Below are 57,671 nucleotides of genomic sequence, written 5' to 3'. Positions count from 1 at the left end.
ACTGGTCCGAGATGCCGATCGGCTACAACGGCCGGGCGTCGTCGGTCGTCGTGAGCGGTACGCCGGTGCGCCGGCCGAATGGGCAGCTGAAGCTGCCGGACGGCGATCGCCCGGTGTTCGGCGCGTGCCGCAAGCTCGACATCGAGCTGGAGACGGGCTTCGTCGTCGGCCGCGGCAATGCGCTCGGCGAGCCGATCGCGTGCGAGGACGCGGAGTCGCACATCTTCGGAATGGTGCTCCTGAACGACTGGAGCGCGCGCGACATCCAGCAATGGGAATACGTGCCGCTCGGGCCGTTCAACGCGAAGACGTTCGCGACGTCGATCTCGCCGTGGATCGTCACGCTCGACGCGCTCGAGCCGTTCCGCACCGAGCAGCCGAAGCAGGAGCCGGAGCCGCTCGCGTATCTGCGCCACGGCGGCAAGCACGCGTTCGACGTCGAGCTCGAAGTGCGCCTGAAGCCGGACGGCGCGGCGGACGCGACGGCGATCTCGCGCACGAACTTCAAACACATGTACTGGACGATGGCGCAGCAGCTCGCGCATCACACAGTGTCGGGGTGCAACACGCGGGTCGGCGATCTGATGGGCTCGGGCACGATCAGCGGGCCGACGCGGGATTCGTTCGGCAGCCTGCTCGAGCTGACGTGGAACGGCAAGGAGCCGATCGCGCTCGCGAGCGGCGGCACGCGCGCGTTCATCGAAGACGGCGACGAGCTGACGCTTGCCGGCTGGTGCGAGGGCGATGGGTATCGCGTCGGCTTCGGCACGTGCGTCGGGAAGATTCTGCCGGCGTTGAGCTGATGACGCGGTAGGGCGCGCAGCGGGCCGCGACGCCTTGTGCGATCGACGTCGCAAAAGGGCGGTGCGAAAGGACGGCGCGCGGTCATCGAATCGGGCGCTTGCGGCTTCGAGGCTGCAAGCGCCCGCGTTGTTTTGGCATCGTGTCTTGGTTTCGCGATACCGCCGCGCGATTGGACCCGGTGTCGCCCGGCGCGACGCCAGTGGACGGGGGCGAGCATCGACACGGGCGCGCCGTTTCGCTCGATGCTCTCGCGTGACGGATTCGCGTCGCGCATCGATGGTGGGAGCCTCGGGCGGTGTGCGTGTCAGAACGCATTCGCGTGCTCGACGCGACGACCACGGCCATCTTGATCGACGCGATCACCGCATCGCGTCACCGCTCTTGCCGAGCGGCTTGCACCGGCAACGCGCGCCGCTCCCACAGCGCCGCGCCGACGAACGCGAGCGCCGACACGATCAGCACGCCGATCAGCGCATCGCCGCCCAACTGCTTCATCAGCGCGCCCGCGACGAGCGGCCCGCCGAAGCTCGCCGCGCTCCAAGACGCCGACACGAGCGAGCTCGCCGTCACGAGCGCCGAGCCGCGAAAGCGCTGCCCGCATGCAACGAGCGACAGCGTGTAGACGCTGCCCGCCGCCGCGCCGAGCACGAAGAGAAGCGGCCAGCAGAGCCACGGCGTCGCGACGACGGCGGGCAGGAGCGGCAGCAGCGCGAGCACGACGCAGCCCGCGCCGATGTGCACGCGTTCGCGGCCGAGCTTGTCGGCGAGCCAGCCGATCGGGAACTGCATCGCGGTGTCGCCGAACAGCAGGATCGCCGCGAGCAGCACGGCCGTATCGCTCGCGACGCCGCGCTCCATCGCGAAGAGCGGCAACAGCGACAGCGCGAGCGTGTCGAACAGCGCGAAGAACGCGGTGCCGACGATGAGCGCGGGCATCTTCGGCATCACGCGCGTCCAGCGATCGTGCGCTTCGTGATGCGGCTCGTCGCCGACAGGCGTCTTGCGGATCGACGCGAGCGACGGCAGCGCGAGCAGGAAGAGCGCGCCGCTCAGCGCGAAGCGCGCGTTCGTCATCCCGGCGATCTGGCTGACGAGCACGGGGCCCGCCATCTGGAACAGCGTGAAGTTCGTCGCGTAGATCGCGACGACGCGTCCGCGCGTCGCATCGTCGGCGAGCTGGTTGACCCACGCCTCGCCGATCGTGAAGAGCAGCATCAGCGCCGCGCCGCAGACGACGCGCAGCACGCCCCAGACGACGAGGCTCGACGTGAACTGCATCAGCGCGGTCGCCGCGGCGAGCACGAGCACCGATGCGACGATGACCTGCCGCGCGCCGAGACGCTTCGTGATCGCCGACACGAACGGCACGACGACGAGGCCGCCGCCTGCCTGCGCGGCGGTCAGCATGCCGACGATGTCGGTGCCGTGGCCCGCTTCGGTGAGCGCGAGTGCGGTGAGGGGGAGCGTGGCGCCCGTGCCCAGGCCGACCACGGCGACGCTGAGAATGAGCGCGAGGAAATCGCGGGTGAGGATCGTCTTCATAACGGCCGTGATGCTACACCGGCGGGCGGAATCGCTCCATCGCGATGCGTGTTGCGCGGTCCGGCGGAGCCGACGCGTCGGTCGGGCATGCGCGAGGACGAGCGTGTGCTGCGGGAACGGCGGCGTTCGGTGCGCGCGGCGAACGAAACGTCGCCGTCGGCGTCACGCGCATTCGGCGGGCCCCGCGATCGCGCGCCGTTCGAGCGACGCCGACCACAACGTCAGCGCGAGCGCCGCCGCCGCGAGCGCGGCGCCCGCCCACGGCAGCTTCGCGAGCGGCACGCCCGCGTGGATCGCGGCGCCGCCCAACCAGGCGCCGAGCGCGTTGCCGAGATTGAACGCGCCCTGGTTGAGCGTCGACGCGAGATTCGGCGCGTGGCTCGCGCGATCGACGATCAGGATCTGCAGAGGCGGCACGATCGCGAACGCGAGCACGCCCCATACGAAGATCGTCGCGAGCGCAGGCAACGGCGCGTGCATCGTGCCCGCGAACGCGGCGAGCACGACGCCGATCGCGGCGAGCGTCGCGACGAGCGACGGCATCCGCCGCCAGTCGGCGAGCTTGCCGCCCACCGTGCCGCCGACCGTCAGGCCGAGGCCGAAGAGCAGCAGCACGAGCGTGACGTCGTGAGGCGTGAAGCGCGTCACGTCTTCGAGGATCGGCGTGATGTACGTGAACACGGTGAAGAGGCTCGCCGACGCGAGCACGCTGATGCCGAGCACCATCAGCACCTGTGGATTGCGCAGCACGCCGAACTCGCGCGCGATGCCCGCCGCGGGCATCTCGAGGCGCTTCGGCACGCAGACGGCGAGCGCCGCCGCCGCGAGCGCGCCGATGCCGGTGACGGCCCAGAACGTCGCGCGCCAGCCGAACGCCTGCCCGAGCGCGGTGCCGAGCGGCACGCCGAGCACGTTCGCGAGCGTCAAGCCCGTGAACATCAGCGCGATCGCCTGCGCGCGCTTGTTCGGCGCGACGAGGCTGCTCGCGACGACCGAGCCGATCCCGAAGAACGCGCCGTGGCAGAACGCGGTGACGACGCGCGCGATCATCAGCGACGCGTAGCCGGGTGCGACCGCGCAAAAGAGATTGCCGACGATGAACACGCCGATGAGCGCGAGGAGCGCCGCCTTGCGCGGCATCTTCGCGGTGACGACGGCGAGGATCGGCGCGCCGATCGTGACGCCGAGCGCATAACCGGACACGAGCATGCCCGCCGCCGGAATCGACACGCCGAGATCGCGCGCGACGTTCGGCAGGAGGCCCATGATGACGAACTCGGTGGTACCGATACCAAATGCGGCAACGGCAAGGGCGAACAGGGGCAGTGGCATCGGAGACTCGCGGGAGGGCCGCCGCCTCCGGCGCCGCGGGATGCGGCGCGCCGATGGAAGCGCTCGGGACAGCCGCGATTTTATCTCAGGGAAAACCCCCGTGTTCGGGGCCTGATCAGGTGTTGCGCGCAGGCATCGGCGCGGCGTTCCACGCGTTTTCGTACAGGCATTCGTCGAGCGGCAGCCGCGCGGCCCAGCGCGCCTCTTCGAGCATCGGCTTCGCATAGAACGCATCGACGTGACCGAGGCACAGCACGGCGATCGGTTTCGCGCCGTCGGGCATCGCGAGCAGCCGGCGGAGCGCGTCGACGTCGAAGAGCGACACCCAGCCCATCCCGAGCCCTTCGGCGCGAGCGGCGAGCCACATGTTCTGGATCGCGCACGCAGCCGACGCGAGGTCCATCTCCGGCAGCGTGCGGCGGCCGAAGACGTGCCGCTCGCGTCCGTCGGCGAGCGCGACGACGAGGAGCTCGCCGCATTCGCGCACGCCTTCGACCTTCAGCCGCATGAATTCATCGTGGCGCTCGCCGAGCGCATCGGCGGTCGCGCGGCGCTCCGCGTCGACGAGCCCGTGGATGCGTTCGCGCAGCGCGGGATCGGTCACGCGGATGAAGCGCCACGGTTGCATGAAGCCGACGCTCGGCGCGTGATGCGCGGCGCGCAGCAGGCGGGCGAGCACGGCGGGATCGACCGGGGCGGACGTGAAATGGCGCATGTCGCGCCGCTCGAAGATCGCCCGATAGACGGCGGCGATCGCGGGTTCGTCGAAACGCATGATGGACTGGCAAGGCGGGTGGAGGCGAATCGCCGCAACGATAGCAGACTCGCGCGACGCGCCAATAAGGGGTTCAGCCGACTTGATGAGGCTCGGCTGCGCTCGCCGTCACCCCTGCCGTGCAGCGTCGACGACGTTCTGCGGCGTGCCGTCCTGCCACGCGCGGATGTTCGACAGCGTCGTATGCGCGATCTCCGCGAGGGCCTCGCGCGTGAAGAATGCCTGGTGCGACGTGACAATCACGTTCGGGAACGTCAGCAGCCGCGCGAGCACGTCGTCCTGCAGCGGGCGGTCGGAATGGTCTTCGAAGAAGAGTCCGCTTTCCTCCTCATAGACGTCGAGCCCGAGGTGCCCGAGCTGGCCCGTCTTCAGCGCGTCGATCAGCGCCTGCGTGTCGACGAGCCCGCCGCGGCTCGTGTTGATCAGCATCGCGCCCGGCTTCATTCGCGCAAGCGCGTCGGCGTCGATCAGATGATGGGTGGTGGGCATCAGCGGGCAGTGCAGGCTCACGATGTCCGATTCCGCGAGCAGCGCGTCGAGTGTCACGTAGCGCACGCCGAGCGCGATCAGCGCATCGTCGTGCGGCGGCAGCGAATGCGCGAGCACGCGCATCCCGAAGCCCGCCATGATCCGCGCGAACACGCTGCCGATGAGGCCCGTACCGACCACGCCGACCGTCTTGCCGAAGAGATCGAAGCCGAGCAGCCCGTTCAGCGAGAAATCGCCTTCGCGGGTGCGCGCGACGGCGCGCGGCAGGCGTCGGTTGAGCGCGAGGATCAACGCGACCGCGTGCTCGGCGACCGCGTGCGGCGAGTACGCGGGCACGCGTACGACGGTGAGCCCGAGCCGGGCGGCCGCCGCGAGGTCGACGTGGTTGAAGCCCGCCGAGCGCAGCGCGACGACGCGCGTGCCGCCCGCGGCGAGCGCCCCGAGCACGGCCGCGTCGAGCGTGTCGTTGACGAACGGACACACGACCTCGTAGCCGCGCGCGAGGACCGCCGTCTCCGCATCGAGATGGGAAGGCTGGAAATGCAGCCGGTAGCCGAACGATTGATTGGCGGCGTCGAACGAGTCGTGGTCGTACTGCCGGCTGCTGAAAAGAATGATGCGCACGCTTTGCCTCCGGTAAAGGTGCGCATCAGTTTACTTCAGTCGGGCGTCACTGGAGCCCGGCGACGACGTCGGGACGCTTGGCCGTGCCGGCCTCGCGCATGAAGTAGTGGCCGTTCGTTTCGGTCTTCTGGCCGCCGAGGTGGTACAGCGCGTGCTCGACGAAGCTGCGGGTGCGCGCCGGCAGGAACTGGCGGTTCGGATAGACGATCGACAACTGCGTGTCGGGATCGTCGATCCGGTAGTCGCCGAGGATCCGCACGAGCTCGCCGCTTTCGAGCGCGTCAGCGATGTAGCTTTCCGGCAGCACCGAGATGCCGGTGCCGGCGAGCGTCGCCGCGCGCACCATCGACGCACTGTTGACCGTGTAGACGGGCTGCAGCGACACGACGTGCGTGAAGTGGTCCGGATCGACGAAGCGCCAGGTCGACGAGTGCTGGTCGGCCGGCAGCGCGATGCACGAATGGCGGACGAGATCGTCCGGACGGTGCGGCGCGCCGTGCCGTTCGATATACGAAGGCGCGGCGCACAGCGCGAGCGTGTTCGGCATCAGCGGATGGCCGATCAGCGCTGGATTGCCGTCGAGACGGCCGCCCGTGACGAGGCCCGCGTCATAGCCGGCTTCGATCACGTCGAGCGGACCTTCGGTCAGCGTCAGCTGTACGCGCACCTTCGGGTACTGACGACGGTAGCTGTCGACGAGGGGAGTGACCCGGCCGGGCGACAGCAACCCGGACACGGCGACGCGCAGTGTGCCGACGGGCTCGTGAACCGCCCGCTCGACGGAAGCCTCGAGCTGATCGAACTCCTCGAGTAGCGCCCGGCAGCCGTCGAGGTAGCGGATGCCCGCTTCCGTCAGCGACAGATTGCGCGTCGTGCGATGGATGAGACGCGTGTTCAGATGGGTTTCGAGCATCGCGATCGAACGCGTGACGAGCGCATTCGATACGCCGAGCTTCCGCGCCGCCCGCCGGAAGCTCTGCAGTTCTGCAACACATACGAAAACACGCATGGTCTGGATTTGGTTCATAGCTTTCGTTGGCCCATTAAATGATTATGTTGTGTTTTACGCCTTCGATCATGGCGAGCCGCAGGCTGTCGGATCAGCACAGGGCTTGTCTTAAATGTCAAATCATCGAAGGCTGGACAAATTGTTCAATAAGCTGACTGCATCAGTCAACTAAATAATTATTTCATCCCGAATGTAATAAATCGGCTGGCGGTCTCGTCGAACCTGATTTATGGGGTGTGAACCGATTCCGAGATTTGCGCGGGCGATATTCGATGGTTGCAGTGGTTTTAATCCCGGTGAGGCGGCCGCGCGGAGCGGCTGACGCGGTACCGTTTCCAAACCGGGACTCCGCTGGTTCGGAGTGCGGAGCGCCGTGCGCAGGATGCCGGCGGTGTATTTTTTTGGTGATTTTTGTGTGTGAATTGCAATGCCGTCACCAGTTCTTTTCCGGTGCGGAACAAATAAATTTGCTGCATTGCATCGAATGGTTAATGCAAGATTTTTCGGGAAGTTTGACGATTCGGCTTGCAAAGAATGATTTTTCGATTTAGTAGGGGGATGCCGATTTGGCCTATTCGAGCGGAAGCGGCGGGATTTTTCCGAGGCCGTCGCGCGAAAAAAGCACGGACGGTCGGATGAATGCCGGGCGGTCGGCGGGCGTCAAGCCCGGATTCGTCGCAGGTGGCCTGTCGAAGTCGACAGGCCGGGCGTCCGCCTCGCCGCGCGGCGGGCCGGCGGTCCGCCGCGACGTTCGGCCGCCCGCCGGCGGCTGGGCCGAACAGCGGGGCCGCGTCGTTGCGCTGCTTGGCGCCGCGCACGCATCCGAAGCTCGCGTCGATCAAAACACTTGCGCATTGCAACGGTTCGCGGAATGATCGACCGATTACCGCATTCTCAACCTGTTGTTCCGCCTAGGGCGTGTTCACACTATCGAAGGGCTTCGACAATCAGGGCGAAGTTGATAAAGGCAATGAACATCAGATCGAGTTTGTCGAAGCGCGAGAAGATGCGACGAAAGCCCTTCAATCGACGGAACAGCCGCTCGACTTCGTTGCGACGTTTGTACATTTCCCGGTCGTACTCCCAAGGCTCGACGCGCGTGCTCAACGGAGGAACGACCGGGATGAAACCGAGATCGAGCGCGAGCTGTCGGGTTTCGTTACCTTCGTACGCCTTGTCCATCAGCAGGTGCAGCGGCCGATTCGGCGGTCCCAGGCGCTCGAGCAGTGCACGTCCGTGCGGCGCATCGCCGGCTTGACCGGGCGACAGTGCGAACGTTATGGCTGTTCGAGCATCCGCGGCAACCATATGAATCTTGGTTGTCCATCCTCCACGGGACTTGCCGATAGCTTGGGGTCCATTTTTTTTAACGCACCGGTGCCGTCAGGATGAACCTTCACGATCGTGCTATCCAGCGATACCGCTTCAATTCGGACGCGAATAATCTGTGCGCGCTGCAACTCCGTGAACACTCGGTCCAGTACGCCGTTGCGAGACCAACGATTCATGCGCGTGTAGATCGTATGCCAGCGACCGAAACGTGGCGGCAGGCCGCGCCATTTACATCCGTGCTCAGCAACATAGAGGATCGCGTTGAGCACTTGCAGGTTCGGCAGGCTCACATTGCCTCGCTGTCGCGGCAGGCAATGTTCGATCTGTTTGTATTGGGCTTCGGAGATTTCCATCCCCGAAGCATAACCTTAAATCAATGTAGTGTGAACACGCCATAGCCCATGTCCACGACCGATTACTCGCCGATTCCCTGTCCCGTCGTCGTTCCGCTCGACGCGATCCTGCCCGAAGAACCGCTCCTCATGATGGGCGCCGGTCCCGTGCCGATCCCGGCCGCGGTCGCGAAGGCGAACACGATCGTGATCAACCATCTGGGCGCGACGATGGCGAAGATCATCGAGCAGGTGAAGGAAATGGCGCGCTACGTGTTCCAGACGCGCACGAAGTGGGTGTTGGGCGTCGCGGGCCCCGGCTCCGCCGCGATGGAGATGGCGATCTCGAATCTCGCGTGGCGCGGCGCCAAGGTGCTGTCGATCAAGAACGGCTTTTTCAGCGCGCGGATGGCCGAGATGGCGACGCGCGTCGGCGCGGACGTCGCGACGATCGACGTGCCCGACCGTTCCGTCGCGAGCCTCGACGAAATCGCCGGCGCGATCGCGCGCGAGCGCCCGGAGATCGTCACGATCGTCCATGGCGAGACGTCGAACACCGTCTGGAACCGCCATCTGAAGGAAATCGCGGCGATCGCCAAGACGGCAGGCGCGCTCGTCGTCGTCGACGCGGTCTGCACGCTGTCGACGATGCCGCTCGACATGGATGCGTGGGGCATCGACGCCGTGATCACGGGGGGGCAAAAGGGGCTGTCGTCGATTCCGGGCGTGTCGCTGATCGCGTTCTCCGACGCTGCGTGGGAGCGGATGAAGAGCCGCCCGGAGCCGAACACGCACTGGTGCCTCGACATGGCGCTCGCCGAGCACTTCTGGCACAACGCCGGCTACCACTACACGGCGCCCGTGTCCGGCGTGCTCGCGCTGCACGAGGCGCTGCGGCTCGTTTGCGCGGAGACGCTCGAGAACCGCTACGCGCGCCATCTGCGCTGCTCCCTCGCGCTGCAGGCGGGGGTTATGGGGATGGGGCTCGAGCTCTACGCGCCCCAGTCGTGCCGGCTGAATTCGGTCGTCGGCATCGCGGTGCCGGAAGGTCTCACGCCGGGGCTCATCTGCGGGCACATCTCGAAGCAGTATCAGGTCGAGATTTCGGGCTCGTTCGGCCTGCCGATCGTGCGGATCGGCCAGATGGGCGAGCAGTGCCGCGAGCACAACCTGTTCCGCACGCTGCATGCGTTCGGCCGCACGATGGTCGATCTGAAGGTGTCCGTCGATCTGCCGGCGGGCGTCGCGGCGCTCGAGCAGGCGCTGTCGGGGCGCGGCGAGTGACGTGAGCGCAAATGCGCGGGCCGCCTAGGCGGCCTGCATCGCCCGCCGGTATGCGCCCGGCGTTGCACTGTGCGTGTCGCGGAAGCGGTGGCTGAAGTGCGCGGCGTTCGCGTAGCCGCACTGCGCGGCGACCTGCGCGAGCGGAAGCGAAGTCGTGCGCAGCAGCGTGCGCGCTCGCGCGAGGCGCTGCTGCGCGATCCACGTGTGCGGCGCGCGGCCGAACGATACGCGGAACATTCGCGAGAAGTGGTATTCGGACCGCTAGGCGGCCGCGCCGCTGCCGGACAGGCGCGCCTGCCACTGATACAGCGCCGTCGACAGCGCGACGCCCGCCGCCGCCGCGACGGCCGCGCACAGGAACACCTGCGGATAGCCGAACGCGCCGGCGACGTAGCCGGCAAGCGGCCCCGTGATCCCGAGCGACAGATCGAGGAACACCGAATACGCGGACAGCGCCGCGCCGCGACTCGCGGGCGGCACGAGCGCGACCGCCTCGACGCCGAGCGCGGGGAAGATCAGCGCGAAACCGAAGCCCGTCAGCGCCGCGCCGACGAGCGCGACGTGCGGCACGGGCGCGAGCCACAGCATCAGGAGGCCCGCGCATTCGAACGCGAACGACACGATCGCGACGCGGAATCCGCCGTGTGTTTTGATCGTATTCGCGAACAACAGGCGCGCGCCGATGAAGAGCGTGCCGAACACGGTCAGCGACAGCGCCGCGTTCGGCCAGTGGCGTTCGGCGTAGTAGAGCGTGATGAAGGTCGCGATCGAGCCGAAGCCGGCCGAGCCGAGCGCGAGACCGAGGCCATGCGGCAGCACGCGGGTGAGCACGCTCGCATACGACATCCGTTCGCCGTGCACGAGCGGCACGGGCGCGATCAGCCGCGCGAGATAGTAGCCGCCGCCGGCGAGCGCGATCACGAGCACGCCGAGCACGGCGGGAATCAGCGCATGCGAGATCGCGACGCCGACGGGCGCGCCGATCGCGAGTGCGCCGTACGTTGCGATGCCGTTCCACGAGATCACGCGTGCGTTGTGCGCAGTGCCGACGCGGCCGATCCCCCACAGGATCGCGCCCGTGCCGACGAGACTCTCGCCGACGCCGAGCACGAGCCGGCTCGCGACGAGCAGCACGATGCTCGCGGCCGGCCAGCGCGCGAACGCGAACGCCGAAAGCAGCAGCGCGCCGCTCGCGCCGCACGCGGCGAGCCCGCGCAGCACGGTGCGCTTCGGGCCTAGCGTGTCCGCGCAGCGACCGGCGAGCGGCCGCGACGCGAGCGTTGCGAAATACTGCACGCTGATCGCCGCGCCCGCGACGATCGCGGAAAAGCCGAGCTCGTCATGCACGAAGCCCGGCAACACCGCGAGCGGCAGTCCGATGGTCAGGTAGCAGACGAACGTGAACGATACGACGGAGACGATCTGCAGCGTCGTGGCGAACGCGCTGCGCGGGGAAGGGGCGGAATCGGCGGACATTGGGGGACGGAACGAAGACGCGCATCCATTTGATGCGGAAGCCGAATTTTTACATGAAACCGGTTTTCTTGCAGGTACTGCTTAGTTAAACAGTGTGTAAAGCGGGATATCGCCGCAGTGATATAAACCGCATGCGCGGTCGGCTATGGGTTCCGGAATTTGACGGTGATAGCGTGCGAATTGTGATGACGACGGCTGCTGCGGCCGTCTGCGCGCCGGCTCGGCGCTGCACGCGCCGCCATCGTCCGAGCATGTCCCCATTTTCGAGACCGACGCGACATGAGTGAGCCGATCCGTTTCTATCATCGCCAGGCGATCCGCGAAGTCCGCGGCGCGAACATCACCCGCACGGTGCTCCAGTATCTGCGCGAGGACGCGCATTGCACCGGCACGAAGGAGGGCTGCGCGGAAGGCGACTGCGGCGCGTGCACGGTCGTCGTCGGCGAGCTGAACGACGCGGGCGGCGTCGATTTCAAGGCAGTCAACGCGTGCATCCAGTTCCTGCCGACGCTCGACGGCCGCGCGCTTTTCACGGTCGAGGACTTGCGCCAGCCGGACGGCACGCTGCATCCGGCGCAGGACGCGCTCGTCGAATGCCACGGCTCGCAGTGCGGCTTCTGCACGCCGGGCTTCGCGATGTCGATGTGGGCGCTGTACGAAAAGCACGGGCACGACGCGCAGCGCGCCGGCCGGACGCCGCCGCCGCGCGCCGAGATCGCCGACGCGCTGACGGGCAACCTGTGCCGCTGCACCGGCTACCGGCCGATCGTCGACGCGGCGGTGCGGATGTTCGACGCGCCGCCGCCGAAGGCTCCCGTCGACGTCGCCGCGCTCGCGCGCATGCTCGCGTCGCTGCGCCGCGACGACACGTTTCACTACGAGCACGCGGGCCGCTCGTTCGACGCGCCGCGCACGCTCGACGCGCTTGCGCGGCTGAAGGCCGACAAGCCGTTGGCGCGCGTGCTCGCGGGCAGCACGGACGTCGGCCTGTGGGTGACGAAGCAGCTCCGGGATCTGGGTGACGTGATCTACGTCGGCCAGGTGGCCGAGCTGCGTCGGATCGCCGAGGACGACGACTGGATCGAGATCGGCGCGGGCGCGACGGTCGAGGCCGCGTATGCGGCGCTCGCGGCGCACTATCCGGAGCTGACCGAGATGTGGAAGCGCTTCGCGTCGCTGCCGATCCGCAACGCGGGGACGATGGGCGGCAACGTCGCGAACGGCTCGCCGATCGGCGATTCGATGCCCGGCCTCATCGCGCTCGGCGCGCGCATCGTACTGCGCGGCGGCGACGCGACGCGCGAGCTGCCGCTCGAGGATCTGTATCTCGGCTATCAGAGGAAAAACATGGCCGAGCACGAGCTCGTCGTTGCATTGAAGGTGCCAAAGCGCGCCGGCGCGCGCGCGAACCTGCGATTCCGCACATACAAGCTGTCGAAACGCTTCGACTCCGACATCTCGGCCGTCTGCGCGGCATTCGCGTGCGTCGTGGACGGCGAGTCGATCCGCGCGCCGCGCATCGCGTTCGGCGGGATGGCTGCGACACCGAAGCGCGCGCCGCACGCGGAGGCCGTGCTTGCCGACGCCGTCTGGGACGAAGCCGCCGCGCTCGCGGCAATGCGCGCGCTCGAGAACGACTACGCGCCGCTCACCGACATGCGCGCGTCGAGCGCGTACCGGATCGAGACCGCGAAGAACCTGTTGTACCGCTTCTGGCTGGAGACCCGCCCGCACGATCCGCTGCCCGCCGCGGCAGTGAACGTGCGCGAAGTCGCCGCCGAGCCGGCCGCCTCCTGACCGATCGACGCGAAGCGGAGCATCGCATCATGAATCAGCAAGCCGAACCTTTCCTGAGCATCGCCGCCGACGCCGAGCGCGACGCGTTCAAGCAAGTCCGCGTGTCGCGTCCGCACGAATCCGCGCATCTGCACGTGAGCGGGCGCGCGACCTACACCGACGACATTCCGCTCGTCGCGGGCACGCTGCACGCGGCGCTCGGCCTCTCCGCGAAGCCGCACGCGAAGATCGTGTCGATGCGGCTCGACGCGGTGCGCGCGGCGGCGGGCGTCGTCGCCGTGCTGACCGCCGCCGACATTCCGGGCGTCAACGATTGCGGGCCGATCGTTCACGACGATCCGGTGCTTGCCGACGGCGTCGTCCAGTACGTCGGGCAGCCGATGTTCGTCGTCGTCGCGACGTCGCACGACGCGGCGCGCGCGGCCGCACGCCGCGCGCAGATCGAATACGACGCGCTGCCGGCGGTCCTGAGCGCGCAGGCCGCGCGCGCGGCCGGCTCGTACGTGATCCCGCCGATGAAGCTCGCGCGCGGCGACGCGGCCGCGCAGATCGCGCGCGCCGCGCATCGCTGCGCGGGCGAGCTGACGTTGGGCGGCCAGGAGCAGTTCTATCTCGAAGGGCAGATCGCTTACGCGGTGCCGAAGGAAGACGGCGCGATGCACGTCTACAGCTCGACGCAGCACCCGAGCGAGATGCAGCATCTCGTCGCGCGCGTGCTCGGGCTCGCGTCGCATGACGTGCTCGTCGAATGCCGGCGGATGGGCGGCGGCTTCGGCGGCAAGGAATCGCAATCGGGCCTGTTCGCGTGCTGCGCGGCGCTCGCCGCGTGGAAGCTGCAATGCCCGGTGAAGCTGCGTCCCGATCGCGACGACGACATGATGATCACCGGCAAGCGGCACGACTTCCATTACCGCTACGACGTCGGCTTCGACGACGCGGGCGTGATCGAAGGCGTCTCGGTCGACATGACGTCGCGCTGCGGCTTCTCCGCCGATCTGTCGGGGCCCGTGATGACGCGCGCGGTGTGCCACTTCGACAACGCGTACTGGCTGCCCGACGTGTCGATCGTCGGTCGCTGCGGAAAGACGAACACGCAGTCGAACACCGCGTTCCGCGGCTTCGGCGGCCCGCAGGGCGCGTTCGCGATCGAATACATCATCGACAGCGTCGCGCGCTCGCTCGGCCGCGATCCGCTCGACGTGCGCCGCGCGAATCTGTACGGCAAGACGGAGCGCAACGTGACGCCGTACGGGCAGACGGTCGAGGACAACGTGCTGCACGAGCTGATCGCCGAGCTCGAGGCGACGAGCGAATACCGCGCGCGCCGCGCGGCGACGCGCGCGTTCAACGCGTCGAGCCCGGTGCTGAAGAAGGGCATCGCGCTCACGCCGGTGAAGTTCGGCATCGCGTTCAACGTCACGCATTTCAATCAGGCGGGCGCGCTCGTCCACATCTATACCGACGGCTCGATCCTCGTGAACCACGGCGGCACCGAGATGGGCCAGGGGCTCAACACGAAGGTCGCGCAGGTCGTCGCGCACGAGCTCGGCGTCGGCTTCGGGCGAATCCGCGCGACGGCGACCGACACGAGCAAGGTCGCGAACACGTCGGCGACCGCGGCGTCGACGGGCTCCGATCTGAACGGCAAGGCCGCGCAGGACGCCGCGCGGCAGTTGCGCGAACGGCTCGCCGCGTTCGCGGCCGAGCGCTTCGGCAACGGTGCGGCGAGCGCGGCCGACGTGCGCTTCGCGCACGACGAAGTGCGCGTCGGCGACGCCGTCGTGCCGTTTGCGGAAGTCGTCGCGCACGCGTATCGCGCGCGCGTGCAGCTGTGGTCGGACGGCTTCTACGCGACGCCGAAGCTGCACTGGGATCAGGCGACGCTGCGCGGGCGGCCGTTCTTCTACTACGCGTATGGCGCGGCGGTGTCGGAAGTCGTCGTCGACACGCTGACGGGCGAGATGCGCGTGCTGCGCGCCGATGCGCTGCACGACGTCGGCGCGTCGCTGAATCCGGCGATCGACATCGGGCAGATCGAGGGCGCGTTCATCCAGGGGATGGGCTGGCTGACGACCGAAGAGCTGTGGTGGAACGACGGCGGCGAGCTGATGACGCGCGCGCCGTCGACGTACAAGATCCCGACCGTCAACGACTGCCCGCCGGATTTCCGCGTGAAGCTGTTCGACAACCGCAATGCGGAGGACAGCATCCACCGGTCGAAGGCGGTCGGCGAGCCGCCATTGTTGCTGCCGTTCTCGGTGTTCTTCGCGATCCGCGACGCGATCGCGGCGGTCGGCGATCATGCGATCGATCCGCCGCTCGCCGCGCCCGCGACGGGCGAGTCGATTCTGCGTGCGGTGCAGGCCGTGCGTGCGGCGCTGACGGGGGCGTGATGCGGGGCGGCTGCGCCGATGCGTGAATGCGCGACTGCCGGTTGCGCGACGAAGCAGCGTAATGGCGCGCGACGATGGGCGCTGACGCACGGCCTCGCGTCGCGCGGTGAAGAATCTCGGCAACGACGCTCGCGCCGGGGCGATCGCTTCGGACGAGCGCGGCAATCCGGATCGCCGACGCGCGGCCGTTGCGAGCGGCCGCAATCGTCGCCCGGAAGCCGGCGGCGGGCGTGTCCGGCGAGTCGGTGCATCCGAGACGGTCGATGCGGCGAGACTGCCGTACCGAAGCCGTCCCGTCAGCGCGCGGCGCGCACGCGAACGGCGAGCCGCTCGCCGCCTCGAAGCTAACCAATCCGTACAAACCTGCGCTTCTCAACGGCGCCGGTTTCCGCGAAGATGATCGGCGCTTCCTTCCCGACGACCGATCGAAAACGACGACAACGATGAGACATGCCCTGACGAAGCATCTCGGCGCCGCGCTGCTGACCGCAGTCGCCGCGCTCGCGCAAGCGCACGCAGCCGAGCTGCACGTGATGAATTCCGGCGGCTTCACGGCCGCGTACCAATTGCTCGCGCCGAAGTTCGAGGCGTCGACGGGCAACACGCTCGACATCGCGTATGGGCCGTCAATGGGCACGACGCCTGAAGCGATCCCGAACCGGCTCGCGCGCGGCGAGCCGGCCGACGTCGTGATCTTGGTCGGCTACGCGCTCGACAAACTGATCCGCGAAGGCAAGGTTGATCCGGGCTCGCGCGTCGAGCTCGCCGATTCGCGGATCGGCGCGGCCGTGCGCGCGGGCGAGCCGGTGCCCGACATCGGCACGCCCGACACGCTGAAGGCCGCGCTGCTGCACGCGAAATCGGTCGCGTACTCGGACAGCGCGAGCGGCGTCTATATCCAGAACACGCTGTTCAAGCGGCTCGGCGTCGAAGCCGAGGTCAGGCCGAAGGCGACGATGGTGCCGCGCATTCCGGTCGCGTCGAAGGTCGCCGACGGCACGTATGCGCTCGGCTTCCAGCAGGTGAGCGAGTTGCTGCCGGTACAGGGCGTGATGTTCGTCGGCAAGATTCCGGAGTCGCTGCAATCGGTCACGCGGTTCGCGGGCGGGGTGCCGGCCGGTGCGAAGCATCCGCGCGAGGCGCGCGCGCTGCTCGACTATCTGGCGTCGCCCGCGTCGGCCGACGACATCCGCAAGACGGGCCTCGATCCGATTCCGGCGCACTGATGCGTTGCGTTTGCGTCGTCGGTCGCGACGCTGCGCATCGTGCGGCGGCGGGGGCATGGGTTGGCCGCAACGTGGCTGAGCCGAGCGTCGCAGGTCAAGTGCTGGCTGCTTCGGCCGACGACGCTCGTAAGATTCTTCGAGCCGGCTAGGGCCTGTTCACGCCAATGACGGGCTTGCGCTGCGAGTCGCGGAACCGAGCCTCGTGCGGCAACGAGATCGTGCGCCGGCCGCGACATCGCGATAGGTACGAGCCGAGCGTCGCACGCTGCGAACGATCCTCGCAAACCCCGAAGACAGCGGCCGCGCACCGCCCGAATTGACACGCGGCGCGCATCACGTACACTCGCGAGTCCGCGCGTCACGTGCCGGGCGCCTTGGCGAGGAAGACTCATGCAAGCGCATCAACCGTATTTCGACGAGATCGTCGCCGGCTGCGACGCGATCGGCGACTGGCTCTCGGGCGACGTGTCCGGGCCCGCCGCGCTCGACGCGCTGATGGCGCGCTTCGCGCCGTGTTTCACGATGATCGGTACCGACGGCAACGTCTACGATCACGCGGCCACGCATGCGCTGTTCGCGCGGCTTCACGGCCGAAAGCCCGGCTTGAAGATCACGTTCGCGGAGATGCGCGCGCTCGCTGCGGACTCGGCGCTCGGCGTCGTCAGCTACTGCGAGTTTCAGACGGACGCGACGGGCACGCTGCCGACGCGCCGCTCGACAGCCGTGTTCGAACGGGATCCGCAGACGGGCGCGGTGCGCTGGACGCATCTGCAGGAGACCTTCCGTGCGGCGTGAGCGCACGCTTGCCGTCGCGCAAACGTCCGTCGCGCTCCGCATTCCATCGGCCGCTCATGCCCGATCGGCATTGCGCCGATCCCAAGCGCTCGCATCGATCGGCCGTGCAAAGATAGGATGATATGTTATATCATCGTCCCCTTCGTGTAGGCGAGCCGTAAGCCGTCGCGTTCATGCGGCGGCGGCTTTGCCTGCGCACAGCCGCGCGCGCGACGCCGACGCCGGCGGGATAGCGGTCCCTGCCGATTGCACGACGTCCAGCCGCCCGCGCGATGCCGATCAAGGTTGCGGGAGTCGACGAGCAGTGAACACAGCGAAGCAGGCGGAACGCATTCGGGGCCGCGGGGCGCCGACGATGGCGGGGCGCGCGATGAATGCATCGACATTTGCGACGGACGAGGCGATCCGCCGATGAGCCGGACCCGACACGCGCCACTGCGCCGACGCGCGTTCGGCCGGATGCCCGCAACGACCGCCGCGCACGCTTCGCACGCCGCACACATCGCAGACGCCGCACGCGCGGCTTCCCTGCGTTCCGCCGAGCGCCGTACGACCGTCGAGCGCTGCGTGACGGCGCTCGCCTGCGCGATGACGGCGTCCGGCGCGCTCGCCGCCGATGCGGATTCCGTCGACCCCGCGCGCGACAGCCATCGCGAATTGCCGACCGTGCACGTGACGAGCGACGCGCCGCACGCGCCGCCGCCGCTGTCCACGCCGCTCGCGGCCGGCTCGCGCCTCGGGCTCGCGAGCCTGGACACGCCCGCGAGCGTCGAGGCGATCACGGCCGAGCAGATCGCCGCGCGCGGCGACCGCACGATCGTCGACGCCGTCACGCGCGCGACGGGCTTCAGCACGGCAGCGGCGCCCGGCAATGGCGGCACCGCGCTCAGCGTGCGCGGCTTTGCCGGCCAGGAATCGGTGACGACGCTCGTCGACGGCGTGCGCCTCTATCCGGGCGCGGGCACGGTGACATTTCCGTTCTCGACGTGGTCGGCGGAGCGCATCGAGGTGCTGCGCGGCCCCGCGTCGGTGCTGTATGGCGAAGGGGCGATCGGCGGCGTCGTCGACGTCGTGCCGAAGCGTCCGCGCCGCGAGCGGTCGACGACGCTGCAGGCGGGCATCGGCACGCAAGGCGAAAAGCGCGTCGCGTTCGACACGACGGGCGCGCTCGGGCCGCATCTTTCCTATCGCTTCTATCTGAGCGACGAGCGCATGCGCGGCTTCGTCGACCGCGGCGACGCGCACACGACGGCCGTCGGCGGCGCGCTGAAGCTCGACGTCGATCCGCGTCTTTCGATCACGCTCGATTACGACTACGGCCGCCAGAAACCGGCGACCTATTTCGGCGTGCCGGTGACGAACGGCGTGCTCGATCCCGCGCTGCGCGAGCGCAACTACAACGTCGGCGACGCGACGATCGCCTATCACGATACGTGGACGCGGCTCGCCGCGACGTATCGCGTCGGCAACGGCGTGACGCTCGACGGCGAGCTCTACTATCTCGCGACGCGCCGCCACTGGCGCGACGCGGAATCGTACGCGCTCGACGCGGCGGCGCACACCGTGACGCGCAGCGACTATCTCGAGATCTTCCATCGCGAGCGGCAGTTCGGCGAGCGGCTCGCGGCGCGCATCGACTCGCGCGTGTTCGGCCGCGCGAACCGGCTCGTGATCGGCGCCGAGTTCAATCAAATCGCGTTCGACGGCGCGAACAACGCGCCGTATCGCGGCGAGTCGACCGTCGATGCGTTCGGCTTCGATCCGGGCGCGTTCGCGAGCCCCGATCCGACGTCGCCGCGCTTTCGCACGCGCACGCGCCAGGCGGCGGTGTTCGTCGAGAACCGGCTCGAAGTGCTGCCGCGGCTCGCGTGGGTGAGCGGGCTGCGCTACGACCACCTTTCGTTTCATCGCGACGATCTGATCGCGGGCGGCGCGTTCGACAAGACCTTCGCGCACACGGGCTGGCGCAGCGGGCTCGTCTACGAGATCACGTCGGCCTTCACCGCCTATGCGCAGTACACGACGGGCGCAGAGGGCGTCGGCTCGCTCGTCACGCTGTCGTCGGCGCAGGCGGACTACACGCTCGCGACAGGCCGTCAATGGGAAGCGGGCGTCAAGCATGAGATGTGGGAAGGCCGCGCGTACTGGACGCTCGCCGTCTATGACATCGTCAAGCGCGGCCTCGTCAGCACCGATCCGCTGAATCCGGCGCGCGCGCAGCAGGTCGGCCGTCAGTCGTCGCGCGGGATCGAACTCGCGGGCGGCGTGCGGCTGCCCGGCGGCGTGACGATCGATGCGAACGCGGCGCTGCTGCGCGCGCGCTACGACGACTTCAGCCAGCGCGTCGGCAGCGCGGTCGAGCAACGCGCAGGCAACGTGCCGCACGACATCCCGCAGCAGACCGCGAACCTGTGGATCGGCTGGGCATTCGCGCCCGGCTGGCAGGCGCATGCGGGCATGCGCTACGTCGGACGCCGCTACGGCGACGACGCGAACCTCGTGCCGGTGCCGTCGTACACGGTGTTCGACGCGTCGCTCGCGTGGCAGGCGACGCGCGACGTCGAGATCGCGCTTTACGCGCGCAATCTCGCGAACCGCACGTATGCGGCGTCGACGTCGAACGACGGCGCGCAATGGCTGCTCGGGCCGTCGCGTTCGGCCGAGCTCGTCGCGACGCTGCGCTTCTAGCGCGTCGCCGCATTCGCACGATCATCGAAAAGGCCCGCCCATGTCCGCGACACTCGACATCGAACACCTGTGCTGGTCGCCGGCGGGCGCGCCCGCCGTGCTGTGCGGTCTGTCGCTGACGGTGCGCGCGGGCGAGCTCGCGGGCCTCATCGGTCCGAACGGCAGCGGCAAGACGAGCGTGATGCGATGTGCGTTTCGCTTCGCGCGGCCGCAAGCGGGCGCGGTGACGCTCGACGCGCGGGAAGTGTGGCGCGCGTCGCCGCGCTGGAGCGCGCAGCGGATCGCGGTGCTGCAGCAGGAGGCGCCCGACGATTTCGGCCTGACGGTCGAAGAAGTCGCGCGAATGGGCCGCACGCCGCACAAGCGCCTGTTCGATGCGGACACCGCGGACGACGCGCGCATCGTCGAGGCCGCGCTGCGCGACGTCGATCTGTGGACGCGGCGCGAGCGGCGCTTCGCGTCGCTGTCGGGCGGCGAGAAGCAGCGCGCGCTGCTCGCGCGTGCGCTCGTCCAGCGGCCGGCGCTGCTGCTGCTCGACGAGCCGACGAATCACCTCGACGTGCGCCATCAGCTCGAATTGCTCGCGCGCGTGCGCGCGCTGCGCGTGACGACGCTTGCGACGATCCATGATCTGAACCTCGCCGCCGCGTACTGCGACCGGCTGCACGTGCTGGCCGATGGCCGCATCGTCGCGAGCGGCGCACCCGCCGACGTGCTGACGCGCGCGCGCCTCGCCGACGTGTTCGGCGTCGAGGCGATCGTCGACGCGCACCCGGTATCGGGACGGCCGCGCGTCACGCTGATCTATCCGGAGGATGCCGAACGATGTTGAAACGACGAACCGCCTTGTGCGCCGCGACGCTCGCGCGCGTCGTCTGCACGCTGTCGCTCGCGACGGCGGCGATGAACGATGCCGTCGCATATCCGGTGACGGTGCGCAGTTGCGATCGCGACGTCACGTTCGAGCGCGCGCCCGCGCGCGCGGTGAGCAACGACGTGAACCTGACCGAGATGATGGTCGCGCTCGGCCTCACGGGCCGGATGGCGGGCTACACCGGCATCGCCGGCTGGAAGACCGGCAACGCGCGGCTGCGCGCGGCGCTCGCGGGCGTGCCCGAACTCGCGACGCACTATCCGTCGCTCGAAGCGCTCGTCGATGCGCGAGCTGATTTCTACTTCGCCGGCTGGGGCTACGGAATGAACCCGGGCGGCCCCGTCACGCCCGCGTCGCTCGAACGCTTCGGCATCCGAACGTACGAGCTGACAGAATCGTGTGCGCTCGCGATGCGGCGCCCGCCCGCGTCGTTCGACGACGTCTATCTCGACCTGACGAACCTCGGCCGGATCTTCGGCGTCGACGCGCGCGCGGCGCAGGTCGTCGACGCGATGCGCGCGCGCATCGACGCGGTGCGTCGCACGCTCGCGCGCGCGACGGCCGGAAAGACGCCGCCGCGCGTGTTCGTCTACGACAGCGGCACCGACAAGCCGCTGACGGCCGGCGCGCTCGCAATGCCGAACGCGCTGATCGCGGCGGCGGGCGGCCGCAACGTGATGGACGACGTGCCGCGCAGCTGGACGCAGGTCGGCTGGGAGAGCGTCGTCGCGCGCAATCCGCAGGCGATCGTGATCGTCGATTATTCGGCGGTGACGGCCGAGCAGAAGAAGCAGTTCCTGCTGAGCCAGCCCGCGCTCGCGCAGGTCGATGCGATCCGTGCGCGCCGCTTCATCGTGATTCCGTACGATGCGGCGACGCCCGGCGTCGAGAATGCGGCGGCCGTCGAGACGATCGCGCGCAGCCTGCATCCGGACGCCTTCGCGAAGGCCGCGCGATGAGCGGCGCGACGATCGGCGACGCCTCGATCGTTGCGAACGGCCGCCGCCTGCGCGCGCGGCTCGTGCTGCCCGCGCTCGCGGCGCTCGTCGCGATCTCGGTCGTCGCCGCGACCGCGCTCGGCGCGACGACGATCGCGCCCGCGCGCGTCGTCGCGATCGTCGCGGCGCACGTCGCCGACGCGCTGGGCATCGACGCGCTCGCGTTGCACCGCGCATCGATCGCCGAGGACAGCATCGTCTGGCAGATCCGGCTGCCGCGCGCACTGCTCGCGGCGCTCGTCGGCGCGACGCTCGCGATGGTCGGCGTCGCGCTGCAGGCCGCGACCACGAACCGGCTCGCCGATCCGCATCTGCTCGGCGTGAGCTCGGGCGCGATGCTCGGCGCGGTCGCGGCGACGCTCGGCTTCGGCGCCGCGTTCGGGCCGCTCACGCTGTCGTTCGCGGCGTTCGTGGGCGCGCTCGTCGCAACCGCGCTCGTGATCGCGCTTGCGTACCGGCGCGGGCGGCTCGAATCGGATCGATTGCTGCTCGCGGGCGTCGCGGTGTCGTTCGCGATGACGGCGGTCGCGAACCTGCTGCTGTATCTCGGCGATCCGCGCGCCGCGTCGTCGGTGCTGTTCTGGATGCTGGGCGGCGTCGGGCTCGCGCGCTGGGATCTGCTCGGCGCGCCCGCGTGCTGCGCGGCGCTCGCGGCGCTGCTGCTGGTTGCGCGTCGCCGCGAATTGAACGCGCTGATGTCGGGCGACGTCGCCGCGGTCTCGCTCGGCGTACCCGTCGCGCGGATGCGCCGCGAAGTGTTCGTGATCGCATCGTTCGCGACGGGCGCGATGGTCGCGGTGAGCGGCGCGATCGGCTTCGTCGGGCTCGTGACGCCGCATCTGTGCCGGCGTCTCGTCGGCGCGGAGCACGGGCGGCTGTTGCCCGTCGCGGGGCTGAGCGGCGCGGGGCTGCTCGTCTGGGCCGACGTCGCCGCGCGCACGCTCGTCGCGCCCGAGGATCTGCCGATCGGGATCGTCACCGCAGCGCTCGGCGGCGCGTTCTTCATCGCGCTGATGCGGCGGTATTGAGCGGCGCTGCGCGCCGGCGACTCGGGCGGGGCGATCGACAGTGAGCGATGCGGCCGTCGACGTGTACGCCACGTGCGCGCGATCCGCGCATCGCAACGGTGTGATGCCGCCGGTCGTTTGAATTTCAGTAGCTCGATGCGTGCGTCGATGAACGAATGCAACGCGGCGTGCAGCCGGCAACGGCAACCGCAACGGCAACCGCAACCGCAACCGCAACCGCAACCGCAACCGCAACCGCAACCGCAACCGCAACGGCAACGGCAACGGCAACGGCAACCGCAACGGCAACGGCAACCGCGACCGCGACCGCTACTGCCTACCGCCTACCGCCTACCGCCGCCTTCCGCGCATCGTCAGCTCCGCCGACACGTCAGTCATCAACGCGCTCAGCCAATCGACGTCGGTTGGCCGATCGGGCGCCGGATGCCGGAGCTGATAGCAGCGGATGCGCGGAAATGGCACGGGCGCCTCGACGACGACGAGCGGCAGCAACTGCGCGTAATGGATCGCGAAGCGGCGCGTCGTCGTGAAGATCAGGTCCGATTGCAGTAGCACCTGCGGCACGAGCCCGAAGTATGGCAGCGTCGCGACGACGTGCCGCGCGATCCCCGCGCGCGCGAGGCCGAGCTCGATCGCGTTGTGCCGCGCGCCGATGTACGGCGCGGGTGCGAGATGCGCGGCGTTCGCGTACGCGTCGCGCGTGAGCGGCGCGCGCGCGAGCGGATGGTCGCGCCGCATCAGGCAGACCACGGTGTCCGAGAACAGGTCCGCGCGCACGAAGCGCGCGTCGGGCTTCGGCCAGTTGCCGATCACGAGATCGAGCGCGCCCGAATCGAGCGCGGCCGCGTGATCGAGCGACGGATTGAGCGAATCGATCTCGAGCCGCGCGTGCGGCGCCGCCGCGCGAAAGCGCGCGATCAGCGTCGGCATGAAGAAGTCGTTCAGATAATCGGGCGCGGCGATCCGGAACGTGCGGCGCGCGGTGTCGGGATCGAACGGCCCGTGCGGCGTCGCGACGAAGTCGACGTCGCGCAGCGCGCGCTCGGCGGCATCGAGGAGCGATGCGCCGTACTCGGTCGGCACCATGCCCGTCTTGCCGCGCACGAGGAGCGGGTCGCCGAGCGCGTCGCGCAGCTTGCGCAGCGCGGCGCTGATCGCGGGCTGGGTCTGGTTCAGGCGCAGCGCCGCTTGCGTCACGCTGCGCTCGACGAGCAGCGTGCGAAGCACGCGCACGAGCCGGATGTCGAGCGACGCGGTGCTGTCTTGATTCGATTGCATCTGCAGCGGGGAAGGCGGCGTCAGGCGCGGGCGCGGCGCATCGCGCGCCCGCGGCGCGCAAAGGCGGGCGATGTCATGCGAGTCCGGACGGCAGCGCGCTGATTCGCCTCACTTCGCTCGATTCGAGCCAGCTCGGCGTGCGCGCGCAATAAAGCACCATCGGCAGTGCGTCCTCGCCCCAGAAGAGCTGGTGGTTCAGCCAGAAGGTCGGCACGCCGAATACGCCGAAGGTGATCGCATCGTCGGTGTTGCGGCGTAGCTGCGAGACGGTTTCGTCCGACGTGAGCCGCTCGTCGTCGTGTGCGATGCCGACGCGGCCGCACAGTTCGGCGAAGTTGTCGGGCGCCGACGGATCGCGGCCTTCGCGCCAGACGAAGCGAAAGATCTCGTGAATCGCCTGGACGTCCGAGTCGAGCGCGATCGCGAGCAGCAGCAGGCGCGTCGAATCGAACGGATGCGCGGGCGGCATCTTGAACGGGATGCCGAGCTGCTCCGCGCGAAAGAGCGCGTGCCGATAAGTGAAGACGCGCTTCGCGGGCACGTCGGAGGCGGGACGGTGGCCCCAGTGGCGATGCAGATCGGCGAGCGCCACTGGCGCGAGCGCGAACGCGATGCTGGGCCATTTGTCGTGCTGCTCCAGCAGCAGATACGAGAACGGCGACAGGAAGTCGTAGAACCATATCGGCTGGGAGGCGTCGAGGCCGACGGTCATGGAGTGTCTCCTGAGGAAAAGGACGCGACGCGCGGCCTCGTGATTGAATGTTACGCGGCGGCGCAGGCAATTGCAGCCGCCGCGACGGATTTTCGGCTCAAGCGCCGCCCGAGGCGGGCGGCGCGTCGGCGGGTTTCGGCGTCGCCTGCGCATTCGCCGCGGCGGGCGACGACATCTCGTGTTCGCGCGCGAGCAGCCGCTCGCGGACGAAGCCGATGTGCTCTCGCAGCACGTAGAACTGGCCTGCGTAGGCGAGCGGCATCTTCATCCGGTTGACCGATTCCTCGACGTCGTCGAGCTTGTCGAGCAGCACGACGCGCTCTTGCGCGGTGTGCTCGCCGAGCGCGCTGCGCTCGAGCGCGATGAGCGCGCCGTACCAGCGGTAGATCCGCGAGCGCACGCGCCAGCCGTACAGCGACGGCACGAGCCGCAGCCCCGGAATCAGCACGACGATGAGCGGCACGGCGATGAAGAGCAGCCGGTCGACGAGGCTCGCGACCCAGAACGGCAGCTTCCGGTACAGGAACGTCTTGCCGGACTTGTAGTAGCGCGCGGCGTCGTCGGACAGCGGGAAGCTGCTGTGCGTGACGGGCGACGGAAATTCGCCCGCGCGCTGCAGGATCGTCGCGCGGCCGTGCACTTCGCGTGCGGCCTCGACGAGGAGGTCGGACAGCGCGGGGTGCAGCGTGTCGCGCGCGATCAGCTCGACGGTCGGCGACAGCGTGTGGATGTCCGACGGCGGCAGGTTCGCGCCCGGATCGTAGACGCCCATCGGCAGCGTGATGTCGGTCAGGTACGCGAAGCGCCGCGTGTACGCCTCGGCCTGCGTAAACGAATAGAAATGCACGCCGGGCGAACGAAACAGCTTCGCCATCACGGGAATCTGCGTCGAGTCGCCGGACAGGAACGCGGCATCGATCTTGCCGTCGATGAGCGCGCGCGCCGCGTCTTCGCCGGAGAGCGGCAGCAGCTCGGTCGCGCCGCCCGGCGCGATGCCGTTCATCTTGAGGAGCGCGAGGCCGAGTTCGTGCGCGCCCGCGCCCTCGGCGCCGAGCGCGAGCCGCTTGCCCTTGAACTGCGACAGCCGCTCGATCTTGGGCCCGCGATAGAGGATTGCGAGCGGCACGTAGCCGACGCTGCCGAGCGAGACGAGATTCTCCTGCTTCTCCTTTTGCTCGATGCCGCTCTGGACGAAGCCGACGTCGACTTTTTGCGCCGGATCCGACAGCCGCGCGAGGTTTTCGGCCGAGCCCTCGGATTCGAGCACGTCGAGCGTCACGCCGTTCTTCGCGAGAATCTGCTTGTACCGCTGCGCGGCGCGCCAGTTCGTGCTGCCGGGCGGACCTGCCGAGATCGTCAGCGACGTCGGCGGCGCGGGCTGGATCAGCGCGATCGCGAGCCAGATCGCGGCGATCGACAGCACGACAGTCGGCCCGATCGACATCGCGAGATCGCGCCACGACACCGCGACGAAGCGGGCGACGATGCGATGGGGCCGGTGACGGCGAGGTTGGGCTGGCTTCATGAGACTGACGGCAGGGGGCTGTTCGCGGCGATGGTACCCGAGTTCGACGCCGCTGCGGCAGTGCGGTGCGCCGCGCCGCAGCACGAGAACTTGGCGCGTGCGCGGACTGTGGATTACATTGTGCAGGGCCGTCGCGCGTTTGCGTTCAGCTGGCGAACGCAAGCGCGCGGGTGCCGGCCGGCGCGGCTGCATCCGCCGCAACGGCCGCGCGCCGGCTGCCGCACGTCTTTCCGGCGCGGCGACGCGGCCCGGCGCGCGGTGGGTTCGGTTCCGGCCCGCCGCGCCGGTTCGCATCCGGCTCGATTCCCGGCCGGCGCTTTTCCCGCATCATCTCGCGCAGCCGCCATGCGGCGCCGCGCGACGACGCATCGCGGTCCGCATTCGGACCGAGCATCGCCCGCAGTCGCGGTTCCCGTCGAAACCACCGGAATCAGGAGAACGCATGAAATCGATCGTATCGAAGGCAGTCGGAGGCATGATCGTCGCGGCGCTTGTCTTCGGCAACGCATTCGCGCAGGCGAGCGGCGCGGCGACCGAGTCGACCGGCGCGAACGCGCCCGCCGCCACGCCGAGCGCGTCGAAGGCCGCCGCGAAGGCCGCGCGCCAGTCGAACCGCAAGCTCGGCTATGCGGTGCGCAAGGCGATTTCGAAGGTGAACGGCGTGAACGTGTCGAACGTCACTGTGCGTGCGAAGGGCGGCGTCGTGACGCTCGAGGGATCAGTGCCGGACGCGTCGCAGATCGACAAGGCCGTCGACGCCGCGAAGGGCGTGTCGGGCGTCGCGTCGGTCAACAACAAGCTGTCCGTGCAGCCGCAGTGAGGCGATGGGGGGCGGCGCAGCGACGCCGCCCGCCGCGCGCGCCGGCCGGGCTTCGGCTCGGCGCGCGCAGCTCGACGATCGAGCGATTCGAACCAACCAAGCAGACTGGGGGCGATGATGACGACGATCAGGGGCGGATCGAAGCGTGCGTCGATGCTGGCGCTCGCGCTCTTCGGCAGTGTGCTGCTCGGCGCCTGCCACAGCGACGACAACGCACAGGTGAACGTGCTGCCCGACTTCGTTTCGGGCAGCGTGCGCACGACGGCTTATGACGGCGTCAGCGACGATCTGCTGACGGCGGGACTCGGCAGGACGGGCTTGGGCAGCGACACGCGGCCCGGCTTCGTGAATCCGGCGCAGCCGACCGCGGCGGAGCTGCGGCGTCTTGCGATCTACTCGAACTATCGCGCGCTCGTCGACATCACGGCGAACGGCGGCTACGGGCGCTTCTGGGGGCCGAACGTCGATCTCGACGGCAACGACACGCTCGGCGAAGGCAAGATTCCCGGCACCGAATATCTCGCGTACTCCGACGACGGCAGCGGCCGCAAGAACGTCACGCTGCTCGTGCAGGTGCCGGCGAGCTTCGATCCGGCGAATCCGTGCATCGTGACGGCGACGGCGTCGGGCTCGCGCGGCGTGTACGGCGCGATCGCGGCAGCGGGCGAGTGGGGCCTGAAGCGCGGCTGCGCGGTCGCGTACAACGACAAGGGCGGCGGCAACGGCGCGCACGAGATCGGCACGGGCCTCGTCACGCTGATCGACGGCACGCTCGCGAGCGCATCGAGCGCCGGCAGCGCGAGCCTCTTCACCGCGAGCGAATCGAGCAGCGCGCTCGCCGCGTTCAACAGCGCATTTCCGAACCGCTACGCGTACAAGCACGCGCATTCGCAACAGAATCCCGAGCAGGACTGGGGACGTGTGACGTTGCAGGCGGTCGAGTTCGCGTATTGGGCGCTGAACGAGCAGCTCGGCCCCGTCGTCGACGGCACGCGCCACGGCATTCGCTATCGGCCGGGCGACATCACGACGATCGCCGCCTCGGTCAGCAACGGCGGCGGTTCGGCGCTCGCGGCGGCCGAGCAGGATACGCGCGGCTGGATCACCGCGGTCGTCGTCGGCGAGCCGCAGATCAATGTGCGATTGACGCCCGGCGTGACGGTCGAGCAGGGCGGCGCGCCCGTGCCGTCGTTCGGCCGGCCGCTCGCCGATTACGCGACGCTCGCGAACCTGCTGCAGCCGTGCGCGGCGGCGGCGCCGGCCGCGACGGGCGCGCCGTACCTCAGCGCGCTGCCGACGAGCGTCACGCAGTCGATTCGCGTCCAGCGCTGCGCGACGCTCGCGGCGGCCGGGCTCGTCTCGGGCGCGGACACGCAGAGCCAGGCGAGCGACGCGCTCGCGCGGCTGCACGCGGCCGGGTATCTCGCTGATTCCGACCTGCTGCAGGCGCCGATGTGGGATTCGCAGGCAATCCCGGCGATTGCGGTCACGTATGCGAACGCCTACACGCGATCGCGCGTCAGCGACAACCTGTGCAACTTCAGCTTCGCGACGACGAACCCGGCGACGGGCGCCGTCGCCGCGCCCGCCACGTCGCCGATGACGAACCTGTTCGGCGCGGGCAACGGGGTGCCGCCGACAAACGGGATCAATCTCGTGTTCAACGGCGTCGCGTCCGGCGTCGACCACCGGCTCGCGACGCCGGACGCGAGCTTTGCGGGCGCGCTGTGCCTGCGCCAGCTATGGACCGCGAGCCAGCTCGGCATCGCGGCGAACGTCGATGCGGTGCGCGTGAACGCGAACCTGCAGCACAAGCCAGCGATCATCGTGCATGGCCGCAGCGACGCGCTCGTGCCGGTCAATCACGCGTCGCGCGCGTACGTCGCGCAGAACAGCGCGATCGAGGGCGGCGCGAGCCAGCTATCGTTCTACGAAGTGACGAACGGCCAGCACTTCGATGCGTTCCTGCCGGCGCCCGGCTTCGACACGCGCTTCGTGCCCGTTCACTACTACGACGAGCAGGCGCTCAACCTGATGTGGAACCACCTGAAGAACGGCGCGCCGCTGCCGCCGTCGCAGGTGATCCGCACGGTGCCGCGCGGCGGCGTGCCGGGCGCCGCGCCCGCACTGACGACGGCGAATCTGCCGCCGATCGTCCAGTCGCCGGGCGCGAATGCGATCACGGTGAACGCGGGGGTGATCGACGTGCCGCTCTGACGCACGCGACGCACGTTTTTCTGTCGCGACGGCCGGCCCGCACGCACGTGCGGCCGGCCGTTTTCATTGGCCGATGCGTATTCGCCGCATCGGCGCCATTCCCGGATTTCTCTGTAACAAATTCTTACTTTACGTTGTGGTCGGGCGCTTCTAATATGCGCCGGTATTTGCTCATATTTTTAAAAAATACATGCGACTAATATATTTCTGATTCGTTAAATAATCCTTTCAAAATCATTTTTGGTTTTCGAAAAAATCGAATGGAATTGCCGGTCGATGATTATTCGAAAATCGAGTGAGGATTGTTTTCTTCGAAAAAATAATGCGTGCGGCAACCTGGCTGCGCGCAGGGGCGGTCTTGTCTACTCGGAGCGCAGGGGGCGTCCCGCGCGATCGGCATTTCGATCGCCGATTTTATTCTGGAATTGATTCCAGTGCGTCAAGCCGGAAATTCGAGCGGGTAAATAATGCCATGCAGCTAATGCTGCGCATGGCGAAAATGCTCGGAGTGCGCGTCGCATAACGGTCGCATTCCTAGTGCGGGGCGTCGATGAAATCATCCGTTTCAATCGGCGGAATTTATCGTTCTATTCGAGAGGGCAATAATGAAGATACAGAAGTCCTTGAAAGACGGTTTCGCGCTCAGGTTGGGCAGGGCGGCACGGCCGGTCGTCGCCGCCGCCCTTGCCGCACTGCTCGTCGCCGCTTGCGGCGGCGATGACGGCGGTGGCGGCAGCCCGTCGCTCGCGGCCGCGAACGTCGCGAACACGGCGACATCCGCGAACGCCACGACCGCCACCGACGCGACGAGCAACGCCGCGCTACCGCCAGATCAGCCGTACCTCGACAACGACGTCTACGGCACCGGCCCGAACGACGCGGTGACGGATGCGACGGAAGGCGCATCGGTCGTGCACCGGCAGGTGAAGATCGGCGACCAGATTCTCACCTACACGGCGACGGCCGGCCACCTCGTGACGATCGACCCGATCACGTCGAAGCCGAATGCGAAGATGTTCTACGTCGCGTACACGCTCGACAATCCCGATCCGAAGAAGCCGCGCCCCGTCACGTTCTTCTACAACGGCGGCCCGGGCTCGTCGTCGGTCTACCTGCTGCTCGGATCGTTCGGGCCGAAGCGCCTGCAGTCGTCGTTCCCGAACTTCACGCCGCCCGCGCCGTATCGGCTGCGCGACAACCCGGAGAGCCTCCTCGACCGCTCGGACCTCGTGTTCATCAACCCGGTCGGCACCGGCTATTCGGCCGCGATCGCACCGGCGAAGAACAAGGACTTCTGGGGCGTCGACCAGGACGCGCACTCGATCGACCGCTTCATCCAGCGCTACCTGACGAAGTACGCGCGCTGGAACTCGCCGAAGTTCCTGTTCGGCGAGTCGTACGGCACTGTCCGCAGCGCAGTGACGTCGTGGGTGCTGCATGAGGACGGCATCGAGCTCAACGGGGTCACGCTGCAGTCGTCGATCCTCGACTATGCGAACGCGGTGAGCGCGATCGGCATCTTCCCGACGCTCGCGGCCGATGCGTTCTACTGGAACAAGACGACCGTCAGCCCGAAACCGACCGATCTCGACGCGTACATGGTGCAGGCGCGCAGCTACGCGGACAACGTGCTCACGCCGCTCGCGCAGGCGCCGAATCCGCAGGACGGCGGCTTCGTCAACGTGCGGCTGAACCTGAACCTCGCGGCCGCGCAGCAGATGGGCGCGTACATCGGCACCGATCCCGTCTCGCTGATCCAGACGTTCGGCAATCCGGCCGCGCTCGGCAACGTGCCGTCGTCGGACGACAACCCGCCGTACACGTTCTTCCTGACGCTCGTACCGGGCATCCAGATCGGCCAGTACGACGGACGCGCGAACTACACGGGCAAGGGCATCGCGCCGTACATCCTGCCGAACTCGGGCAGCAACGATCCGTCGATCAGCAACATCGGCGGCGCGTACACGGTGCTGTGGAACGACTACATCAACAACGACCTGAAGTACGTGTCGACGTCGTCGTTCGTCGATCTGAACGACCAGGTGTTCAACAACTGGGACTTCAGCCACACGGATCCGACGGGCGCGAATCGCGGCGGCGGCAATACGCTGTACACGGCGGGCGACCTCGCGGCGACGATGAGCCTGAACCCGGACCTCAAGGTGCTGTCGGCGAACGGCTACTTCGACGCGGTGACGCCGTTCCACCAGACCGAGCTCACGCTGCAGCAGATGCCGCTCGATCCGTCGCTCAAGGCGGCGAACCTGACCGTGAAGAACTATCCGTCCGGCCACATGATCTATCTGAACGATCATTCGCGGATCGCGATGAAGTCGGATCTCGCCACGTTCTACGACGGCATCCTCGCGGATCGCACGGCGCTGCGACGCGTGCTGCTGCGTCAGCAGAAGGCGCTGCAGATGAAGCAGCAGCAACAGCAGGGGCAGTAATGCGGGGCTAGCCGTTCCCGGCCGGGCCGCCCGCCATCGTCGCTCGGCGGCGGCGGGCCCGGGTGTCGTGAACGGTGGCTTCGCGGCGATCTTCGCCTCGCGGGAGCAATGCGCTCGCGAGGCGTTTTTTTAGGGCGGTCGCCCGGCGGGTGGAGGGCCGCGTCGGAGCGTGGCGGGGACGAGGGAGAATGCGGCGCGCGAAACGCGCGTTCGACGCGCGCGATGCGATCAGGACAGCACGAGCTTCGCGCCGACCGCGACGAGCGTCGTCGCGAGAATCCGGCGCAGCAGCCCTTCGGGCGCGCGCGTCGACAGATGGCTGCCAGCGACGATGCCGGGCACCGAGCCGATCAGCAGCGACACCAGTATCGACCAGTCGACCGAACCGAGCATCCAGTGTCCGACGCCCGCGACGAGCGTGAGCGGAACCGCATGAGCGATGTCGGAGCCGACGATGCGGGTCGTCGAGAGCGTCGGGTACAGCAGCAGCAGGACCGTCACGCCGATCGCGCCCGCGCCGACCGATGTCAGCGACACGAGCACGCCGAGCACGGCGCCCGTGAGCACGGTCGCGGCGAGCGTGCGCGTCGGGCTCGGCGGGAGCGCGCGCGTGCGCCGCGCGGCGAACGCGGCGAGCTGCGGGCGGAACAGCAGCGACAGCGACGTGAGCAGCAGCGCGGCGCCGAGCACGAACTGGATCATCCGGCTCGTTTCCTGCGAGTGCATGCCGTGCGAATGCAGGAACCACAGCGTGACTGCGGCGGCGGGCACGCTGCCTGCCGCCAGGCGCCCGGTGATCCGCCATTCGACCGTACCCTTGAGTCCGTGCACGAACGTGCCGGTCGCCTTCGTGAGCGCCGCGTACAGCAGATCGGTGCCGACCGCGGTCGCCGGATGGACGTTGAACAGGAGGACGAGGATCGGCGTCATCAGCGAGCCGCCGCCTACGCCCGTCAAGCCGACGAGAAAACCGACGAAGAGGCCGGACAGGGAATACAGCGGATCGATATGAAGCAACGGCATCGGCGGAGGGTGTTAGGCGTTTGAAAGTAACGGCGCGAAGTAAGTTTGCTATTGTCGCAAAACTCGCGGATCGATGCGGAAAAGCACAAAAGGACCGGGAAGGATTCGAAGCGGGGCGTCGGGCAACCGAGAGCGGCTGCAACGGCCAAGCGCGCGATGCGCGAACGGGTGGGAAGAGGGGCGGCGGACGCGCGCCGCCGCCGGGTGATGCGGCCGGCGCCGGATCGTGAGCCGCGAGCGACGCGACGGTATTGCGCGGTTGCTCGCGGTCGCCGGCGAACGTGCGCGGCGCAACGCGCGGCTGCGCGGGCTGTCGAGAACGACGTGCGCCGGCGGTGCCGGTCGCGCGTCTGCGCCGCTCAATGCACAGCGCCCCGCGGTTCGGCTCCGGCGTTTGGCTGCGCACGGATGCGCAGCGCGACGCCGAAGCCCGCGGCCGCCGCGGCGAACACCGCGCCGCATGCGAACGCGACGTGATAGCCGCCGTTGAGCGCGATCGGCAGCGGCGCGTGCGCGGCGACGAGCGTGCCGGTGCGTGCGGATGCAAGGCTTGCGAGCACCGCGAGGCCGAGCGCGCCGCCCATCATGAACGACGTATTGACGATGCCCGACGCGAGCCCCGAATCGCTCGGCGCGACGTCGCTCATCGCGGCGAGCAGCATCGGATTGAACGCGACGCCCGCACCGACGCCCAACAGCGCCATGCCGGGCAGCACGTGTGCGACGAAGCCGCCGCCGGCGGGCGCGCGCGCGAAGAGCGCGAGGCCGAGCGCGGCGACGAGGAGCCCGGCGGCGATCGGGCCGCGGATGCCGAAGCGCATCACGATCTTTGCGGACAGGCCAAGCGAGAACGCGGCCATGATGAGGTTCGCGGGCAGGAACGCGAGGCCGACCTCGAGCGGTCCGTAGCCGAGCACGCGCTGCATGTAGAGCGCGGACAGGAAGAACCACGCGAACATCGCGGCCGCCCACAGCACGCCGATCGCGTTCGCGACCGCGACATTGCGCTTCGCGACGAGCGCAAGCGGCATCAATGGATGCGCGACGCGCGCCTCGATTGCGACGAACGCCGCGAAGAGCGCGGCCGCGCCGCCAAGGAGCGCGATCGTCTGCGTCGACAGCCAGCCGGCCTCGTTGCCGTTGACGACGCCGTAGACGGCAAGCATCAGCGAAGCCGTGACGGTGGCGGCGCCGGCGACGTCGAGCCGCGCGACGGCCGCCTGCGCGCGCACCTTCGGCAGCAGCGCGGCGGACAGCGCATGGACGGCGACGCCGATCGGCAGATTGACGAGGAAGATCCAGTGCCAGCCGAGCGTGCTCGTGAGGAAGCCGCCGAGCAGCACGCCGAGGCTGCCGCCGCCCGCGCAGACGAAGCCGTAGACGCCCATCGCCTTCGCGCGTTCGCCCGGCTCGGTGAAGAGATTCATGATGAGCGACAGCGCGACGGCCGACACGACCGCGCCGCCGAGTCCCTGCACCGCGCGCGCGGCGATCAGCACGACCTGCGTCTGCGCGAGCCCGCACGCGAGCGACGCGAGCGTGAAGAGCGTCAAGCCGGCGAGGAACATCCGGCGATGGCCGTACAGGTCGCCGAGCCGGCCGCCCAACAGCAGGCAGCCGCCGAACGTCAGCATGTAGGCGTTCACGATCCAGACGAGCGCGGTTTCGGAGAAGTGCAGGTCCGCGCCGATCGACGGCAGCGCGACGTTGACGATCGTCGAGTCGAGCACGATCATCAGCACGCCCAGGCAGAGAACGACGAGCGCATACCAGCGCTTCGGGCCGTGCAGGCCATGAGTCATGGGCGATGCCTCCGAAGGGTGGGAGGCAGCATTGTAAGCGCGCTGTGAGGCGTCTTCCTGCCGGTTGCTGACAGGCGGCTTCTCGTTCACGTGCGGGCCGCGGCGGCTCGCGCGGCCCGCACGCGGATGCTTACCGGCGGAACGTATCGACGGCCGTGCGGCCGACTGCGGGATCGTCGGTGAAGAAGCCGTCAATGCCCGCGCGCAGGTACGCCTGGATCTCGCGCACCGAACCCGCCGTGTTGCGCGCGCTCGGCGCGCCGCCGTCTTTCAGCGATGCCGGCAGGAAGTTGTTCTCTGGCCGGAACGTGTACGGATGCACGAGCAGCCCCGCTTCGTGCGCATGGCGCACGTATTGAGTCGGCTGCTGCAGCGCGCCGTCGCTGCCGACCGGAATGATCGACGTCTTGTACGGCCCGACCGCGTTCGCATATGCCGCGATCTGGCGCATGCCGCGCTGCGTCGACAGGTCGCCGTACGTGCGCGTGTCGCCCGCCTTCACGAAGTCGTACGGACGCTGCTTCGGCTCGTCCATCAGTTGGACGAGCTTCCAATTCGGCTGGCTCGATCCGATCCGGTTGCGGATCGCCTTCAGGTTCGCGACTTCGAACGACTGGATGTAGATGGTCGCGTCGCGCGCGGTATATGCGTCCTTGCGCAGCGCGTCGACGAGGCGGTCCTCGAGCGGCAGGCCGATCGACTGGAAGTAGGTCGGATGCTTCGTCTCCGGATAGATGTGGATCGTGCGGCCGACCTGCGTGGACATCTGCTTCGCGAGCGCGACGATCTCGTCGAACGTCGGGATCTCGAACTGATCGTCGTACGCGGTGTTCGCCGAACGGTACTGCGGGATGCGCTCGCGCGCGCGCAGCGTCTTCAGCTCGACGAGCGTAAAGTCCTCGGTGAACCAGCCGGTGAGCTGAGCGCCGTCGATCGTCTTCGTCGTCTTGCGGCTTGCGAACTGCGGCAGCGCCGACACGTTCGTCGTGCCCGAGATCTCGTTCTCGTGGCGCGCGACGAGCACGCCGTCGCGCGTCGACACGAGGTCGGGCTCGATCACGTCCGCGCCGTCCTCGATCGCCTTCCGGTACGACGCGAGCGTGTGTTCGGGACGCAGCGCGCTCGCGCCGCGATGGCCGACCACCTGCACCTTCGCCGAGATCGGCGGCGTGTAGTCGGGGTCGTCGTCGCCGCAGGCGGCAAGCGCGAGCGCCGCGGCGCTCGCGAATGCGACGAGGGGGAAAGCGAACGAGCGCTTGAAGGACATGTCGTCGATCCTGTGAAACGAAACCAAGCCAAGGGAAAGGGATGTGTCGGCGGCGGGCGGTTCGCGCCCGCGCGCCCGAGCAGGTGACGCGCGCCGCGCGGCGGATGCCGGCCGGGATGCGATCGTCGCAGCGAATAATTGCATATGTATTACTTGTTGCTGTCTATTTTTGTACGTCGCGCGGTGGCGACACTGTCGGGTGCCGCACGCTCGTCGCCGGTCATGCAGGCGGAAGGCGCGGCTGCCCGACGTCATGAAGAAATCGCCGAGGCGGGCGCATGCGTGGAGAACCCAAGGCGCGGCGTCCCGATGTCCGCGACGATGCGCGAAGAGACGCGACGCGTCGATCGCTCGCTCGACCCCGCGTCAACGCTCGACGATCGCGACGACGCCGAGCGCGACGAAGAGCGCGCCTGCGAGATAGCGCCCGACGGTCATCGCCGCGCCACCCGGCGCCGCGTTCTTGCGTAGCGGATGCGCGAGCGCGATGCAGGTCAGGTCGGCGAGCGAGAACAGCAGGTTTGCGCATGCGCCGAGCAGGAAGAGCTGCCAGCCGACGTCGAGCGATGCGGACGGATCGACGAACTGCAGCAGGAACGACAGATAGAACAGCGCCGACTTCGGGTTCGACGCCTCGATGAGCGCGCTCGACGAGATCACGTTCTTCGGCACGGCGGACGGTGCGTGGTCTTCGCCGGGCCGCGTGCGGATGCGCTGGATGCCGAGCCAGATCAGGTACGCGCCGCCCGCGACGCGCAGCGCGTGATAGAGCCACGGCGACGTACCGAGCACGACGACCGCGCCGATCGCCACGGCGCAGATCTGGAAGAACGCGCCGAGATGGATGCCGAGCGCCGACAGCACGCCCGCGCGTCGGCCGTGCTGCAGCGTCAGCGAGACCGTTTGCAACAGCGCCGGGCCCGGGATGAAGCCGAAGCCGAGGCAGGTGACGATGAAGGCGAGAGTGGGGCTGACCGTCATGGAATGTCGCTCGTCGTGGGAACGCCAGATCGGCTCGTCGGCGATGCGTCCAAGGGCGAATCGGGCGGCGCGCGTTTCGATGGCGTTGCGCCGACGTCGCGCGCATTTCGGCATGCGGCATGCGCAGCATGTGGCTCAATCTGCAGACGAAACGGCCGAAACGGCGAGCTTAAGGCACGGCGGAGCCGCTGGGCAAGCGAAAGATAGCGGCCGAGCGCCGGCATGCGGGGGCCGGCGCGGTATGCGCGGCCCGTGCGCCGAAGAGACGGCGCGCGCCGAGGCTCAGACCTGCTTGTAGAAGAACGTCGTCGCGCACGGCGCGCCGTCCGGCATCAGCGCGTACTGCGGGACGACGCCGACGCGCTGCCATCCCGCGCGCCGGTAAAGCCGTTCCGCGTCGCTGCCCGTCACGGTGTCGAGCACGAGGACGGTCTTGCCGGCTGCGCGTGCGACATCGTCGAGCGCGGCGAGCAAGCGCTGCGCGACACCGCGTCGCCGCGCATCGCGATGCACGAGCATCTTCGCGACGTCCGCGCGATGTGGCTGGTTTTCCGGCAAGCGCGTGATCATCTGCACGGTGCCGACGATGCGGCCGTCGGCGTCTTCGGCGACGAGCAGCGTGCGATCGCCGCACGCAACGCCGTCGGCGACGTCGCGCCAGAACGCGCGCGCCTTGTCTCGCGCGAGCGGCGCCATGAAGCTCACCGACGCGCCGCCTTCGACGCAATCGATCAGCACGTCGGACAGCGCGTCGACGCATGCGATCGCTTCATTCGGCCCGACGCACCGCACGTCGATCGAGTCGTTCATTCGATTCTCCCCGTGCGAATCGCGGGCGCCGCGGCGAGCGCGACGACGTAGCGCGCGGCCCTGCGGCCCGGATTGAAGAAGACGGTCGGACGATCGAGACGCATCGCGAGACAGTCGCCGGCGGTGATGCGCCACGTGTCGTCGCCGTTCGTGATGTCCATTTCTCCTTCGAGCATCCAGACTTGCTGATGAAAGTCCGCGTGGCGCTCGCCGGTGTCGTACGCGACGCGCCCGCCGGGCGGGAACTTCACCTCGACGAGTTGCAGCGGCGACGGCGCCGCGGGCGACAGGCTGCGGCGCACGTAGCCCGACGCCGGATCCTTCCAGACCGGCTGTTCGGTGGCGCGGGACAGCGGCGACGCCGCCTGCGCAGCGCGATCGTCCTCGAACAGCGACGCGAGCGACACGCCGAGCGCGTTGGCGAGCCGCTCGAGCACGACGGCCGTCGGGCTGCTCTGCGCGCGTTCGATGAGCGAGATGTTCGAGCGGCTGACCTTGCTGCGCTCGGCGAGCGCGTCGAGCGAATAGCCGCGCAGATCGCGGAGTGCGCGCACGCGGCGCGCGATCAGTTGATTGACGTCCATGCGATCCAGTATATTGGAATAAAATCCAGAATACTAGATTTGCATCCGAGCGATGCACGGTGTGTACGCGATGGCGGCGCGCTCGACGGCTTGGGTGCGCGCCTTGCCCGTCCAATGCGATCCGCCGGCACGACGAAGCGCCGCTCCGGCGCGGCGGCGAACCGGAGCGGCGCATTTGCCGCACTGCGTTACTTCACGTCTTCGATGCGGATCGTTCCCTTCAGGTGCTGGAACTCGCCGTTGCGATGCGCGATGTTCGTATGGACGACGCCGTTCTCGAAATCCTCGACGTGCACGACGTTGTCGCCGCTCTTCGGCTCGTGCCAATAGACCATGAACACCTGCGGCCGGATCTGCGTCGCCTTGTATTCGACGGTATCGGTCGAGCCTTGGTACTGGCCGGACGTGCCGGTGAACGTCATCGTGTGGTCGTCCTTGAAGTCGAGGCGAAAGCCGATGTCGCCAAACTGCACGAGCGCCTTCTTGCCCGCGGCCGGAAATGCGGACGCCGTGCCGACGACGGGCCACTGCATCTCGCCCTTGATGACCTTCGCACTCATCTCGAGCGACGACGCGTCGGCGAGGTTCGGATAACGCGCCTTCATCGCGGCGATCAGTTCTGCGGAATTTCTCGCTTTCGCAGCTTCCGTTTCGAACGCGACCAGGTAGTCGCGCGTGAACTTCACCGATGCGGGCGTGTATGGCTCGCTGCCGTCCGGATTCGCGAGGTAGTGGCCGGGCACGATGAGCTTCGGATGAAGCGCTGCGATCCGGTCGAGTGTCTTGATCCAGTTGCGGCGCGATTCCGGCGTCTGCGTATCGGCGATCCACACATGGATGTTCGCTGCGACCGGAATGCCGCCGACGATCGCGTGCGCGGACGGGATCGACACGAACGTGCGATCGGGCGATGGACCGTCGAGGCCGACGATGCGCAGCTCGTGGCCGTCGAGCGTCAGCTTGTCGCCTTTGAGCGGCTGCGGCACGACGAGCGAACGCGGCGCATTGTCCTTCAGGATCGGCCCCCAGTACGCGAGCTTGTCGTCCTTGTTCGCCTGGATCGCGGCGACCGTTTGCGGCGTCGCGACGATCTTCGCGTCCGGGAAGGCAGCCTTGATCGTGTCGAGTCCGAAGTAATAGTCCGGATCGCTGTGGCTCACGTAGACGAGCTTGAGCGGCTTGCCGGTCGCCTTGATCTTGTTGACGAGCGCCTCGGCGTCGTTGCGCTGGAACTGTGCGTCGATGAGGATCGTGCCGGTCTTGCCGGTGACGATCTCGGACGAGACCGGAAAAAGGCTCTTTTCGCCGGGGTTGTAGACATCGATCTGAAGCGGCGCGCCGGCGCCTGCGGCATGAGCGAGGCTCGCACCGAACATCGAGGCGGCTGCGGCAGCGAGCGCCACGAGAGAGCGTAAGGACATGAAGGATTCCCTGAGAGTCTTGGTGTTGTGAATGCGACGCCAGAGCAAGCGATGCGGCGTCGCCGAGGCAGGACGGTATCGTCGGATCGGTATCTGGATGAGTCACCTCGCTTGGAAAGTTAGCAAAACGAATCGATGGATCGACGCGCGGCCGGCGATGTTGCCGGTTTCCTCGAAGCATGGATGTCGCGAGTCGACGCGCATGGCGACATGGAAATGGACCGCCGTGCAAACGGTGCTAGTATCTGTAATACAGGTAGTTACCAGAAGAAACTATAGACTGGATGGCAACGATGGGGAAGAACGCACCAAAAGGTGAGCAGATTACCGAGAGGAAACCTTCGCTTCTCGACGCGCCACGCAAAGGCAACGTGTATGCGTCGGAATGTCCGACGCGGCTCGTGCTCGATCGCATCGCGGACAAATGGACCGTCCTGATCCTGGCGCTGCTGTCACATCAGCCGCTGCGTTTCAATACGCTGCTGCGGCATGTCGAGGGCCTGTCGCAGAAAGTGTTGTCGCAAACGCTCAAGCGGCTCGAGCGGGACGGGCTCGTTGCGCGCACCGTCTACGCGACAGTGCCGGTGTCGGTCGAATATGCGCTCACGCCGCTCGGCCATACGCTCGCGCGTTCGATCTCGCCGATCATCGTGTGGGCGGAAACGCACTTCGATGCCGTGCTCGATGCGCGGACGGCTTATGACGCCCGGCAGGGCAACGTGAGCGCCTGAACGATCGCGAGCGCTCAATCGGGCGAAATCGGCATCGCGCAATATCGAGAAAATAAATGCCGGCGCGATGTGATTTTTATTCTCGACTGATGCTTTTTCAAGCGAATCGAATCATTGCCATTGTTTCCTCTGCCGTGTGAAACGAGCGAAAAGCAAGGAAAGGGTTGCTTTGGTGCGCCGCGTCATTCATCATGCTTGAGAGAAAGCGACGCGAAAGCTGTTCGATCGGAATTTGACATTGCCTGGTATGACGTTTGAAACAACGTCGGGAGCACTGAACGGTCGAGGTTTGATCGGGCTCGGATGTTTGGAATCATGTATCGGTTTACATACCCCATTCATCGGATCATAGTCATGGCAAATAAAGCAGCATGATAACTACGAGCGTACTTACGGAGACCGAAGATGATACGCACATACGAGGGGTCAGCGGAGCAGCCGTTTTTTCAAATTCCCGTACGGGCAGTCGTCACGCGCATTGCTTTCCTGCGCAATCGCATCGCTAATTAGCCGTCGATTTTCATTCAATTTCCGCTTGAGGGCGCCGCATTATCATGCCGCGCCGCGAATCGGCGCGCGCATTGAATCCTGCGAGCCAAATGCGCATTGACCGCATGCTCGCGGCCAAGCGCCCAGAATCGCCGCGTCGCCTGTCGGCGACGCCGAGATACCAACCAGCCGGCGAGCGATGAAGCCACGTCGGACGAGACCGGGTTGGACCAAAAAAGGAGGGGTGATGTTTTGTATTCCTAATCTTCGTGCGACCGTGCTGTCGTGTGTGGTCGTTGCGATGCCGTTCTTTGCCGGCTGCGGAGGCGGGGACGATCCCGGCCCGATTCAGGTCGGGCAATGCTCGGGCAGCTCGTGTCCGCCGAGCGGACCGAGCACGACGCCGCCCACGGTGACGAAGCTGTGCCCCGATGCCCTCGATTACTCGACGACGTACACGGGCGGGTCGGGCAGCGGCGAATACGTGAAGGTCAAGTTCGACACGACGAAGAAGACCTATCAGATGCAATTCATCGCGTCGTCGGTGCCGACGTCCGCGGGGCAGATCAACAACACGCGCACCGGCCTCACGATCAACGGCACATTCCACAACGCGACTGGTCTGCCCACCGCCGAGCAGAACCGTTGCGCGTTCGTGCTGGACAACGGCGCGACGAGCGATGGTGCGTACTCGGTGACGATCAATCAAGCCGATCCGCCGATGCTGTTCGTCGGCATGGGCGTTGTGGGCGGCGGGATTCCCGGTGCGACGATCGCGTTCTCCGGCCTGGAACTGTTTCCGGGCTTGACGATCGGCAAGGTGCCGTCGCGCGCCTTCGATTTCTATCCGTTCATCGGCTTTACGGACACCGAAACGGACTTCGCGAAAGTGGCCGGTGTCTACAACGAGGTCGGCGTGCACCTGCAGCCGACGGGCACGTCGTTCCAGATGGCCGCGCCGCAAGGCTGGCAGCCGGATGTCGTGAACTGGACACAGACGCTCAATGCGGACGGTTCGTGCACGATCACGCCGGGCAGCGACTACTCGTGCCGCACGACCGGCACGCCCTGGACGCTGCGGACGAACGCGGACGGCACGCCCGACAACGTGTTCGTGAGTCACCCGCAACCGAGTCAGCCGTATCCGTCCGCGGGGCAGGGGCAGCCGCTCGTGATCCTGACGCCGAGCCAGGCGCAAGGCGTGATGATCGTCGGCAAGCTCAACGGCCAACTCGTGCCCGTCGTCATTCGCGTCGGCTACGCGAACGTCGACGCGAGTAATCCGCTCGGATCGGTAGCGGATGCGGAGATCGGCATCTCGGTGCTCGCGCCCGTTACGGCGATAGCCGCGAACTCGCTGCAAGGCGGTTACATCGGCGCGACGAGCGCGGTCGCGTGCGGCGTCGTGAGCTTCGGCGGCAATTCGAACGCACCCGCCAACAGCGGCTCGGCATTCGACAACACGGTGCCTCATCCGGAACTGCCCGGCACGTATCACGACGGGTTCTTCTACCCGTCCGCCGGCAACTGCACGGACGGCTCGGCCGTGTCGACGCTCGCGGCGAACTATACGTCGACGCTGTTCCAGGGCGCGACCGCGGCGTTCCTGGATCCGATGACGTCGTCAGTGAGCTCGCAGTTCTCGCTCGACTACACGCAGACGACGCCCGGCAAGATCAAGGTGACGGCGACGCGCGACTTCAATGCGCAAGGCAGCGCGGGTACGGTCGCGATCTTCAGGAAAGGCGACTCCGGCTGGCTCATCAAGGTCGGCAACGTGTACGGGATGGTCGTCAACAACAGTCAGTACAACCCGTTCTTCACGGTCGGCGCGTTCGTTCAGTAACAGATGACATCGCGGCGGCGCACAGCGCGCCGCCGCAGACTTCAAGATATCGAGGATTCCTATGCATTGGAGAAAATCGCTGGCCGTCGCCGTATTGGCTTCCGCCCTGACCGCCTGCGGCGGCGGTGACGATCCGCCGCCCGCGCCCGTCGTCCGGCTCTGTCCGAAGACCATCGATTACAACACCGTGTTTACGGGCGGCTCCGGCTCCGGTGAGCTCGTTCGTGTGCAACTCGACACGACGAAGATGACGTTTCAGATCACGTATCTCGCGTCGCCGGTGCCGGCGGCGGCGGGCACCGTGCAGCCGACGCGCGATACGCCGCCCAACAACGTCGTGACCGGGACGCTGACGGACGAGACAGGTCTTCCGACCGAGAAGCTCAACCAGTGCACGTTCCGGCTGAACGACGCGAGCCTCGATCCGAACCGTCCGGCGCGCGTGTTTCTCGGCGAGGGCGTGCTGGGCGGCGCGATTCCCGGCGCGACGATCGAGTTCGACGGCGTGATCGGCGTCGGCCGGATTCCGAAGACGACTTTCCCGTACTATCCGTTCATCAGCTTCTCCGATCAGGAGACCGATCTTTCGAAGATCGCGGGCAACTACAACCAGCTCGGCTATCACCAGGTGCCGTCGCAGAATTTCATGCAAGCGGCGATCGACGCGAAGGTCACGATCAATGCGGACGGTACGTACGTCGAGACCGACAACTTCGGCAAGAAGAACGGCGGGCAGCCGCTCGCGTCGAGCGCGACCGTCAATCAGAAGCTGACGCTGCGCGCCGATGCACCGGTGTTCGAGTCGCTCAACTATCAGCCGCAGATCCCGGCGACGCTGGCGTCGCTCGATCCGACGAAGGCGGGCAAGGGCATCCTGATCGTCGGCAAGCTGCGCAACCAGCTGGTGCCCATCTTCATTCGCACCGGCGCGGCGAATTCCGATCTGACGCAAGGCGCGCCCGTTGCGGACGACGAATCCGGGATCTCGATGCTGAGTCCGCAGCAGGCGATCGCCTTGGGTTCGCAGGACGGCGAATACACGGGCGTCGACAGCCTGTTCGATTATCGCGCGACCGCACTCGTCGGCACGCAGGCGACGCTGCTCGATCCGTTCCATGCGTCGCAGGTCGCGCTCACGCGCGCGCTCAATCTCGACTACACGCAGGCCGTGCCGGGCGTCGTCACGACGGTCCAGACGAATGCGGCGTCAGGGCCGCCCACCGGCAAGTTCATTTTCACGGGCGGCGTATTCGGTTTCCTCGACATGAGCGACGTCAACAACCCGTACTTCACGGTGGGCGCGTTCGTGCAGTGAGCGTCGCGCGAAACAGGAGACATACGGCGACGCGTGGCCCGCGGGCCCGCGTCGCCCGATCGGAGTATCAGGAGACTTCATGAAGAAGCTGATTGCAGCGTGCGTCGTTGCAGGTGCATCGACGGGCGCTTTCGCGCAGCAGGCGGGCGACACGGTCGCGACGCTCGGCTGGCTCCACGTGATGCCGCAGGACTCGAGCAACGGCCTTACCACCAACGTCGTCAATTCGCCGATCAACGGCCCGCTGCGGCTGCCCGGCTCGTTCACGTCGCCGGGCACGAGCCTGACGGTCAACAACGCGGACACGGTGGGCCTCACGTTCACGTACTTCTTCACCGACCACATCGCGGTGACGTCCGTGCTCGGGATTCCGCCGGAGTTCGCGCTGACGGGCCACGGCGTCATCAAGCCGCCTGGTCCGTCGGGCTCGCTCGGCAGCGTCGATCTCGGCAATCCGGCGAATCAGCCTGCCGTGAAAAACGCGCGGCAGTGGAGTCCGACGATCATCCTGAACTACTACTTCAATTCGCCGACGGCGAAGTTCCGGCCGTTCGTCGGCATCGGCGTCGCATATAGCTGGTTTTCTAACATCGAGCTCAACGGCAATTTCGCAAAGGACGTCAACGACAACCTCGGCAGCGTGCTCGCAGCGGGCGCCGGCAAGCCGGGGCCGACGTCGGTCGAGGGGAAGGCGTCGTCGTCGTTCACGCCGGTCTACAACATCGGTGCGAGCTATGCGTTCGCCAAGCGCTGGGCGCTGACGGCGACGCTGTCGTACATGCCGCTCAAGACGTACTCGTCGCTCGTCATCAAGGCTGCCGACGGCACGACGCTCGCGACGACGCGCACGAAGCTGAAGGCCGATCCGCTCATCACGTTCGTCGGGATCTCTTACAAGTTCTGAGCCACGGGCGCGCGGCGTCGGCGCCCGGGCTTCCTGTGACCGAGCGGGCGAGATCGATCGGCTGCGACGTCACGTTACCGGCGGCAAGCCGCCATTCGTCAAGTGAGGCAGACTCATGCGTAACCGTAAATTTGTTCCGTTCATTGTCGCGTTGGCATTCGCAGCGGCAGCAGCTACGCCAGCGCTCGCCGTCACCATAACCCGCGTCGACGGCCAGCCGATGAATCCGAACGGCGAGCCGTTCTCGGCGACGTCGTCTCCCAACGAGACCCTGCTGTCGAAAGGATCGATCACCGCGAACTGCGTCGCGACGTTCAACGGCACGATCACGTCGGCGGGTGTCGTCAACATCACGTCGACGATGTTTACCGGCAGCAACAGCCTGTGCGGCCTCATCAAGGGCAGCGCGAGCGGCCTGAATCCGTGGACCGGCCAGGCCGACAGCGCGACTCAGTTGACGATCAACAACGCGCAGGTCAACGTGACGCTGCTCGGCCAGTGTGGTCCGAGCAAGGTGGTGACGTCGTGGAACGACGCGAATTCGTCGATTACCTTCAGCAACGCCGTGCTGGCGCCGGACTGCAAGGTGACGGGGACGGTCGTGACGTCGCCGAAGTTCCGCGTCCAGTAATTTGCGTTCGTCACGGTTTTGCCGTGCGGCGGCTCGTCGATCATGAGCCGCTGCGCGTGTATAGCGTGAACGCGGCCGCCAGGAGCCGCCGCGTTCGCAAGACGACGAACGACAGGAAGTTCGCCTGACGTCAGGGCAGCCGCGCATGCCATTGTGCCGGGATGCGCGGCCCGGCGAGCATTGCGATCGCGCTGAGGGGCAAGCGCGTGGGGCCGCGGTGCGCGCTGTGCGATGCGTGCGAAGGTTGCGCGCAGGCGCGCGAGACGAGCGCGAAGGCAGGGCGGCCATCGTGCAAACGTTTCGGAGCCCGATCGACAGCGGGGCGAACATGGGCCGGTCGTCGTCAAAAATAAAAGGGGCGACGCGTTCGCGCATCGGTGCGCCGCGCGGAGTCGGGCCTTCGACGCATGGGCGAGGGCGGCTCGCGTGCGACGTGCAGCGACAGTTGCCGTCGCCCAACTGCGGACACGATCCGCATCGCTATTTCTCGGATGGCCCATGCCTGACAATCATAATCATCGTGTCGACGCCCAAGGCCCGTCGCTCGGCAGCTTGCGCACGGCAGCATGGCTTCGGCATCTCCTCGATCACGCGGAGCGTCTTGTGTCCGCGGCGGCGGCAAGCCGCGAAGCGCACATCGCGACCGCCGCGTACACCTCGCTCGCGCGATCGAATGCAAGCGCCCGGCGCGGCCCGACGGCGGACGCCGATCTCCTGAGCGAACTGCTCGTGGCGCTGCAAGGCGACGGCGCATCCGCCGACACGGCGCGCGCCGCCACATACGGCGCGTTTGCGCATACGCCGACGAAACGGCTGCTCGCGATCGTCGATCGTTATCTACCCGGTTCGAAAGCCGTGTTCGATGGAGCGTACGGCGTTGGGAACGCATGCGGCTTCGACGATCCGGAAGTCGGCTGGGCCGCGCTCGAATCGATCGAGCTCGGCATCGGGCACGCGCTCGCAGCGGACAGCGGCGTCGCGGAAGACGCGATGCGCGGTTTGGTTCGCTTCGACGGACCGGCGGCGGGCCGCGTCATCGATCGGGCGATCGGATGCGTGTGGCGGGCGGACGAAAAGCATATCGACGCCATGGCCGCGCTCGCGGCGTTTTCGGCGACGCTCGCGACGAATGCGCCGATCACGCTCGCCGCATACGGCGGCGAGCACAACGGCATCGCGGCCGCGATTCGGCATGAGCGTCGGGATCTCGCATCTGCGGAAGGGCTGTGCGCCGCGCTCGCCGTCTGCCGGCTCGATCGGCTGTCAGGCGCCGGAAGCTTCTGGCCGTATTACCTGCTCGCGGGTGTGATGATCGCGGCGCCCGACGTCGTGGCCGCGATGGCCGGGCGCTTTCATGGAGGCGCGTTGAATGCATGGCTCGACATGATCCTTGCATCGCCCGCGCGCACCGAGATCGGCGGCGCCGGCGAGGCCGTGTTGGGACGGCTGGCCGCGTCGATGAGCTTCACGTCGCGGCGCAATCCGATCGTTCACACGAAGCGCAGGTCGATGCGTTGAGCGCCGGGCCGGCTCGGCAGCCGGCTCGCGCCGATCGGCTCAGATCGACAGGCAGATCTTGCCGAAGTGCTTGGCCGCAGTCTGATGGCGGAACGCGTCTGCGATCTCGTCGAGCGCGAACGTGCGATCGATCACCGGCTTGATGCCGGTCGAATCGATCGCGCGCACCATGTCGATCTGGTGCCGGCGGCTGCCGACGATGAGGCCTTGCAGATTCTGTTGGCGCGTCATCAGCGTGACGGTCGGCACCGGCCCGGCGATGCCCGTCAGCACGCCGATCAGCGCAATATGGCCGCCGATCCGGCACGCCTGAATCGATTGCGGCAATGTATCGGGGCCGCCCACTTCGATCACGTGATCGACGCCGCGTCCGTTCGTCTGCTCGAGGACCTTCGCGGCCCAATTCGCGTCGCGGCGATAGTTGACGACGTGGTCGGCGCCGAGCGCGCGAGCGCGTTCCAGCTTCTCGTCCGACGACGACGTGACGATCACGGCCGCGCCCATTCGTTTTGCGAACTGCAGCGCGAAGATCGACACGCCGCCCGTGCCGAGCACGAGCACGCTGTCGCCGGCCTTGAGATTGCCGTCGACGACGAGCGCGCGCCACGCGGTGAGGCCGGCCGTCGTCAGCGTCGCGGCTTCCGCATGCGTGTAGCCCTTCGGCGCGTGCGTGAACCAATGCGCGGGCCGCACGACCGATTCGCGCGCGTAGCCGTCGACGCCGTCGCCTGGCACCGTCGCGAAGTCCGCGGCGGTCGGGCCGCCGTCGAGCCATTGCGGGAAGAAGGTCGACACGACCGCGTCGCCGACCGCGTATTCCGTGACGCCTTTGCCGATCGCTTCGACGACGCCCGCGCCGTCCGACATCGGAATGCGTTTGTCGGCGGCGCCCATCCTGCCCGTGACGACGCCGAGATCGTGATAGTTGAGCGAGCTTGCATGAACGCGTACGCGGATCTCGCCCGCGGCGGGTGCGCCGGGATCGGCGAGCGTCACGCGTTCGAGCTGTTCGAGGCCTGCGGGCTGGCGAAGCATGATGGCTTTCATTGATTCGACTCCTGTAAATGGCGAGCGCACGAAGCGCGGCGCGCGATCGATGCGTTCGAGAGTGGCCGATCAAGGACCGGCGCGCGTTGCGTCGTTGCGCGTGTCGCACGCGAGCGCACGTGGATCGCGCTGAGCGAAGCTGGCCCGCGTCCGGCCGACGAGCAGACGGCGGATGGACGAATTGTCCGGGCGTACTTCGTTCGATGCAAGAACGTACAATTAAGGCCGGTACTATCAATTATGTAGGTATGTGACGATGCGACCGAAACGTTTCGACAGCAAAAGCGGGTGCTCCGTCGAGGTGACGCTTTCCGTCATCGGCGGATTGTGGAAGCCGGTGATCCTGTTTCATTTGTTGCGGGAGAAGAAGCGTTTCATGGAGCTCACGCGGCTGATGCCGAACACGACGCAGCGGATGCTGACGCTGCAGTTGCGCGAACTCGAGGCGGACGGGATCGTCGCGCGCCACGTCTATCCGCAGGTGCCGCCGAAGGTCGAGTACGAATTGACGCCGTTCGGCAAGACGCTCGCTCCCGTGCTGATCAGCTTGCGGGAATGGGGCGATGCGTATCGAACGCATCAATCAGGTGTCAACTCCGCCGAGACGACTTGCGACGCGTCGGCGTGCGAAGCATCGACGCAGTCGAAGAAACGCGCAGCCGCCGCGAGAAAGGCCGCGTAGCGCATCGATGCCGACGGATCGGTTGAGCGTGAATGCGCCGCGGTCGATTCGCAAATCGCTGGTTCCGTCTGCATCGCATGGCCGGTGATGTTCGCGCGATGTTTGCCTGTTCGCTGTCGTGACGGCCGACATGTGCAGCGCTGCTTCTTGTCAGGAAATCCTTCCTCTTCAAATACACGCGAGACGAGCGATGCTCGCCCGGCATGTCGCGCGTGCTTCCTCGCGGCCCGCAATGCGCGCCTTCTCCTTCTTCGTCATTTTCAACCGCGTCGTTGGATCGCCGGGTGATGCGCGATGCTCGGCTTCGATGAAGATGTCCGTTTCGTGAACGGCATCGAATTCGTTCGATCTTTCATGCGTTGGCTCACGATGAAGAGAAATATCACATAGTCATTTTTAATCAATTTTTATATGAATTTAAATGAAATATGAGAGAAATATTTTGTCTGTAATGTGAATTTGTCATTTCAATATGAAAGACAATGAAGGCTGTCGTCGATCGGATGCCAGAGGATATACACGCACGTGGACGCCACCATGCTTGCAGACATGCCCGTCGACATCAGGATCCGCAGGGGAGAGCGGGGGTTGTACGGGAAAGATGGAAAGACGCTCACGCACGTGGATGCGTGGTTATCCTTGCAGGACGGTGCATGAATACGTTTTCGTCGTCCGCTGTACCGGACTGTCTTTAGGCGACCTGCGCGGCGAGTCGATGATTGTCGGCCGCTTCGGCTTGCCTACCCTCGGCTCGCATGGACAAGCGGAGTGCAGGTTTTCACAGGTCTATCGATTGAATTTTCTATTGAATTTTCATGAGATTTTTATGGAATTTATTTATGTGATGAATAAGTATATGTTTTTGATGAAAATGTAACGGTATGGAGTGTGATGTTACGTTACGGCACGCGTAACGAGGGAAAGAAGAGGCGTCAACTGTGCTGCTCGCGCGACGTATCGAGCAATTAAATTCGGTGTGGATTTGTTTTCTTGAAGGAACGGTGCGCGATCGATCCGGCGCGCACGCTGGCATGCTCCGTGCGATGACCTTCGCGCCGTAATGACGGCAGTACCTATCCAAACGAGGTCACATATGAAACAAAACTTCAAGTTGACGAGCATTGCACTGTCGGCAGCAGTCGCGTTCGGGGGGGCGGCGGCGATGCCGGCCGTCGCAGGTGGGCTGAATACCCTTCCGATCTCTGCTTCGGTCGGCGATCTGGGCGGCGTTGGCTCGGGTAGCGCTGTATCGGGGCTTGCCGGCGGTGCGCAGCAGGGGGCGATCCACGCCAGCGTGCTCGGCTCGGCCGACGCGTCGGTCGGCGCCGGCGCACTCGCCAACTTGGCAGGCACGTTCGCGAACGCGGTGAGTCATAACCCCGTTCAGGGTGTTGTGAACAATGCGGTCGGTACGCTGACGAATCTGGCGAGCAACAACCCGTTGCCGGGCGCGCTGAATAACGCAGTGGGTACGCTGCAAAACGCGGTGACCAACAACCCGCTGTCCGGCATCGCGAACAGCGCCGTAGGCACGCTGACGAATCTGGCGAACAACAACCCGTTGCCGGGCGCGCTGAATAACGGGGTGGGTACGCTGCAAAACGCGGTGACGAACAACCCGCTGTCCGGCATCGCGAACAGCGCCGTAGGTACGCTGACGAATCTGGCGAGCAACAACCCGTTGCCGGGCGCGCTGAATAACGCAGTGGGTCCGCTGCAAAACGCGGTGACCAACAACCCGCTGTCCGGCATCGCGAACAGCGCCGTAGGCACGCTGACGAATCTGGCGAGCAACAACCCGTTGCCGGGCGCGCTGAATAACGGGGTGGGTACGCTGCAAAACGCGGTGACCAACAACCCGCTGTCCGGCATCGCGAACAGCGCCGTAGGCACGCTGACGAATCTGGCGAACAACAACCCGTTGCCGGGCGCGCTGAATAACGCAGTGGGTACGCTGCAAAACGCGGTGACGAACAACCCGCTATCCGGCGTTGCAAACAACGCCGTGGGTACGCTGACGGGTCTCGCGAGCAACAACCCGCTCGCAGGCGCTGTCGGCGGCCTGAGCAACACGCTGCCTGCCGCTCTCAGCAACTCGGCTGGCGCATTGGTGGGTGCCGCCGGCAACGTGACGAGCGCGCTGGCGGGCGCGGGCAGCAACGCGGCCGGCACGCTTGCGGGCGCCGCGAGCAACAATCCGCTGCCGGGCGTCGTGAACAACGTGGCCGGCACGCTCGCGAACGCGATCGGCGGCAATCCGATCGCGCCGATCACGAGCGTCGTGAGCGGCCTGACGAACGCGCTGCCTGTCGCCAACCCCACGGGCGCATTGACGGGTGCCGTGAACAACATCGCAGGCGCGCTCGTGCGCGTGGCGAACGGCAATCCGGTAACGGGCGCGGTCAGCGGTCTCGTGGGCGCGTTGCCCGTCAGCAATCCGGCTGGCGCGCTGACGAGCGCAGCGAACACTGCGGCAGGTACGATTGCGACCGTCGCGGGCAGCAATCCGGCTGCAGCCGTCGGCGGCACGATCGGCAGCGTCGCAGGTATGCTGACGGGGGCGGCCGGCACCGGCGTCGCAGCGGGCTCGCAGCTCGGAAGCGTCGGCTCCGCGCTGATGGGTTCGGGCGCGACCTCGGCCGGGAAGATGTTGACGTTGGGCAGCAACGCGTTCGGCAGCACGGCGGCCGCAACCGGTTCGTTGCTGTCGACGGGCGCTGTCGTCGCGAGCACGGTTGTCAACTCGGTAGGCTCGTCGGCCGGTGCAGTGGTGGCGTCGCTGCCGGACCTGACGGTCTCGTCGTCGAAGTCGGCTGCTCCGGCGTCGAACCCGCTCGCTCCGGTCACATCGGCGGTTGCGACGCTCGCCGGCGCGCTGCCGAAGTAATGCGGCGCGGCGCGTCCCGACGATGCTACGGGACGCGCCTACTCTAGTCACTAGACATCATGTATGGACCTGCCCCCTCAATGCGGCTCTGAGCCGAGGTGTAACCGACCTCAAGCTTAATCCGCGTACCTTGAGGTGCGGCAGGTCCATACATGATGTCTCGCCGGAAAATTGGCCGGAAGTCGAACCAGGGCGGCATGGCGGCGACGTCATGTCGCCTTGTCGTTCCGGTGCCGGACTTGTCGTCCGAGCCACGGGCTAGGCGAGGGCGGCGGTGCGCCGGCATCCGTGGGACCGCGGGCGGGCAGGCGGATTGGCTTGGATGTAAGGAATATGTATGCGATGATCGTACCTTCGCCGCCGATCGAGTCAACGAGGCAACCCCGCCTCAGATCCGCTCCGACAATGCGCGCGGCGGCTCGCGCCGCATTCCGCCGCATCGGCCGATTCCGCCTCAAGCGATTGTTTCGATTGAGATTGTTGCGCAATCCGACAACGCATCCCGGCCGCGTTTCCCCCGGATTTCGCCGCGCCGAAATTTTGCTGAATCGCTGGCGATTCCTCTTCTTGAATTTGTCAAAACCCGTCCATATAATTAGCACTCGCTGCACGAGAGTGCTAACAATTCCTGCCGGTCGGCGAGCTGTCCGGCAGTTTCCCTCAGCGTTCTTCAGTCTCAATCAAGAGAGGAGTGAATATGAACCTTCGTCCGTTGCATGATCGCGTGATCGTCAAGCGCCTGGATCAGGAAACCAAGACCGCCTCGGGCATCGTCATTCCCGACGCAGCCGCTGAGAAGCCGGATCAAGGCGAAGTTCTGGCCATCGGCCCGGGCAAGCGCGATGACAAGGGCGCTCCGATCGCCCTCGACGTGAAGGTCGGCGATCGTGTTCTGTTCGGCAAATACGCTGGCCAAACCGTCAAGGTCGACGGCCAGGAACTGCTCGTGATGCGCGAAGAAGACATCATGGCCGTGGTCAACGCTCAGTAAGCGTTCGCCAACGGATCACATTCTCAAAGATTTCAAGGAGTTAGAAGATGGCAGCTAAAGACGTCGTATTCGGCGATTCCGCACGCGCGAAGATGGTCGAAGGCGTGAACATTCTCGCCAACGCAGTGAAGGTCACGCTGGGTCCGAAGGGCCGCAACGTGGTGCTTGAACGCAGCTTCGGCGGCCCGACGGTCACGAAGGACGGTGTGTCGGTCGCGAAGGAAATCGAGCTGAAGGACAAGCTCCAGAACATGGGCGCGCAAATGGTCAAGGAAGTGGCTTCCAAGACCAGCGACAACGCCGGCGACGGCACGACGACGGCAACCGTGCTCGCGCAATCGATCGTGCGCGAAGGCATGAAGTACGTCGCGTCGGGCATGAACCCGATGGACCTGAAGCGCGGCATCGACAAGGCCGTGGCTGCCGCAGTGGAAGAGCTGAAGAAGATCAGCAAGCCCTGCACGACGAACAAAGAAATTGCACAGGTCGGCTCGATCTCGGCGAACAGCGACTCGTCGATCGGCGATCGCATCGCCGAAGCGATGGACAAGGTCGGCAAGGAAGGCGTGATCACCGTCGAAGACGGCAAGTCGCTTGCCGACGAACTGGACGTCGTCGAAGGCATGCAATTCGACCGCGGCTACCTGTCGCCGTACTTCATCAACAACCCGGACAAGCAAGTCGCCGTCCTCGACAACCCGTTCGTGCTGCTGCACGACAAGAAGGTGTCGAACATCCGTGATCTGCTGCCGGTGCTCGAGCAAGTCGCGAAGGCTGGCCGTCCGTTGCTGATCATTGCCGAAGACGTCGAAGGCGAAGCGCTCGCCACGCTGGTCGTGAACAACATCCGCGGCATCCTGAAGACCGTTGCGGTCAAGGCGCCTGGCTTCGGCGATCGTCGCAAGGCGATGCTGGAAGACATCGCGATCCTGACGGGCGGCCAGGTGATCGCCGAAGAAACGGGCCTGACGCTCGAGAAGGCAACGCTGGCCGAGCTGGGCCAGGCGAAGCGCATCGAAGTGGGCAAGGAAAACACGACGATCATCGACGGTGCAGGCGAAGCCGTCAGCATCGAAGCGCGCGTGAAGCAGGTTCGTGCGCAGATCGAAGAAGCGACGTCGGACTACGACCGCGAGAAGCTGCAAGAGCGCGTGGCCAAGCTGGCGGGCGGTGTGGCAGTGATCAAGGTCGGTGCTGCGACCGAAGTCGAAATGAAGGAAAAGAAGGCGCGCGTCGAAGATGCGCTGCACGCTACGCGCGCTGCCGTTGAAGAAGGCATCGTGGCAGGCGGCGGCGTCGCGCTGATCCGCGCACGCACCGCGATCGCTGGCCTGACGGGCATCAACGCCGATCAGAACGCCGGTATCAAGATCGTGCTGCGCGCGATGGAAGAGCCGCTGCGTCAGATCGTCACGAACGGCGGCGAAGAAGCAAGCGTCGTGGTGGCGGCAGTTGCTGCGGGTTCGGGCAACTACGGCTACAACGCCGCAACGGGCGAGTACGGCGACCTGGTGGAAGCCGGCGTGGTCGACCCGACCAAGGTCACGCGCACCGCGCTGCAGAACGCAGCGTCGGTCGCCGGCCTGCTGCTGACGACGGACGCAGCCGTTGCCGAACTGCCGAAGGAAGACGCTCCGATGCCGGGCGGCATGCCGGGCGGCATGGGTGGCATGGGCATGGACATGTAATTGGCGTAGCGCCGATTGCATCGAAGGACGCGCGGCAACGCGCGTTCCCCCAAACGAAAACACCCGCAGCAATGCGGGTGTTTTCGTTTGGGGCCGAGGAAAGCCGAACGGCGATCGAACGCGGCATCGGCCGCCGTCATTGGCCGCTGTCATCGGCATCAGGCGGCTGCGCGACGCAAGTCGTGTTGCTAGTCGCCGCTATTGTTGAGTTGAACGTTCCGGACGAATCGGCGATGACGACTGGAATCCGTCTGGAACGTTGGCGGGCAGCTCGATCGCGCTGGTGCGGGCGGCAATGAAGCGGCTTACCGCCGGACGGGCGAGCCCGACTGCGGCAGCGTCGGCGGAGGCGCGTCGTCTTCATTGCTGCGGGCCCAGAAGAAACGATCCGGCAGATACGCGCCCATTCCGGGCCGAAACGCATCGCGGGCTGCCTGATACAGATATTCCTGCGCTTCGCGCACCGCCTCGGGCGGTTCCTGGCCGTTCGCGAGCAGAGCGGCGATCGCCGCGCCGAGCGTGTCGGTGATGCCCATCAACCGATGCGGCGTGCGTTCCCATAGATCTTGCCGGATCTGGCCTTCCTCGCTGTACAGCGAATTGACGAGGCGGTGCGAGCCGGTCTCGGTCGCCAGGATGTATTCGCAGCCCTGGCTGAGCAGGTGCGACAGTGCGGCGTCGAGGTTCGGCGCTTCGGCGTCGCCGTCCGGCTGCGCGAGCGCGATGAGCGTCGCGTGGTCGGCGACGAGGAGTGTCGTCTGCGGCGCGAGCAGATCGGCGACCGATTCGCGCAGGTCGTCGGCGGCGAGCACATGCTCGTCGTCGAGCGTGAAGTCCGGCGCGAGGACGAGCGGCACGCCGTCGTAATCGGCGACCACTTCGGCGATCGCGCTCACGACTTCCGCCCGCGTCGCGGCGCCGATCTTGAACGCGGCGACGGGCATGTCTTCGAGCAGCATGCGCGCCTGTGCGGCGACGGTATCCGGATCGAGGCCGGTGACTTCGTCGCAGGCGGCGGAGTCGCGCACGGTGTAGCCCGTCAGCACGGACACGCCGTGGCAGCCCATGCTCGCCAGAGTCATCAGGTCGGCTTGCAGGCCAGAGCCGCCTGTCGGATCGGACAGGCCGAAAGTGAGGACGATCGGAGGGGTGTTGCTGGACATGGAAATGGGGAAAGAGGAAAAACGGTGAAGCCAGTTGGCAGGATGCACCAGCCGGGTGCGCCCGCGCAGTCAATTATGCGGCGGATTCCGTCTGTCCGAAGCGTTTTTTTATCGCGCCGCAGCGAGCAAACGCAACTAGAGGCCGATTGCTAGGCAGTCCGGCGCCGACACGGTACCATCATGGCTCTCAAATCAACGGACTTTCCTTTACGCGGCTTAAGATGGAATATAAAAGCTGGATGTGCCTGATCTGCGGTTGGATTTACGACGAAGAAGCTGGGTTGCCGGAGGAGGGCATCGCCCCGGGCACACGCTGGGAAGACGTTCCCATCAACTGGACATGCCCCGAGTGCGGCGCGCGCAAGGAAGATTTCGAGATGGTCCAGATCTGACCGTCTCGCGTCGGCGGTTTGGCATCGAGCGAACCGGCGGCGTCGGCGCGGCAGCATCGACGGGTTGAGGCGCCGCTTGCGGCGCGGCTTCGTTTCTGGTGCTGACGCTCGTGCCTATTATCTCTGAAATCGCGACGGTCCCGGTCCTCGACGCTTTGCCCAATCCGCGAGGCGGTGCAGTGCCTGCGGCCGAGGCGGCGCTGCGCGCCGCGCAGCAGGCGTTCGAGCGGCGAGCCGATCCGGCCGAGCCGCTTACCCGCGCTGCGGCAGCGTTGCAGGAGGCGGGCTGGCTCGCCGCGCAACGCTTTGTCGTCGCGCTTGCTCACGCCGCGCCGCTTGCGGCGACGGAATTGCAGCCGATTGCGTTCGAGGCCGCGCTGCGGGATTTCCGCGCCGCGCTGGAGCGTCACAATCTGCGCGAGCTCGCCTGCTCGCCGCTCCTGTTCGAGCATTATCGTGCGCTGTGCGTACAGGCCGCGAGCGATTTGCGCGCGAACACGCCGCACGATGCGCTCGCGCTCGCTGGCCGGCCGGTGCCGCCCGCCACGCTGTATGCGCTGTCGCCAGATGCGCTCGCGCATCTGCGCGCGCGCTACGAGCAAGCGCTTCTCGGCGCGCTGCGTGCGTCGGAGGCGGCGACCGACACGGCGCTCGACGGACTTGCCGACTGCGCGGCCGAACTCGCCGGCCCGTTTCCGTATGACTATTGGCGGCTCGCTGGCGCGTGCATGCGGGTGCTGCGCGTGCGCGGCGGCGTCGAGCTCAAGCGTTTTCTTGCGCGCTGCAACCTGCTGCTCGGCGAGCAGGTTCGCGGATTGCGCATCGCGCCTGCCGCGCTCGTTCGTGAGGCGCTCGCGCTCTTTTGGCGCGACTACGCGCTGTACGGCGCGGCGGCCGAGGACGTGACCGACGTCGAGCTGCTGCATGACTACGGGCTGACCGTCGCGTGGCACGTCGCGGGCACGCAGGCGTCCGAGGCATTGTGGGAAGCCGACGCCGCGCGCGCCGAGGCTGACGCAGTACGGGCCGCGCCGACGCGCGAACTTGGCGTCGTCACCGTCAACGGTCACGCGTATGAGGATTTTCTTCAGACGGCCGATGCGTCGATGACCGAGCTGGCGCTCGACGTGCGCACGGCTGACGCGGGTGCCGCGTTGCAGGCGGCGGAGGCCGCGTATCGCGTTGGCTCGGTCGCGTGTGCGCTCGGGCTCGGACACACGGCGCTGCTTGCCGACGCACTCGGGCTCGCATGGCGCCGCCGTGCGCATCTCGGCGCGACGGGCGAAGCGGGCGCGTCGGCATGCCGGCAGGCCACCGAAGCGTTGCGCGCGACGTTGCACAAGATTGCAGCGGGTATGGCGCCGCCCGACTTGTCGGACGCGTGTGCGGCGCTCGCGGATGCGTTGTCGGGCGCGGTCCGGAGGGCATGATGCGACGCGCGGCGGGGCGGCAGGCAAGGCCGGCTTCTTGCTTTTGGCCGATGCGGCGCAATCGCGCGCGGCGCGCGTGCCGATTGGCCCCGAACGCGTGATAGAGTGAGTGTATGTCGTGTCGACCCGCGCGGCGTGCGAGGCCGCGACAAGCGGCGTCCGTCACGTCGCGAGGTCTTTGCTAAAATTCAAACCATGCCAAAGAGTTCCGATCGCATCAACCTTACCAACCAGTTCCTGATCGCCATGCCGAACATGGCGGATCCGAC

The 57,671-nt window shown here is 67.1% G+C and carries 47 protein-coding genes and 1 pseudogene (2 of these 48 only partly in view); 26 read left to right on the top strand and 22 right to left on the bottom strand.

The genetic code is table 11. The annotated features are described in order from the left end of the window. Positions 1-803 carry the 3' portion of a fumarylacetoacetase gene (gene fahA, locus WS70_RS15165; RefSeq protein WP_059597301.1) on the top strand. Its footprint begins 502 nt before the window's first position, so 803 of the gene's 1,305 nt are visible here — the last part of the coding sequence; its start codon lies off the left edge, out of view; its stop codon occupies positions 801-803. A gap of 373 nt (positions 804-1,176) precedes the next feature. Here the strand turns inward: fahA and WS70_RS15155 are convergent, their stop codons facing one another. The 7 genes from WS70_RS15155 to WS70_RS15125 form a co-directional block, all read right to left on the bottom strand. Beyond that, on the bottom strand, positions 1,177-2,346 hold the full coding sequence (locus WS70_RS15155; RefSeq protein WP_059470420.1) for an MFS transporter: 1,170 nt from the start codon (positions 2,344-2,346) through the stop codon (positions 1,177-1,179). Between the two features lie 162 nt (positions 2,347-2,508). Beyond that, positions 2,509-3,678, bottom strand: a complete 1,170-nt coding sequence (locus tag WS70_RS15150) for an MFS transporter (RefSeq protein WP_059470419.1) — start codon at positions 3,676-3,678, stop codon at positions 2,509-2,511. Positions 3,679-3,793: 115 nt separating this feature from the next. Further along, positions 3,794-4,453, bottom strand: coding sequence for a 5,6-dimethylbenzimidazole synthase (bluB, locus tag WS70_RS15145; RefSeq protein WP_059470418.1), 660 nt, complete (start codon positions 4,451-4,453; stop codon positions 3,794-3,796). A 108-nt stretch (positions 4,454-4,561) separates the two neighbouring features. Continuing rightward, positions 4,562-5,566, bottom strand: coding sequence for a 2-hydroxyacid dehydrogenase (locus WS70_RS15140; protein ID WP_059470417.1), 1,005 nt, complete (start codon positions 5,564-5,566; stop codon positions 4,562-4,564). A 46-nt stretch (positions 5,567-5,612) separates the two neighbouring features. After that, positions 5,613-6,593 (bottom strand): LysR family transcriptional regulator, encoded by a 981-nt coding sequence (locus tag WS70_RS15135; protein WP_059470416.1) that lies wholly within the window; start codon positions 6,591-6,593, stop codon positions 5,613-5,615. A 150-nt stretch (positions 6,594-6,743) separates the two neighbouring features. Continuing rightward, positions 6,744-7,106, bottom strand: coding sequence for a hypothetical protein (locus WS70_RS31580; protein ID WP_159082906.1), 363 nt, complete (start codon positions 7,104-7,106; stop codon positions 6,744-6,746). A gap of 396 nt (positions 7,107-7,502) precedes the next feature. Next, a protein-coding gene (locus WS70_RS15125) for an IS5 family transposase (protein ID WP_108033955.1) occupies positions 7,503-8,260 on the bottom strand; the annotation gives its coding sequence in 2 pieces (ribosomal slippage) (positions 7,503-7,945 and positions 7,945-8,260; 759 coding nt in all). 48 nt (positions 8,261-8,308) lie between these two features. On the opposite strand from WS70_RS15125, the gene WS70_RS15120 reads away from it, so the two are divergent. Continuing rightward, positions 8,309-9,523 (top strand): pyridoxal-phosphate-dependent aminotransferase family protein, encoded by a 1,215-nt coding sequence (locus WS70_RS15120; protein ID WP_059470414.1) that lies wholly within the window; start codon positions 8,309-8,311, stop codon positions 9,521-9,523. Between the two features lie 24 nt (positions 9,524-9,547). On the opposite strand, the pseudogene WS70_RS15115 reads toward WS70_RS15120, so the two are convergent. From WS70_RS15115 to WS70_RS33620, 3 genes and pseudogenes are all read right to left on the bottom strand, one after another. After that, positions 9,548-9,781, bottom strand: a pseudogene (locus tag WS70_RS15115) (helix-turn-helix domain-containing protein); the annotation flags it as partial. Positions 9,782-9,784: 3 nt separating this feature from the next. Continuing rightward, positions 9,785-10,999, bottom strand: a complete 1,215-nt coding sequence (locus tag WS70_RS15110; protein ID WP_059597636.1) for an MFS transporter — start codon at positions 10,997-10,999, stop codon at positions 9,785-9,787. 81 nt (positions 11,000-11,080) lie between these two features. Beyond that, positions 11,081-11,305, bottom strand: coding sequence for a hypothetical protein (locus WS70_RS33620; protein ID WP_082716063.1), 225 nt, complete (start codon positions 11,303-11,305; stop codon positions 11,081-11,083). Between WS70_RS33620 and xdhA the strand changes: the two genes are divergently transcribed. The 8 genes from xdhA (at position 11,279) to WS70_RS15065 (ending at position 22,798) form a co-directional block, all read left to right on the top strand. After that, positions 11,279-12,796, top strand: coding sequence for a xanthine dehydrogenase small subunit (xdhA, locus tag WS70_RS15100; RefSeq protein ID WP_059470412.1), 1,518 nt, complete (start codon positions 11,279-11,281; stop codon positions 12,794-12,796). The two genes, WS70_RS33620 and xdhA, sit on opposite strands and share 27 nt — an antisense overlap. Positions 12,797-12,825: 29 nt before the next feature. Beyond that, on the top strand, positions 12,826-15,189 hold the full coding sequence (gene xdhB / locus WS70_RS15095) for a xanthine dehydrogenase molybdopterin binding subunit (RefSeq protein WP_059597635.1): 2,364 nt from the start codon (positions 12,826-12,828) through the stop codon (positions 15,187-15,189). Positions 15,190-15,632: 443 nt separating this feature from the next. After that, on the top strand, positions 15,633-16,415 hold the full coding sequence (locus tag WS70_RS15090) for a substrate-binding domain-containing protein (RefSeq protein WP_059470457.1): 783 nt from the start codon (positions 15,633-15,635) through the stop codon (positions 16,413-16,415). A 390-nt stretch (positions 16,416-16,805) separates the two neighbouring features. Then, positions 16,806-17,210 carry a hypothetical protein gene (locus WS70_RS15085; protein WP_059470410.1) on the top strand — a complete coding sequence of 135 codons (405 nt, stop codon included), beginning with the start codon at positions 16,806-16,808 and terminating at the stop codon, positions 17,208-17,210. Between the two features lie 411 nt (positions 17,211-17,621). Continuing rightward, entirely contained in the window at positions 17,622-19,898 is a 2,277-nt protein-coding gene (locus WS70_RS15080) for a TonB-dependent receptor (protein WP_059470409.1), read from the top strand. 40 nt (positions 19,899-19,938) lie between these two features. After that, positions 19,939-20,730, top strand: a complete 792-nt coding sequence (locus tag WS70_RS15075) for an ABC transporter ATP-binding protein (RefSeq protein ID WP_059597634.1) — start codon at positions 19,939-19,941, stop codon at positions 20,728-20,730. Next, positions 20,724-21,731, top strand: coding sequence for an ABC transporter substrate-binding protein (locus WS70_RS15070; RefSeq protein WP_059597633.1), 1,008 nt, complete (start codon positions 20,724-20,726; stop codon positions 21,729-21,731). Before WS70_RS15075 ends, WS70_RS15070 begins: the two co-directional genes overlap by 7 nt. Beyond that, the gene (locus WS70_RS15065; protein ID WP_059597632.1) at positions 21,728-22,798 is read left to right on the top strand and encodes a FecCD family ABC transporter permease; all 1,071 of its coding nucleotides are present in this window, start codon (positions 21,728-21,730) and stop codon (positions 22,796-22,798) included. Before WS70_RS15070 ends, WS70_RS15065 begins: the two co-directional genes overlap by 4 nt. Before the next feature lie 330 nt (positions 22,799-23,128). On the opposite strand, the gene WS70_RS15060 is transcribed toward WS70_RS15065, so the two are convergent. The 3 genes from WS70_RS15060 to WS70_RS15050 form a co-directional block, all read right to left on the bottom strand. Then, complete coding sequence (locus tag WS70_RS15060; protein ID WP_059597631.1) at positions 23,129-24,076, bottom strand: LysR family transcriptional regulator; 948 nt, start codon at positions 24,074-24,076, stop codon at positions 23,129-23,131. Between the two features lie 73 nt (positions 24,077-24,149). Next, entirely contained in the window at positions 24,150-24,788 is a 639-nt protein-coding gene (locus tag WS70_RS15055; protein ID WP_059470404.1) for a 2-hydroxychromene-2-carboxylate isomerase, read from the bottom strand. A 97-nt stretch (positions 24,789-24,885) separates the two neighbouring features. Continuing rightward, positions 24,886-26,313 carry a TAXI family TRAP transporter solute-binding subunit gene (locus tag WS70_RS15050; protein WP_059597630.1) on the bottom strand — a complete coding sequence of 476 codons (1,428 nt, stop codon included), beginning with the start codon at positions 26,311-26,313 and terminating at the stop codon, positions 24,886-24,888. A gap of 442 nt (positions 26,314-26,755) precedes the next feature. Here WS70_RS15050 and WS70_RS15040 point away from each other — a divergent pair, with 442 nt between their 5' ends. The 3 genes from WS70_RS15040 to WS70_RS15025 all read left to right on the top strand — a co-directional run bounded on the left by WS70_RS15040 (position 26,756) and on the right by WS70_RS15025 (position 31,800). Further along, positions 26,756-27,133: a BON domain-containing protein gene (locus WS70_RS15040; RefSeq protein ID WP_059597629.1), complete on the top strand. Its 378-nt coding sequence runs from the start codon at positions 26,756-26,758 to the stop codon at positions 27,131-27,133. Between the two features lie 117 nt (positions 27,134-27,250). Continuing rightward, entirely contained in the window at positions 27,251-29,350 is a 2,100-nt protein-coding gene (locus WS70_RS15035; RefSeq protein ID WP_059597642.1) for a D-(-)-3-hydroxybutyrate oligomer hydrolase, read from the top strand. Between the two features lie 605 nt (positions 29,351-29,955). Further along, a complete protein-coding gene (locus WS70_RS15025) occupies positions 29,956-31,800 on the top strand; it encodes a S10 family peptidase (protein WP_059597628.1) in 1,845 nt (614 codons plus the stop codon). A 228-nt stretch (positions 31,801-32,028) separates the two neighbouring features. Here the strand turns inward: WS70_RS15025 and WS70_RS15020 are convergent, their stop codons facing one another. From WS70_RS15020 to WS70_RS14985, 7 genes are all read right to left on the bottom strand, one after another. After that, positions 32,029-32,823 carry a sulfite exporter TauE/SafE family protein gene (locus tag WS70_RS15020; RefSeq protein WP_059470399.1) on the bottom strand — a complete coding sequence of 265 codons (795 nt, stop codon included), beginning with the start codon at positions 32,821-32,823 and terminating at the stop codon, positions 32,029-32,031. A gap of 359 nt (positions 32,824-33,182) precedes the next feature. After that, positions 33,183-34,625 (bottom strand): DHA2 family efflux MFS transporter permease subunit, encoded by a 1,443-nt coding sequence (locus WS70_RS15010; RefSeq protein WP_059470398.1) that lies wholly within the window; start codon positions 34,623-34,625, stop codon positions 33,183-33,185. 130 nt (positions 34,626-34,755) lie between these two features. Next, positions 34,756-35,892: a glycerophosphodiester phosphodiesterase gene (locus WS70_RS15005; RefSeq protein WP_059470397.1), complete on the bottom strand. Its 1,137-nt coding sequence runs from the start codon at positions 35,890-35,892 to the stop codon at positions 34,756-34,758. A gap of 366 nt (positions 35,893-36,258) precedes the next feature. Beyond that, positions 36,259-36,873: a LysE family translocator gene (locus WS70_RS15000; RefSeq protein ID WP_059470455.1), complete on the bottom strand. Its 615-nt coding sequence runs from the start codon at positions 36,871-36,873 to the stop codon at positions 36,259-36,261. A 282-nt stretch (positions 36,874-37,155) separates the two neighbouring features. Continuing rightward, entirely contained in the window at positions 37,156-37,683 is a 528-nt protein-coding gene (locus WS70_RS14995; RefSeq protein ID WP_059470396.1) for a GNAT family N-acetyltransferase, read from the bottom strand. Beyond that, complete coding sequence (locus WS70_RS14990) at positions 37,680-38,267, bottom strand: helix-turn-helix domain-containing protein (protein ID WP_059470395.1); 588 nt, start codon at positions 38,265-38,267, stop codon at positions 37,680-37,682. Before WS70_RS14990 ends, WS70_RS14995 begins: the two co-directional genes overlap by 4 nt. A gap of 188 nt (positions 38,268-38,455) precedes the next feature. Then, positions 38,456-39,688, bottom strand: coding sequence for a MoaF-related domain-containing protein (locus tag WS70_RS14985; RefSeq protein ID WP_082716053.1), 1,233 nt, complete (start codon positions 39,686-39,688; stop codon positions 38,456-38,458). 284 nt (positions 39,689-39,972) lie between these two features. On the opposite strand from WS70_RS14985, the gene WS70_RS14980 reads away from it, so the two are divergent. The 6 genes from WS70_RS14980 (at position 39,973) to WS70_RS14950 (ending at position 47,122) form a co-directional block, all read left to right on the top strand. Then, on the top strand, positions 39,973-40,419 hold the full coding sequence (locus WS70_RS14980) for a winged helix-turn-helix transcriptional regulator (RefSeq protein WP_082716052.1): 447 nt from the start codon (positions 39,973-39,975) through the stop codon (positions 40,417-40,419). A gap of 736 nt (positions 40,420-41,155) precedes the next feature. Further along, positions 41,156-42,754, top strand: coding sequence for a DUF2957 domain-containing protein (locus WS70_RS14975; protein ID WP_059470392.1), 1,599 nt, complete (start codon positions 41,156-41,158; stop codon positions 42,752-42,754). Between the two features lie 61 nt (positions 42,755-42,815). Continuing rightward, positions 42,816-44,069, top strand: a complete 1,254-nt coding sequence (locus tag WS70_RS14970) for a DUF2957 domain-containing protein (RefSeq protein WP_059597627.1) — start codon at positions 42,816-42,818, stop codon at positions 44,067-44,069. Between the two features lie 79 nt (positions 44,070-44,148). Further along, a complete protein-coding gene (locus tag WS70_RS14965; protein WP_059470390.1) occupies positions 44,149-44,973 on the top strand; it encodes an OmpW/AlkL family protein in 825 nt (274 codons plus the stop codon). A 115-nt stretch (positions 44,974-45,088) separates the two neighbouring features. Next, positions 45,089-45,604: a hypothetical protein gene (locus WS70_RS14960; RefSeq protein WP_059597626.1), complete on the top strand. Its 516-nt coding sequence runs from the start codon at positions 45,089-45,091 to the stop codon at positions 45,602-45,604. A gap of 498 nt (positions 45,605-46,102) precedes the next feature. After that, a complete protein-coding gene (locus WS70_RS14950; protein WP_059597625.1) occupies positions 46,103-47,122 on the top strand; it encodes a hypothetical protein in 1,020 nt (339 codons plus the stop codon). Positions 47,123-47,161: 39 nt separating this feature from the next. Here WS70_RS14950 and WS70_RS14945 read toward each other — a convergent pair whose 3' ends face one another. Next, a complete protein-coding gene (locus WS70_RS14945; RefSeq protein WP_059597624.1) occupies positions 47,162-48,169 on the bottom strand; it encodes a zinc-dependent alcohol dehydrogenase family protein in 1,008 nt (335 codons plus the stop codon). A 256-nt stretch (positions 48,170-48,425) separates the two neighbouring features. Here WS70_RS14945 and WS70_RS14940 point away from each other — a divergent pair, with 256 nt between their 5' ends. From WS70_RS14940 to groL, 4 genes are all read left to right on the top strand, one after another. Beyond that, positions 48,426-48,851 (top strand): winged helix-turn-helix transcriptional regulator, encoded by a 426-nt coding sequence (locus WS70_RS14940; protein WP_059470386.1) that lies wholly within the window; start codon positions 48,426-48,428, stop codon positions 48,849-48,851. Between the two features lie 1,093 nt (positions 48,852-49,944). After that, a complete protein-coding gene (locus tag WS70_RS14925) occupies positions 49,945-51,738 on the top strand; it encodes a beta strand repeat-containing protein (protein WP_059597622.1) in 1,794 nt (597 codons plus the stop codon). A 697-nt stretch (positions 51,739-52,435) separates the two neighbouring features. Beyond that, complete coding sequence (gene groES, locus WS70_RS14920; protein ID WP_009889537.1) at positions 52,436-52,729, top strand: co-chaperone GroES; 294 nt, start codon at positions 52,436-52,438, stop codon at positions 52,727-52,729. A 47-nt stretch (positions 52,730-52,776) separates the two neighbouring features. Next, positions 52,777-54,417: a chaperonin GroEL gene (gene groL / locus WS70_RS14915; RefSeq protein WP_059470384.1), complete on the top strand. Its 1,641-nt coding sequence runs from the start codon at positions 52,777-52,779 to the stop codon at positions 54,415-54,417. A 305-nt stretch (positions 54,418-54,722) separates the two neighbouring features. Here groL and WS70_RS14910 read toward each other — a convergent pair whose 3' ends face one another. Continuing rightward, positions 54,723-55,580: a hydroxymethylpyrimidine/phosphomethylpyrimidine kinase gene (locus tag WS70_RS14910; RefSeq protein ID WP_059470383.1), complete on the bottom strand. Its 858-nt coding sequence runs from the start codon at positions 55,578-55,580 to the stop codon at positions 54,723-54,725. A 221-nt stretch (positions 55,581-55,801) separates the two neighbouring features. On the opposite strand from WS70_RS14910, the gene WS70_RS14905 reads away from it, so the two are divergent. From WS70_RS14905 to WS70_RS14895, 3 genes are all read left to right on the top strand, one after another. Beyond that, positions 55,802-55,972, top strand: a complete 171-nt coding sequence (locus tag WS70_RS14905) for a rubredoxin (protein WP_004186709.1) — start codon at positions 55,802-55,804, stop codon at positions 55,970-55,972. A gap of 179 nt (positions 55,973-56,151) precedes the next feature. Continuing rightward, positions 56,152-57,402: a hypothetical protein gene (locus tag WS70_RS14900; protein ID WP_059470382.1), complete on the top strand. Its 1,251-nt coding sequence runs from the start codon at positions 56,152-56,154 to the stop codon at positions 57,400-57,402. 195 nt (positions 57,403-57,597) lie between these two features. Beyond that, on the top strand, positions 57,598-57,671 hold the beginning of the coding sequence (locus WS70_RS14895; protein ID WP_059470381.1) for a YqgE/AlgH family protein. It continues 505 nt past the right edge of the window; the window shows 74 of its 579 coding nt (coding positions 1-74); the start codon lies at positions 57,598-57,600; its stop codon lies off the right edge, out of view.

Origin of the sequence: Burkholderia mayonis, from assembly GCF_001523745.2 — a bacterium.
In the GTDB taxonomy this organism is placed as follows: domain Bacteria; phylum Pseudomonadota; class Gammaproteobacteria; order Burkholderiales; family Burkholderiaceae; genus Burkholderia; species Burkholderia mayonis.
This window is presented reverse-complemented; position numbering and strand designations above follow the sequence as displayed.

What these genes read in the sequence shown, in the direction of transcription:
- WS70_RS14975 (WP_059470392.1), top strand. Translation starts at nt 41,156, where the DNA reads ATGTTTTGTATTCCTAATCTTCGTGCGACCGTGCTGTCGTGTGTGGTC.
- WS70_RS15070 (WP_059597633.1), top strand. Translation starts at nt 20,724, where the DNA reads ATGTTGAAACGACGAACCGCCTTGTGCGCCGCGACGCTCGCGCGCGTC.
- WS70_RS15080 (WP_059470409.1), top strand. Translation starts at nt 17,622, where the DNA reads ATGAGCCGGACCCGACACGCGCCACTGCGCCGACGCGCGTTCGGCCGG.
- WS70_RS14970 (WP_059597627.1), top strand. Translation starts at nt 42,816, where the DNA reads ATGCATTGGAGAAAATCGCTGGCCGTCGCCGTATTGGCTTCCGCCCTG.
- WS70_RS15055 (WP_059470404.1), bottom strand. Translation starts at nt 24,788, where the DNA reads ATGACCGTCGGCCTCGACGCCTCCCAGCCGATATGGTTCTACGACTTC.
- groL (WP_059470384.1), top strand. Translation starts at nt 52,777, where the DNA reads ATGGCAGCTAAAGACGTCGTATTCGGCGATTCCGCACGCGCGAAGATG.
- WS70_RS15150 (WP_059470419.1), bottom strand. Translation starts at nt 3,678, where the DNA reads ATGCCACTGCCCCTGTTCGCCCTTGCCGTTGCCGCATTTGGTATCGGT.
- WS70_RS15005 (WP_059470397.1), bottom strand. Translation starts at nt 35,892, where the DNA reads ATGTCCTTCAAGCGCTCGTTCGCTTTCCCCCTCGTCGCATTCGCGAGC.
- WS70_RS15050 (WP_059597630.1), bottom strand. Translation starts at nt 26,313, where the DNA reads ATGAAGCCAGCCCAACCTCGCCGTCACCGGCCCCATCGCATCGTCGCC.
- WS70_RS15085 (WP_059470410.1), top strand. Translation starts at nt 16,806, where the DNA reads ATGCAAGCGCATCAACCGTATTTCGACGAGATCGTCGCCGGCTGCGAC.
- WS70_RS15075 (WP_059597634.1), top strand. Translation starts at nt 19,939, where the DNA reads ATGTCCGCGACACTCGACATCGAACACCTGTGCTGGTCGCCGGCGGGC.
- WS70_RS15065 (WP_059597632.1), top strand. Translation starts at nt 21,728, where the DNA reads ATGAGCGGCGCGACGATCGGCGACGCCTCGATCGTTGCGAACGGCCGC.
- xdhA (WP_059470412.1), top strand. Translation starts at nt 11,279, where the DNA reads ATGAGTGAGCCGATCCGTTTCTATCATCGCCAGGCGATCCGCGAAGTC.
- WS70_RS14910 (WP_059470383.1), bottom strand. Translation starts at nt 55,580, where the DNA reads ATGTCCAGCAACACCCCTCCGATCGTCCTCACTTTCGGCCTGTCCGAT.
- xdhB (WP_059597635.1), top strand. Translation starts at nt 12,826, where the DNA reads ATGAATCAGCAAGCCGAACCTTTCCTGAGCATCGCCGCCGACGCCGAG.
- WS70_RS15120 (WP_059470414.1), top strand. Translation starts at nt 8,309, where the DNA reads ATGTCCACGACCGATTACTCGCCGATTCCCTGTCCCGTCGTCGTTCCG.
- WS70_RS15135 (WP_059470416.1), bottom strand. Translation starts at nt 6,593, where the DNA reads ATGAACCAAATCCAGACCATGCGTGTTTTCGTATGTGTTGCAGAACTG.
- WS70_RS15020 (WP_059470399.1), bottom strand. Translation starts at nt 32,823, where the DNA reads ATGCCGTTGCTTCATATCGATCCGCTGTATTCCCTGTCCGGCCTCTTC.
- WS70_RS14980 (WP_082716052.1), top strand. Translation starts at nt 39,973, where the DNA reads ATGGCAACGATGGGGAAGAACGCACCAAAAGGTGAGCAGATTACCGAG.
- WS70_RS15010 (WP_059470398.1), bottom strand. Translation starts at nt 34,625, where the DNA reads ATGACTCATGGCCTGCACGGCCCGAAGCGCTGGTATGCGCTCGTCGTT.
- WS70_RS15000 (WP_059470455.1), bottom strand. Translation starts at nt 36,873, where the DNA reads ATGACGGTCAGCCCCACTCTCGCCTTCATCGTCACCTGCCTCGGCTTC.
- WS70_RS14945 (WP_059597624.1), bottom strand. Translation starts at nt 48,169, where the DNA reads ATGAAAGCCATCATGCTTCGCCAGCCCGCAGGCCTCGAACAGCTCGAA.
- WS70_RS14925 (WP_059597622.1), top strand. Translation starts at nt 49,945, where the DNA reads ATGAAACAAAACTTCAAGTTGACGAGCATTGCACTGTCGGCAGCAGTC.
- WS70_RS14940 (WP_059470386.1), top strand. Translation starts at nt 48,426, where the DNA reads ATGCGACCGAAACGTTTCGACAGCAAAAGCGGGTGCTCCGTCGAGGTG.
- WS70_RS15090 (WP_059470457.1), top strand. Translation starts at nt 15,633, where the DNA reads ATGAGACATGCCCTGACGAAGCATCTCGGCGCCGCGCTGCTGACCGCA.
- WS70_RS14960 (WP_059597626.1), top strand. Translation starts at nt 45,089, where the DNA reads ATGCGTAACCGTAAATTTGTTCCGTTCATTGTCGCGTTGGCATTCGCA.
- WS70_RS15025 (WP_059597628.1), top strand. Translation starts at nt 29,956, where the DNA reads ATGAAGATACAGAAGTCCTTGAAAGACGGTTTCGCGCTCAGGTTGGGC.
- WS70_RS14990 (WP_059470395.1), bottom strand. Translation starts at nt 38,267, where the DNA reads ATGGACGTCAATCAACTGATCGCGCGCCGCGTGCGCGCACTCCGCGAT.
- WS70_RS14950 (WP_059597625.1), top strand. Translation starts at nt 46,103, where the DNA reads ATGCCTGACAATCATAATCATCGTGTCGACGCCCAAGGCCCGTCGCTC.
- WS70_RS15060 (WP_059597631.1), bottom strand. Translation starts at nt 24,076, where the DNA reads ATGCAATCGAATCAAGACAGCACCGCGTCGCTCGACATCCGGCTCGTG.
- WS70_RS14965 (WP_059470390.1), top strand. Translation starts at nt 44,149, where the DNA reads ATGAAGAAGCTGATTGCAGCGTGCGTCGTTGCAGGTGCATCGACGGGC.
- WS70_RS15040 (WP_059597629.1), top strand. Translation starts at nt 26,756, where the DNA reads ATGAAATCGATCGTATCGAAGGCAGTCGGAGGCATGATCGTCGCGGCG.
- WS70_RS14985 (WP_082716053.1), bottom strand. Translation starts at nt 39,688, where the DNA reads ATGTCCTTACGCTCTCTCGTGGCGCTCGCTGCCGCAGCCGCCTCGATG.
- groES (WP_009889537.1), top strand. Translation starts at nt 52,436, where the DNA reads ATGAACCTTCGTCCGTTGCATGATCGCGTGATCGTCAAGCGCCTGGAT.
- WS70_RS33620 (WP_082716063.1), bottom strand. Translation starts at nt 11,305, where the DNA reads ATGATAGAAACGGATCGGCTCACTCATGTCGCGTCGGTCTCGAAAATG.
- WS70_RS14905 (WP_004186709.1), top strand. Translation starts at nt 55,802, where the DNA reads ATGGAATATAAAAGCTGGATGTGCCTGATCTGCGGTTGGATTTACGAC.
- WS70_RS15035 (WP_059597642.1), top strand. Translation starts at nt 27,251, where the DNA reads ATGACGACGATCAGGGGCGGATCGAAGCGTGCGTCGATGCTGGCGCTC.
- WS70_RS15155 (WP_059470420.1), bottom strand. Translation starts at nt 2,346, where the DNA reads ATGAAGACGATCCTCACCCGCGATTTCCTCGCGCTCATTCTCAGCGTC.
- bluB (WP_059470418.1), bottom strand. Translation starts at nt 4,453, where the DNA reads ATGCGTTTCGACGAACCCGCGATCGCCGCCGTCTATCGGGCGATCTTC.
- WS70_RS15110 (WP_059597636.1), bottom strand. Translation starts at nt 10,999, where the DNA reads ATGTCCGCCGATTCCGCCCCTTCCCCGCGCAGCGCGTTCGCCACGACG.
- WS70_RS14995 (WP_059470396.1), bottom strand. Translation starts at nt 37,683, where the DNA reads ATGAACGACTCGATCGACGTGCGGTGCGTCGGGCCGAATGAAGCGATC.